Annotated in this window: 39 protein-coding genes; 19 read left to right on the top strand and 20 right to left on the bottom strand. The window is 58.6% G+C overall.

Annotated elements, in window-relative coordinates; translation table 11 throughout:
- Positions 1 to 602: 602 nt before the first annotated feature.
- The 4 genes from H8S59_RS11555 to H8S59_RS11540 form a co-directional block, all read right to left on the bottom strand.
- Positions 603 to 1,157 (bottom strand): lysozyme family protein, encoded by a 555-nt coding sequence (locus tag H8S59_RS11555; protein ID WP_214658296.1) that lies wholly within the window; start codon positions 1,155 to 1,157, stop codon positions 603 to 605.
- 141 nt (positions 1,158 to 1,298) lie between these two features.
- Positions 1,299 to 1,673 (bottom strand): hypothetical protein, encoded by a 375-nt coding sequence (locus H8S59_RS11550; protein WP_187521485.1) that lies wholly within the window; start codon positions 1,671 to 1,673, stop codon positions 1,299 to 1,301.
- Between the two features lie 82 nt (positions 1,674 to 1,755).
- Entirely contained in the window at positions 1,756 to 2,592 is an 837-nt protein-coding gene (locus tag H8S59_RS11545) for a hypothetical protein (protein WP_095094648.1), read from the bottom strand.
- Between the two features lie 135 nt (positions 2,593 to 2,727).
- Complete coding sequence (locus H8S59_RS11540; RefSeq protein WP_095094650.1) at positions 2,728 to 3,273, bottom strand: RNA polymerase sigma factor; 546 nt, start codon at positions 3,271 to 3,273, stop codon at positions 2,728 to 2,730.
- 283 nt (positions 3,274 to 3,556) lie between these two features.
- Here H8S59_RS11540 and H8S59_RS11535 point away from each other — a divergent pair, with 283 nt between their 5' ends.
- From H8S59_RS11535 to H8S59_RS11475, 13 genes are all read left to right on the top strand, one after another.
- Entirely contained in the window at positions 3,557 to 4,660 is a 1,104-nt protein-coding gene (locus tag H8S59_RS11535; protein ID WP_187521484.1) for a TyeA family type III secretion system gatekeeper subunit, read from the top strand.
- Positions 4,657 to 6,750: a type III secretion system export apparatus subunit SctV gene (gene sctV, locus H8S59_RS11530; RefSeq protein ID WP_095094654.1), complete on the top strand. Its 2,094-nt coding sequence runs from the start codon at positions 4,657 to 4,659 to the stop codon at positions 6,748 to 6,750. Before H8S59_RS11535 ends, sctV begins: the two co-directional genes overlap by 4 nt.
- 28 nt (positions 6,751 to 6,778) lie before the next feature.
- A complete protein-coding gene (locus H8S59_RS11525) occupies positions 6,779 to 7,702 on the top strand; it encodes an FHA domain-containing protein (RefSeq protein WP_187521483.1) in 924 nt (307 codons plus the stop codon).
- Entirely contained in the window at positions 7,696 to 9,063 is a 1,368-nt protein-coding gene (locus H8S59_RS11520; protein WP_187521482.1) for a FliI/YscN family ATPase, read from the top strand. The genes H8S59_RS11525 and H8S59_RS11520 overlap by 7 nt, the downstream gene beginning before the upstream one ends.
- A complete protein-coding gene (locus H8S59_RS11515) occupies positions 9,053 to 9,529 on the top strand; it encodes a hypothetical protein (RefSeq protein WP_187521481.1) in 477 nt (158 codons plus the stop codon). The genes H8S59_RS11520 and H8S59_RS11515 overlap by 11 nt, the downstream gene beginning before the upstream one ends.
- A complete protein-coding gene (locus H8S59_RS11510) occupies positions 9,526 to 10,137 on the top strand; it encodes a type III secretion system HrpP C-terminal domain-containing protein (RefSeq protein WP_187521480.1) in 612 nt (203 codons plus the stop codon). Before H8S59_RS11515 ends, H8S59_RS11510 begins: the two co-directional genes overlap by 4 nt.
- Positions 10,134 to 11,303 (top strand): type III secretion system cytoplasmic ring protein SctQ, encoded by a 1,170-nt coding sequence (gene sctQ / locus H8S59_RS11505; protein ID WP_141230146.1) that lies wholly within the window; start codon positions 10,134 to 10,136, stop codon positions 11,301 to 11,303. Before H8S59_RS11510 ends, sctQ begins: the two co-directional genes overlap by 4 nt.
- Complete coding sequence (sctR, locus tag H8S59_RS11500) at positions 11,300 to 11,953, top strand: type III secretion system export apparatus subunit SctR (RefSeq protein WP_095094666.1); 654 nt, start codon at positions 11,300 to 11,302, stop codon at positions 11,951 to 11,953. The genes sctQ and sctR overlap by 4 nt, the downstream gene beginning before the upstream one ends.
- Positions 11,954 to 11,960: 7 nt before the next feature.
- Entirely contained in the window at positions 11,961 to 12,224 is a 264-nt protein-coding gene (gene sctS / locus H8S59_RS11495; RefSeq protein WP_095094667.1) for a type III secretion system export apparatus subunit SctS, read from the top strand.
- Between the two features lie 2 nt (positions 12,225 to 12,226).
- The gene (gene sctT, locus H8S59_RS11490) at positions 12,227 to 13,033 is read left to right on the top strand and encodes a type III secretion system export apparatus subunit SctT (RefSeq protein WP_095094668.1); all 807 of its coding nucleotides are present in this window, start codon (positions 12,227 to 12,229) and stop codon (positions 13,031 to 13,033) included.
- Complete coding sequence (sctU, locus tag H8S59_RS11485) at positions 13,030 to 14,118, top strand: type III secretion system export apparatus subunit SctU (protein WP_187521479.1); 1,089 nt, start codon at positions 13,030 to 13,032, stop codon at positions 14,116 to 14,118. Before sctT ends, sctU begins: the two co-directional genes overlap by 4 nt.
- A 103-nt stretch (positions 14,119 to 14,221) precedes the next feature.
- Positions 14,222 to 19,894, top strand: coding sequence for an AvrE-family type 3 secretion system effector (locus H8S59_RS11480; protein ID WP_187521478.1), 5,673 nt, complete (start codon positions 14,222 to 14,224; stop codon positions 19,892 to 19,894).
- Positions 19,895 to 19,972: 78 nt separating this feature from the next.
- Positions 19,973 to 20,185: a hypothetical protein gene (locus tag H8S59_RS11475; protein ID WP_095094673.1), complete on the top strand. Its 213-nt coding sequence runs from the start codon at positions 19,973 to 19,975 to the stop codon at positions 20,183 to 20,185.
- A gap of 744 nt (positions 20,186 to 20,929) precedes the next feature.
- Here H8S59_RS11475 and H8S59_RS11470 read toward each other — a convergent pair.
- From H8S59_RS11470 to H8S59_RS11395, 16 genes are all read right to left on the bottom strand, one after another.
- Positions 20,930 to 21,316, bottom strand: coding sequence for a CesT family type III secretion system chaperone (locus H8S59_RS11470; RefSeq protein WP_095094675.1), 387 nt, complete (start codon positions 21,314 to 21,316; stop codon positions 20,930 to 20,932).
- A 50-nt stretch (positions 21,317 to 21,366) separates the two neighbouring features.
- Positions 21,367 to 21,732: a type III secretion protein HrpV gene (locus H8S59_RS11465; RefSeq protein WP_095094677.1), complete on the bottom strand. Its 366-nt coding sequence runs from the start codon at positions 21,730 to 21,732 to the stop codon at positions 21,367 to 21,369.
- A gap of 4 nt (positions 21,733 to 21,736) precedes the next feature.
- Positions 21,737 to 21,940 carry an HrpT family type III secretion system protein gene (gene hrpT, locus H8S59_RS11460; RefSeq protein ID WP_087274741.1) on the bottom strand — a complete coding sequence of 68 codons (204 nt, stop codon included), beginning with the start codon at positions 21,938 to 21,940 and terminating at the stop codon, positions 21,737 to 21,739.
- Complete coding sequence (sctC, locus tag H8S59_RS11455) at positions 21,937 to 24,015, bottom strand: type III secretion system outer membrane ring subunit SctC (RefSeq protein WP_425504572.1); 2,079 nt, start codon at positions 24,013 to 24,015, stop codon at positions 21,937 to 21,939. Before sctC ends, hrpT begins: the two co-directional genes overlap by 4 nt.
- A 22-nt stretch (positions 24,016 to 24,037) precedes the next feature.
- The gene (locus H8S59_RS11450; protein WP_095094679.1) at positions 24,038 to 24,481 is read right to left on the bottom strand and encodes a type III secretion system chaperone; all 444 of its coding nucleotides are present in this window, start codon (positions 24,479 to 24,481) and stop codon (positions 24,038 to 24,040) included.
- Positions 24,468 to 24,689, bottom strand: a complete 222-nt coding sequence (locus H8S59_RS11445) for a hypothetical protein (RefSeq protein WP_049827156.1) — start codon at positions 24,687 to 24,689, stop codon at positions 24,468 to 24,470. The genes H8S59_RS11450 and H8S59_RS11445 overlap by 14 nt, the downstream gene beginning before the upstream one ends.
- A gap of 78 nt (positions 24,690 to 24,767) precedes the next feature.
- The gene (gene sctL / locus H8S59_RS11440) at positions 24,768 to 25,340 is read right to left on the bottom strand and encodes a type III secretion system stator protein SctL (protein ID WP_187521477.1); all 573 of its coding nucleotides are present in this window, start codon (positions 25,338 to 25,340) and stop codon (positions 24,768 to 24,770) included.
- Positions 25,312 to 25,878, bottom strand: coding sequence for a hypothetical protein (locus tag H8S59_RS11435; protein ID WP_187521476.1), 567 nt, complete (start codon positions 25,876 to 25,878; stop codon positions 25,312 to 25,314). The genes sctL and H8S59_RS11435 overlap by 29 nt, the downstream gene beginning before the upstream one ends.
- Positions 25,875 to 26,705, bottom strand: a complete 831-nt coding sequence (sctJ, locus tag H8S59_RS11430; RefSeq protein ID WP_187521475.1) for a type III secretion system inner membrane ring lipoprotein SctJ — start codon at positions 26,703 to 26,705, stop codon at positions 25,875 to 25,877. The genes H8S59_RS11435 and sctJ overlap by 4 nt, the downstream gene beginning before the upstream one ends.
- Before the next feature lie 10 nt (positions 26,706 to 26,715).
- The gene (sctI, locus tag H8S59_RS11425) at positions 26,716 to 27,084 is read right to left on the bottom strand and encodes a type III secretion system inner rod subunit SctI (RefSeq protein ID WP_187521474.1); all 369 of its coding nucleotides are present in this window, start codon (positions 27,082 to 27,084) and stop codon (positions 26,716 to 26,718) included.
- 20 nt (positions 27,085 to 27,104) lie between these two features.
- Positions 27,105 to 28,142, bottom strand: coding sequence for a hypothetical protein (locus tag H8S59_RS11420; protein ID WP_187521473.1), 1,038 nt, complete (start codon positions 28,140 to 28,142; stop codon positions 27,105 to 27,107).
- A gap of 91 nt (positions 28,143 to 28,233) precedes the next feature.
- Positions 28,234 to 28,512, bottom strand: coding sequence for a type III secretion system major pilin HrpA (locus H8S59_RS11415; RefSeq protein ID WP_095094688.1), 279 nt, complete (start codon positions 28,510 to 28,512; stop codon positions 28,234 to 28,236).
- Between the two features lie 234 nt (positions 28,513 to 28,746).
- Positions 28,747 to 29,655: a sigma 54-interacting transcriptional regulator gene (locus H8S59_RS11410; protein ID WP_095094690.1), complete on the bottom strand. Its 909-nt coding sequence runs from the start codon at positions 29,653 to 29,655 to the stop codon at positions 28,747 to 28,749.
- 534 nt (positions 29,656 to 30,189) lie between these two features.
- Complete coding sequence (locus tag H8S59_RS11405; RefSeq protein WP_141230147.1) at positions 30,190 to 30,771, bottom strand: Rap1a/Tai family immunity protein; 582 nt, start codon at positions 30,769 to 30,771, stop codon at positions 30,190 to 30,192.
- Positions 30,772 to 30,975: 204 nt separating this feature from the next.
- Entirely contained in the window at positions 30,976 to 31,881 is a 906-nt protein-coding gene (locus H8S59_RS11400; protein WP_187521472.1) for a LysR family transcriptional regulator, read from the bottom strand.
- Positions 31,882 to 32,618: 737 nt separating this feature from the next.
- Entirely contained in the window at positions 32,619 to 33,707 is a 1,089-nt protein-coding gene (locus tag H8S59_RS11395; RefSeq protein ID WP_187521471.1) for a GNAT family N-acetyltransferase/peptidase C39 family protein, read from the bottom strand.
- 92 nt (positions 33,708 to 33,799) lie between these two features.
- Here H8S59_RS11395 and H8S59_RS11390 point away from each other — a divergent pair, with 92 nt between their 5' ends.
- From H8S59_RS11390 to H8S59_RS11365, 6 genes are all read left to right on the top strand, one after another.
- Complete coding sequence (locus tag H8S59_RS11390; RefSeq protein WP_187521470.1) at positions 33,800 to 35,386, top strand: RimK family protein; 1,587 nt, start codon at positions 33,800 to 33,802, stop codon at positions 35,384 to 35,386.
- Between the two features lie 23 nt (positions 35,387 to 35,409).
- Positions 35,410 to 36,357, top strand: a complete 948-nt coding sequence (locus H8S59_RS11385) for a magnesium transporter CorA family protein (RefSeq protein WP_187521469.1) — start codon at positions 35,410 to 35,412, stop codon at positions 36,355 to 36,357.
- Between the two features lie 345 nt (positions 36,358 to 36,702).
- On the top strand, positions 36,703 to 37,326 hold the full coding sequence (locus H8S59_RS11380; protein ID WP_187521468.1) for a cysteine dioxygenase family protein: 624 nt from the start codon (positions 36,703 to 36,705) through the stop codon (positions 37,324 to 37,326).
- The gene (locus tag H8S59_RS11375; RefSeq protein WP_187521467.1) at positions 37,323 to 38,906 is read left to right on the top strand and encodes a rhodanese-related sulfurtransferase; all 1,584 of its coding nucleotides are present in this window, start codon (positions 37,323 to 37,325) and stop codon (positions 38,904 to 38,906) included. Before H8S59_RS11380 ends, H8S59_RS11375 begins: the two co-directional genes overlap by 4 nt.
- An 87-nt stretch (positions 38,907 to 38,993) precedes the next feature.
- Positions 38,994 to 39,974: an ABC transporter substrate-binding protein gene (locus H8S59_RS11370; protein WP_187521466.1), complete on the top strand. Its 981-nt coding sequence runs from the start codon at positions 38,994 to 38,996 to the stop codon at positions 39,972 to 39,974.
- 37 nt (positions 39,975 to 40,011) lie between these two features.
- Positions 40,012 to 41,347, top strand: a 1,336-nt coding sequence (locus H8S59_RS11365; RefSeq protein ID WP_187521465.1) for an LLM class flavin-dependent oxidoreductase, incomplete at its 3' end; no start/stop codon positions are given.

Below are 41,347 nucleotides of genomic sequence, written 5' to 3'. Positions count from 1 at the left end.
CTGAATTTAAATGCTTTTTCTGTAGGAGTGAGCTTGCTCGCGATTCGATTTCATGGTTGACGAATTTATCGCATGAACTGACGCCATCGCGAGCAAGCTCACTCCTACAGAAAAAGCATTTAAATTCAGTGGGTTATTTTATGGTTGATGAGAGGTGCTGAAGGCTGCGAAGCGGTGTGTAAGACGATGTATTCGTTGGCTGTGCGGACGTCTCGCGAACAAGTTGCTCCTACCGGTCCGAGACGATCCCATTGTTTTCGCTCTGCTTTTGCTCTGCTTTTGATTTTGATCTGAGGCGCCCCGTTAAACCACGACGGCCGGAATTCGACATTGCTGCGTGGGGCAAACCGGCAAGGATGCCGGTTTAGCCGCCTCAGGCCATGGATGGCCGGTGGCGGCGGCCCCACGCAGCAATGTCGGATTACGGGCATGCCGAGCGACAGCGAGGCACCTAGTGGTGGGGCAAGAGCCTTTTGCTTACTTTTGGGCTTCAAAAGTGAGGCGCTGTAAAAGCGCAACCGATAGTCGGCGTGACCGCAGTAACGGATATGTACACAAAAAAATCACACATGGAAAGTTGTGCAGATACGCCCATGCGTTGCTCACCGATCAGCAACCATGCGCTTCAGTCGTTCCTGAATCTTGCTTTTATAAAGCCGCGCCGGTTCTCCACCCGCCGGGCGATGGTACATGCCAGCGGCGCTGACCCAGTCTCCGGTTTGCTGGTAGTACTGACGCAGCAACAAGGCGGCGCTTTGCAGGTTATTGATCGGGTGAAGGGCATCGCAGGGCTCGCGAAACCGGGCGCGCCCGATGTAACCCCAGTTCTGCTGAGTCAGGCCGATATCCACCGCATACACACCCTGCTCGGAGATTGCCTTGAGCACCGCCCGGCAGGCCTCCTCGCGAGTTTCGAAACGCAGCGGCTTGCCTTTAACGTTCAGAGTCCAGGGCCATGGGTAATACCCTATGCGCAACTGCGTGTTGCTCTCGGTCTGCGCCACCGCATAAAGCAACTGCGCCGGGACACCCGCAGCCTCGGCCACCTGTCGGTACGCGGTTGGCGGGCCAGCCCAGGCGGGGTCGGTCGCTAATACGCCGAAGAACGCCAGCAGCGCACCTAACTGCCCCGTCCTCAATAGGTGTTCCCGCCTCATGCCGACATCTGCCGGTTGCCCCGCGAATGGGCAGCGTTTGCGACAGCACCTCCACGATCATTTAATGCGAACCCGGAAAGTCGAATATAAATGCTGATATTCATAAAGCTTCCTTGACGGTAGACAGACAAACATCGGGCATCAGTAACGGATGTCCGGCATGTTGCGCTGGTTGAGACGCTGTTGATAAATCTGCTGGCGCAGGCGCTGCTGCTCGACAATGCGACGTTGGGCATTGCGCTGCTGGTTGATTTGGTCTTGCTGTCGGCGTTGCTGAAGGTAGCGCTGCTGGGTCCGGCGGCTATCCTGTGCTTGCTGCGCGGCCTGGCATTGCGCAACGATGGTTGCTAACTGCCCACGCCATTTACTTGCACCGACGTTGTCCTGATCTGCAATCGCCTTAGCCAGGCGTTGGCTTACAGCCCTGTGGGCCTGGTAACAAGCGCTGGGGGAAGGCCATGCCGCCTGCGCCAGACAAGGTATCAACACCATGACCAGGCACAGCATGATTTTCATGATCACATCTCCACTGGTGTCACCACATATCAACCTGTGTGGTCACAGCACGCGAAAACGTTGCATGCAATCGATCAGTCGATCAGTCGATCAGGTCACGCCAGCCCGGATCGATGTCGAGCGCCAGGCCGGCACTGTGCAAGGTGTCCAGTAATTGATAGAGCGCGCTGCGATCGGCGATCGGGCACCGGGTCGGGTAGTCGCCGACCGGGTGTGGCAGGAAGAGCATTGCGGGGAAGTCATCAACCGCCAGGCCGCCTGGGCGCGGCCTGATGTCTTGCTCAAGCGGGGCGATCCCGGCGGCGTCATCATCCAGTGCGGCGAGGATCATTTCAATGCGTCCGGCCAGCTCGGCGCATGCGGGGTCATCGGGCTCCGGGCTGTCACCCAGGCTGCGTCGATAGGCAGCGTTCCAGAGCTGGGTTTCCGCATAGCTGGGCCCGCCGCAATCAAGCAATGGTGCCAGCAATAAAAGCTCGTAATCACCTGCCTTCCCGGTCGGTTCAGCCCGGGTGGTGCCCAGCGTCAAAGGTGTGCTGCCTTGCCAGAGGCTCCACTGGTCAGGGCTTTCGCGCCTGGCCAGAAGCGAAAGAATCTGATTGCCGATACCCAGGGTTTGCAAACTCTGGATACCGTTGCGCTCCCCCCCCATCGCCAGCAACTCACCCTCGTTGAGCATCTGACGCAAGCGACTGTCGCTGAGCAGAGCGGCATTCAATACAGGAGTTGCGCCCTGAGCCAAGGCAGCGGGGGACGGCAGAAGGTCAGGCTGGCTAAAACCCGTCGGGCTGTCGAGCTCCCACAACGGCCGACCATTGACCCACAATTGGGCCAGCCCCGAAGCTCTGGCCCGCACACCGAACACAATGCGACGGCGCTCGGAAAATCGCTGGAATGCATGCGCATGGGCGTCCGGCATACCGGGCCACGCAGCGTTGCCGGCTCTCTGCAAGCACTGGTCAAGGGGATCTTGAGCGGCCCTTAATGGCACCGGCGCCAAACCGGGCTGTATTTGCCGCGGACCTCCAATCTTGAAGTTCGACATGCTCACCTCTCACGCACGAAAACCTTCTGGCAGATTATCACGCAACTGCGTGCGGGCCCTCGACAGTCGGGAACGAATTGTACCGATCGGCACACCCAACACATCGGCAGCATCCTGGTAGCTGCCTTCGGTCTCGACCGTGACTTCCAGCGTATGACGCATGACGGCTGGCAGCACAGCGATGGCTTGAACGGTGCGCTCTAGGTCTCGATAACTCTCGATGTGACCGCAAATATCCAGACCTGGCTCGGCATGCGCGAGTTGCTCCTCGAACTCGATGTGCATTGGCCGACGGTAGAGCTTGCGAAAATGATTACGGATCAGGTTCAGGGCGATACCGCACAGCCAGGTTTCAGGTTTGCACTGCTGCAAAAAGCGGCTTTCGGCATTGAGGGCTTCAACGAACGTTTGCTGAAGAATGTCTTCGGCATCCTCCGGATTGATGACGCGCTTATGTATGAAGTTCTGCAATTTCTGAAGTTGTTGTTGGGTCAACTGAGCGAAGCAGGAGGTGCCGGTCCGCGTGGGCAGTAAGCTCTGGTTCATGGCGTTCATACTGAATTATTCCCTTAGGTCCTCGCCGTGAGCGCTTCACGACGATACTAAGACTCCTATAGCGAAACCTGTGCCAGCCTTTGCAAACAACTCAACCTATTGTTTTTTATGAGATTTATCTGCCACTCTGAATATTTTGTGCGCAAGCTTTTGCAAGCAGTCAGGAAAACCTTCGCAACATCTTGCAAATCTTCTTGATCACACGCGGACCTGTCTATCGCGTGGAACCGTATAGCGCCTGCGACCACACAGAGAGGGTGTTCTCCAGACGCGTAGACGGCTCATGTCCCTCAACCACATCACCCCTCTTCCGCACACCACTGTGCATACGGCGACGCCGCAGCCCGCTGCGTCACCTGTCGCAAAGACAGGGGCGACCAGCGTGCATCAGCAGGGCGAGTCTGCGCGCCTGATGCAGCAGATGAGCGCTGCACTCGCCTCTATGAGCAAGCCTTTGAGCCAGCGCGAAGTGGTTTGTGGACAGCACGCCAACAGTCAGCCGATGAGCATGCAACAGTTGCTCCAGGGAATAGGCAACCATGCGCCGACGCAGTTGAACGCCCGGTTGAACAAAATGCGCCAGCAGCTACGGCAGCAGAAATCGGTCAAGGAGATGGTCAAGGACCAAGGCGACAATCCGCTTCGGACGCACCTGCTGCTCAGCGAAATCGCTCACCAGGCAGAGGAACAAGGCAACGATGCCGAGGCCGAACAGGCCCAGGCGCAACTTGACGCACTGGATGCCGAGCACGGCGAGGAGATAAAGACCGGTCTGAGCATCACTCCAGCGCTGACCAACGCAGTGAAAGACCCGGATCTGCGCGACAACTTGCGCACTATCTATTACCAACATTTGATCAAGAACCCATCCCTGGGCAACTTCATGGAAGCAGTGTTGCATCTATGCGGTGAAAAACACTTCATAAAGGGGCTGCGGGCCCTGCAACAAGCCCTTGCCGACGACATCGCCAACCTTGCGCAGTTGCCCCAGGAGGGCAAATTGCGCTCATTGATGGAAAGCCTTGGGCGCACCACCCAGCTCAACAATCTGGTCCACGGCTGCTCGGACCTGGCCAGCCGCATGGCAGCCAAAAATCCCGCCATGACCTTGAGTGGCCTGTTGTTGATGCGTCAACTGATGCAGTTGGCCAACCAGTCCATGAACGTACGCGACACCCAGCAACTCTCGGAAAAAGTCGGTGGTCCATCGCCGACGCTGCAACTGACCTTCCTCAATGGCCTGCGTCATTTGCTTGCCGACCTGCCCAACGGCCTGTGGCGCGACGACAAGACGCGCCAGACCTCGCTGCGCAACGTCTTGCTGATCATGGACGAGCTCGGGCAAAGCGAGCGCAAGGCCCTGCCAAACCGGAGTAGCCGTTTATGAATGCCGTGCTCAATGGCTTGACCCGGGTGGCGGTAGCCGCCTCCAAGCGTTCAGAAGTCGCAGGCGCAATCATCGTCATCGGCATCGTCTTCATGTTCATCACACCCTTGCCTACGGGGCTGGTGGATGTCCTGATTGCGGTGAACATCTGCGTGTCCTGTCTGCTCATCATGCTGGCCATGCAACTGCCCAAGCCCTTGGCGTTTTCGACGTTCCCGGCGGTGCTTTTGCTGACGACCATGTTCCGCTTGGCCTTGTCGATCGCGACTACCCGGCTGATTCTGCTCGAACAGGATGCGGGGCACATCGTCGAAGCCTTCGGCAACTTCGTCGTCGGCGGCAACCTAGCGGTGGGCATGGTTATCTTCCTGATCCTGACCGTCGTGAACTTTCTGGTCATCACCAAGGGCTCCGAGCGGGTTGCGGAAGTGGGCGCGCGCTTCACTCTTGACGCCATGCCCGGCAAACAGATGTCCATCGACAGCGATCTGCGCGCCGGGCTCATCAGCGTCGATCAGGCCCGCCAGCGTCGAGCGGATCTGGGCAAGGAAAGCCAGCTGTTCGGCGCCATGGACGGCGCGATGAAGTTCGTCAACGGCGACGCCATCGCAGGCCTGATCATCGTCGCGATCAACCTGATTGGTGGCATCTCGATTGGTGTGGTGCAGCACGACATGAGCGCTGGCGACGCCATGCACCTTTATTCAGTACTGACGATTGGCGACGGCCTGATCGCGCAAATTCCGGCGCTGCTGATCTCGGTGACCGCCGGCATGATCATCACCCGTGTACCCAATGAGGAAAGCGACGAAAACTCCAACATCGGCGGCGACATTGCCAAGCAATTGGGCGCGCAACCGAAATCACTGGTCATTGCGGCAGTGGCGATGCTCGGGTTCGCGGCACTGCCAGGCATGCCGACCATGGTGTTCGTCATCATTTCCATCCTTGTCGGCACACTGGGCGTGTGCCTGATGCGCAGCCGCACCCCCAAGGCTCAGGCCGTCGCTGCCTACGTCCCGCCGGAACAGAATGGTGACCGGGACATCCGTGAGTTCTTCCCCTGCCGCACCTTCCTGCTGCAGTTCAATCCAGGCCAGGACCAGACGGAAATCATGGCGTTGATCAGCCAGGTACGTCAGCGCCGCAACCAACTCGTGGCGCAGTTCGGCATCACCCTGCCCTCTTTCGACATCGAGTACGCCGGCCATCTGCCTGCTGACGAGTTCCGCTTTCTGGTTTACGAGGTGCCTGCGATCAAAGCCACCTTCACCCAGGATTTTCTGGCGGTAGAACGACAACTGCTGGCTGCAGAGCCGATCAACGCTCATCCCGGCCTTGTTGCACGCGAAGAGGCCGACTTGCTGTGGATACCGGCCGATGATCCCACACTGCAAGAGCCAGGGTTGCACCCCAGCACCTCAAGCCAACTGATCGTCGAACGCATGTTCCGCGCCATGCAAGCCTGCGGCCCACAATTCATCGGGTTGCAAGAAAGCAAGGCGATCCTCAGTTGGCTGGAGCGCGATCAGCCGGAACTCGCTCAAGAGATGCAGCGGGTCCTTCCTCTCGCACGCTTCTCGGCAGTGTTGCAACGCCTTGCCAGCGAATGCGTGCCGCTGCGCGCTATCCGTCTGATTGCCGAAGCTCTGATTGAGCACGGCCAGCACGAGCGTGAAATCGGTGCCCTGACCGACTACGTGCGCATCGCGCTCAAGTCGCTGATCTTCCACCAGTACTGCGGTCCGGAAGGCTTGCAGGTCTGGCTGCTGTCACCGGAAAGCGAGCACTTGATGCGTGACAGTCAGCGCCAGACCCAGAACGAAACCTTTTTCGCCCTGCCCGCCGAAGCCAGCCAGCAGTTGGTCGATCAATTGCGCCAGGCCTTCCCGCGTCGCTCCAGAGCGATGGCGGTGTTGCTGGTTGCGCAGGATCTGCGCAGCCCGTTGCGCACGTTATTACAGGATGAATTTCATGAAATTCCCGTGCTGTCTTTCGCTGAGCTCAACAGCACTGCGCAGGTCAAGGTGCTCGGCCGCCTGGACCTGGACGACCAACTGCAAACCATCGCCGACGAAAACGCGGCATGAGTCTGCCTACCCGTTCGAGGAGTGAGTGATGATGTACGAACTACGCGTATTGAACGGCTTGCACCGCGGTGCGGCCTTGCCGCTGATTGGCGACCACTGGCTGGTCGGGAGCGACGAGCAGCACGATCTACTGCTGCAGGACCCGGGCATTGCCCGACGCCATTGTCGCTTGACCTGCGACGGTGAAACCTGGCGCCTGGAGGCCGAAGACGGCTCGCTGTTCGACGAACAGGGTCAGCCCTGCGACTGCCTGAATGCGCTGGCCGCCGAACAGACGTTCCAGCTGGGCACTGTGCAATTGAGCATCATGCCCAGCTCGGCGCAGTGGCCAGCGGTGGTCGAACCCAAGCCATCCGGCGCATCCGCCCAGTCAGGCTTCAGCGAATCCACCGCCGAATCTCAGGCCCCACCTGCGCCGTCACAGCCCGCCAAACGTCCGGCGCTGCACAAACGTCTGGCCATTGCCGGGATCGTGGTGACACTGGCGGGCAGTGCCTGGGCATTGACCACACCGGGGCCCGTGAGCCCTTCGCGCCCGGCCACGCAACCCCGGGAGCCAGCCGCCCTGAGCGCCAAAGCCACTGCCGAAAAGCTGCAAATCATGTTGCGCGAGCGCGAACTGCGCGATGCGGTCAGCGTAAATACCAGCGCCGAGGGCATCGTGCTCAAAGGGTCGTTAACGCCTGAACAACTGGCGCTGTACAAACGCATGCTGGAACGCTTCGGCAAACAGCAGAAAAGCGAAGTGGCAGTGCTCGATCAGGTCAAGCCGTTCGGTCGCAAACTGCCTTTCGAGATTGTTCAGATCGCCAGTGGCAAGCGCGCCCACGTGGTGCTGGCTGACAACCGCCGGTTATTTCTGGGCGACGAAGTGGATGGCCTGCGCCTGACCAAAATCGACAAGGACCACGTCGAGTTCGACGGCGACGAGCACTATGAGGTGAAATGGTGAGCGCAGCGCTGGCCGAAACCATCCCATTGGCTGAGTGGGCTGACGCCTATAGGGCGCGCCTGAACACACTCTCGCCGGTGGCGGTCAGTGGACGGGTCAGTGCAGTCAACGGCATCCTGCTCGAATGCCAGGTCCCGTCGGTACGCATAGGCGACCTGTGCCGTGTTTATAAAACCGGTGGCGAGGCGATGCTGGCGGAGATTGTCGGTTTCACCGAGGACTGCACGCTGCTCAGCGCTCTGGGTACACCAGAGGGCATCGAGCAAGGCGCACGGATCGAGCCGCTGGGGGTTGTCCACTCGGTGAGCGTCGATGACAGCCTGCTCGGCAGCGTGCTGGACGGTTTTGGACGACGTCTGGACGGCCAGGGCGATGGTGCGTTTGCCCTGCCCGGCGACCATCGCCCGACCCAGCCGGTGATTTGCGACGCCATTCCACCCACCCAGCGGCCCCGTATCGTCGACGCAATGCCCACCGGCCTGCGGGCCATCGACGCGGCCATTACGCTGGGTGAAGGTCAGCGAGTCGGGCTGTTCGCCGGTGCTGGCTGCGGCAAGACCACACTGCTCGCAGAGCTGGCCCGCAACATGCCGTGCGACGTGATCGTATTTGGCCTGATCGGCGAGCGGGGTCGTGAGCTGCGCGAGTTTCTCGATCACGAACTGGACGACGAACTGCGTGCGCGTTCGGTACTGGTCTGCGCCACCTCGGACCGTTCGAGCATGGAGCGCGCCCGCGCCGCCTTCACCACCACGGCCATTGCCGAGGCCTACCGGCAACAAGGCAAGCGCGTGCTGCTGCTCATCGATTCGCTGACCCGCTTTGCCCGGGCCCAGCGCGAGATCGGCATTGCTGCGGGCGAACCCTTGGGACGCGGCGGCCTGCCGCCTTCGGTCTATACCCTGCTGCCGCGTCTGGTGGAGCGCGCCGGGCGCAGCGAACAAGGCTCAATCACCGCGATCTATACCGTTCTGATCGAACAGGACTCGATGAATGACCCGGTGGCGGACGAAGTCCGTTCGCTGATCGACGGCCACATCGTGATGTCGCGCAAGCTCGCCGAGCGCGGCCATTATCCGGCCATTGACGTGCAGGCCAGCCTCAGCCGTATCACCAGCAGCGTGACCGACAAGCAACATCAGCGCGGCAATATCACCCTGCGCCGCCTATTGGCGGCCTATCAGCAAGTGGAAATGCTCCTGCGTCTGGGCGAGTACACCCCCGGCAACGATGCAATGACTGACTGCGCCGTGCAGTTGCACGACCAGATCAATGAGTTTTTGCAACAGGACCTGCGCGAACCGCTGGATCTGCAAGACACCCTTGAACAACTTTATGCGTTGACAGCCCATGCGCCGTAGGCCGGCTGTTGAAGAAGCCGCACCGGATGCCGACCCGCAGCGCGATGCGCTGGTCGAGGTGGTGACCCTGCTCTCGCCGCTGCGCGAATTGCGCAAGCACAGCCTGGAGCGCCGTTGCCGCGAAGCCCGGCAGGAAGCCGAGCAGATGCAGGCGGCGATAGAACAGGCTGATGAAGACTGCGCTGAAGACCTGCGCCAGCAAAAGCAGGCACGCAAAGCGTTGGCGTTGCAGTGTGAGGGCCAGGTCATGAGCCTCAACGCTATCCAGCAGTGGCATCAGCGAGAGCAACAACTCATGGACCGGCAAACCGAGCTGCGCGTCCACGTCCAGCGCCTGAATCTTGAACTTGACGCCCAGCACGTGCGTGTCAGCGAAGCCCAGGCTCAATTGCGCGCCAGCCAGCGCGCCCTGGAAAAACTGGCCTGCCTGCGCGAAACCCTGGCTCTGCCAAAGGAGACGACATGAATCTCAGCAGCCCTGCACACGCTATTCTCGATCATCGCGCGCCTGCCAAGCCGGAACGGCAAGAGCCGCAGCGCGATGCACCTCGCGACAGACAGCAGCCACAAAGTGCTGCTGCGCGCCCGCAAGGCCGTGGCCCCAACGAGCTTGATCGGCCTCGAGAGACGTCGGGGCGAGACAGCGGCAAAGCCCGACATGGCGATTCCGAACGTATGGCCGACGGGCTGTTTTTTCAGCAACTCCTGGCGCCATTGGGCGGCATGGGTGGCCAGGGACAAGGCGGTTCACGTGGCCAGTCGTTCGCAGGCCAGGCTGATGGCATGGGTAGCGCAGGTTTCGCCGCCTGGAACCAGTTGGTCGATGACCTGGCCGGACGGCTGCCCGCTGGCACCGGCCAGTCACTGCAAGCCACGCTGTTCATGCCGAACCTGGGCCGCATCGGCCTGAATGCGCGTAATCGTTCGCCACGCGGCTGGGACATTGATCTGGATTGCGCAGAAGCGCATGCCGCCGAGCATTTACGCCAGAACCACCCGCGCTGCCAGGACGATCTGAGCCGAGCGCTGTGTCAACCCGTCAACCTCAGCGTGCGTCACCGGGGGTGCGCATGAATGCCCAGGTGCTGCCACTGCGGCAGGTCAGCCATGTTCAGGCCCGCCTGTCTCGACAATTGGCTGGCGAGCCATGGATGACATTCAACGTAGAGGGCCAGGCGGGCCGACTGACGCTCAAGGCCAGCCGCCGTGCGCCTGTCGCCGCTGAGCTGAACTGCTTCGACAGCGCATTAGGGACGCTTGGGCTCAGCGATGCTCAGCCGGTACTTAATGCCTGGTCGAGCTGCCCGGGATTTGCCGGGGTTGCAAGTACGGACGCAGACGACGGCTGGCTGTGGCCGCTCTACAACGCCGGGCTGGCGGCAGAACTGGCCGCCGTCCTGGGCACACTGAAACCACTGCCAGCCTCTGAACCAGCGCAAGCCGATTGGGTGTACTGCGAGATGACCCTGCAATTGAGTCAGGGCCGCGTCGACAGTGTGCTCGCAGTCTCTGCCCCGGCGCTCGCCGATTGGCTCGACCAGCCCACATGGAACGCAAATCCACCACGGGACCACTCAGGGTTAACGCTTGCTTTTGCGCTGCGTCTGGGCAGCCTGAGTCTACCCCGGCACACGCTCGAAACCTTGCGACCTGGTGACGTGCTGTGCCCTACCGAGGCTGACTTCGACACCGCAGGCTTTGGGGTATTGACCCTGGGACAGCGCCGTCTTCAGGTACGTGTTTGCGAACAGCCCGAACGGTTGCAACTGGAAGTTCTGGAAATCGAGGAGACGACGGTGGCAGACCGTGATGAGCTTGACGAACCGATTGCCGAGTACACCGACCCTTGGGCGGATGAAGACGCTCATGCTGATGAGCTAGATGCCGAAAGTGCCTACGCAGAAGAGGCTGACGCAGATCAGTACTACACCGAGCCTGCCGGGCAGCTTGAAGACGAAGACGACTACAACGATCAGGCCGATCAGGCCCCTCAGTCGCCAGCACGCCCTACCGAAGCGTTCGCCGACCTGGCGATGCCGCTGACGTTGCGTTGCGGCCAGATACGCCTGACCCTCGGCGAACTCGCCGCCCTGGCACCCGGCGCGATCCTTGAGGTACCCGGCGTGACGCCAGGGCTGGCCGGTCTCTACTACGGTGAACGACGGCTGGCGCAGGGTGAACTGGTGGATGTGGAAGGCCGCCTCGGCTTGCAGATTACTCAGCTGGATGAGCGCGGATGACGCTCAATGACACGAATCCAATCATGCTGGCGCTGTTTCTTGGCGCATTGTCCCTGCTGCCATTCCTCCTGGTGGTGTGCACGTCCTTCCTGAAAATCGCTTCCGTACTGCTCATTACCCGCAATGCCATTGGCGTGCAGCAAGTGCCGCCGAACATGGCGCTCTATGGTATTGCTCTTGCCGCCACGCTGTTCGTCATGGCACCGGTGTTTTCAGAAATCGCCACCATTGCCCAAGAGCATCCGCTGCAACTGAATGACACCAAAGGCCTGGGTAAAAGCGCACAGGCGCTGCTCGCCCCTCTTCAAGCGTTCATGAGCCACAACGTAGAGCCCGACGTGCTGACTCACTTGCACGAAAACGCCCTGCGCATGTGGCCCAAGGCAATGGCGGACGCCGCCAGCCGCGAAGACCTGTTGCTGTTGATCCCGGCCTTCGTGCTGTCGGAACTGCAAGCGGCGTTTGAAATCGGCTTTCTGATCTATATCCCTTTCATCGTCATTGACCTGATCGTCTCCAACCTGCTGCTCGCGTTGGGTATGCAAATGGTTTCGCCGATGACCATTTCCTTACCCTTGAAAATCCTGCTCTTCGTGCTGGTCAGCGGTTGGACGCGCTTGCTCGACAGCCTCTTCTACTCCTATATGTGAGGTCGCGATGGAAGCCTTGAACCTGTTCAAACAGGGCATGATCCTGGTGGTGCTGTTGACTGCACCGCCGCTGATTGTGGCGGTCGCGGTCGGCGTGCTGACGTCACTGGTCCAGGCACTGATGCAGGTCCAGGATCAGACCTTACCGTTCGGCCTCAAATTGCTCGCAGTAGGTGTAACCCTGGCGATGACCGGCCGCTGGATTGGCGTAGAGCTGATTCAACTGACCAACATGGCGTTCAACATGATTGCCCAGACCGGTAAGGGCTGAGCATGTTCGACGCCCAGTTCGCCTACGAGCTGCTCAACGGCATCGCCTTGTCCATGGCCCGCCTCTACCCCTGCATGTTTCTGGTGCCTGCGTTTCTGTTCAAGCACCTCAAAGGCCTGCCGCGCTATGCCGTACTGACGGCACTGGCGCTGATCCCTGCTCCGGGCATCGGCCAGGAGCTTAGTCGGTTGGGCAAATCATGGTCGGACATCTTCTTTCTGATTTTCAAGGAAATGATACTGGGCACCCTGATGGGCCTGGTGCTTTATCTTCCGTTCTTTTTATTCAGCGCGGTGGGTGTGTTACTCGACAACCAGCGTGGCGCACTGACCGGCGGCCAGCTCAACCCGGCGCTGGGCGCTGATGTCACGCCGTTATCGCATCTGTTCGAAGAAACCATGATCATGCTGTTGATGATCATTGGCGGGTTGCCGCTGCTGATGCAGGTGATCTGGGACAGCTATCAGATCTGGCCCGCAACGAGTTGGTGGCCAGCGTTGCAAGCTCAAGGCTTCGATGTATACCTGGGAATCCTGCAGGATACCTTCACCCATTTACTGCTGTATTCGGCACCGTTTATTGCCTTGTTGCTGATGGTCGAAGCAGCGATGGCGTTGATCGGTATCTACAGCCCCCAACTGAACGTGTTTATCCTCGCGATGCCGGCCAAGTGCGTGATCGGCCTTGCATTCCTGGTGATTTACTTGCCGACCCTGATGGACCTGGGTATCGAACGCCTTGATCTCCTAAAGGACGTACGACACACCCTGCTGCTGATGGTCCCCGGCCCTCGCGAACCGACGCCATGAGCGAGAAGAATCAGGACGCCACGCCCAAGCAGATTCGCGATGCACGCAAGCGCGGGCAAGTGGCGCAGAGCCAGGATCTGCCCAAGCTGCTGATCCTGGTGGTAGTCAGTGAAATCACCTTGGGCATGGCCGACGTCAGCATGGAAAAGTTACAGGCGCTGATCAACCTGTCGATGACGCGCATGGACCAACCCTTCCTGCGCACCGTGGGTGAAGTGGTCACTCAGGGCGTGTGGCTGGTGGCCGCTTTTGCTGCATTGAGCGTCGGCGTCGCCATGCTTATGCGGCTGGTCGGAAGCTGGATGCAATTCGGCTTCCTGTTCGCCCCCGAAGCGCTCAAGCCGACCATGGAAAAGCTAAACCCCTTCAGCCACCTCAAGCAAATGTTCACCATGCGCAGCCTGGTCACGTCGCTGTCCGGCGTGGTCAAGGCTGCGATCATTGCAACCGTCATGTGGTTTATCGTCGAGCCCGCTCTGGGCACGCTGGTCAGCCTGGTGCACACCGACCTGGTGACGTTCTGGCACGCGCTGTCGACGCTGTTCCATCGGATTTTGCGGGTGACCTGCGGGCTATTGCTGGCACTCGCTGTGGCGGACTTTGCCATTCAGAAGTATTTCCACGCCAAGCAACTGCGTATGAGCATGGAAGACATCAAGCAGGAATACAAAAACTCCGAGGGCAACCCGGAGGTCAAGGGCCACCGCCGCCAACTCGCCCACGAATTGCTCAATCAGGCACCCAAGGCCCCGCCCAAACCGGTCAAGGATGCCGACGTTTTAATCGTCAACCCGACCCACTATGCGGTTGCCCTGTATTACAAGCCTGGCAAAACAGCCCTGCCGCGTATCCATTGCAAACATCTGGATGCCGGCGCCCTGGCGCTGATCGAGGAAGCAAAGCGCGAACGCATTCCGGTGGTCCAGTGCGTGTGGCTCGCCCGTGTTCTGTATCGCGTGCCCGAAGGGCGCTTTATCCCGCGGGACACACTGCAGGCAGTGGCGCAGATCTACGGCGTGATCAAACAACTGGACGACGAAGCCAAGCGTGAAGTCATCCTGGCGAACGATATCGACATGCTCTGACCACCAATGCCGTCGGCGTTGAAAAGCCTTTTCAGAGCCTTTGGAACCGTTTCAGGACGATAGACCACACACCAGTAACAGCCCTGAGACGAGCATTCACGGAATGATTAACTCACTACTATCGCGCCTGCATGGCCAATCCCAGAACGTCCAGCAGCCCCCTGCCGCACCACCGCTGCACAGTCAGAACAAGGCCCCGAAACTCAATCAGCTTCGTGATCGCCCATCCCATGTTGGTGTGGCGAATTCGCTGATCAAAGCGGGCAGCAAAGTCACCGGCATGTTTCGCGCCCGTCAGCGTGACGTCGGCAAGCACGAACAACGCGAGTGGCACGACGACCTGATGCGCGTGCCACGGGACGGTAAAACCACCGACCTGCAAATGGTCAACTCCACTTCCGCGCACGCAATCACGCAAAAGCTCAATGCCGAAGGCAGCTACAAGAATATTCGCGCGATTAATCAGCATCACTTGGGCCCCGGGGTGAAGGGCTACCAGATGCAGGACCAGGACGGCCACTATCACCAGGTGCAGCAAAGCGATGCGGTGATCAGTACATTGAAGTCGTCGATGCCCCAGGGTGTCAGCACGCTGATCGCGGCAGGCAAAGGTCACCAGGCAGAAAGCAGCGGTATTTTTACCGACAAGCAAAACGTTCAGCACACGCTGCACAATCGCACCCTGTACACCTTCGACAAAACAGCGCAACGCTGGAGCCCTGCAAAACCTGCGCAAGACAACATCTCGCGTTTGTCGCTGGATCAGCGCGGCGAGATGATTCTGTATAAACACAAGGACGACATACGCGACCACAGCGCGATCGATAGCCATGAAGTCCAGTTAAAGCGTAGCGGCAAGATTCACCTGACCGAAGGCACTGATCGCGAAAAAGGCGTCGAACTCAGCCTGCTCAAGCACGATGGAACCCCTATCGATGTCCAGCGTGTCGGGTTGCTCAAGCCCAGCCACACCCACGGCAGCCCGACGCTGTTTGTACTGGACAATGACGGTGGGCTTCATCACAAGCTGCTTAACGATGACTGGCAGTCGAAAGACACGATGTCGTTGCAGGCTGTGAAACCAAGCCTGAATCAGGCGATCGGCGCCGAGGCCGCCGACAAGGCGGCAATCGAGGGCTTCATCGCAGACGCCGGTACGCTCAAGGCGGTGATACGTGACGGCGTAGGCTTGCGCCACAGTGCGCCGCTCATTCAGCCGATGACTACCTCGAATAAAGATGAACCCACCCAATGCAGAATGGGTCCCGGCTGGCGGCTGAGCGAGCAGATGCATCTGGTCAACCAGAACGGCCTGCCAGAACGTATCGGCGTCGATGACACGCAAGTCCGCCTCCACGGCGGCGCTGCGCTGGGTCTGAATAAAAACCGAGACCTGTGCGGCTGGAACGAAACCACCCAGAGCTGGGACAAGCTCCATGTCAAGGGCGTTACTCAACTGGTGCGCGGCCTCGACGACAAGCCGTATGTGATTCAAGACGGTAAACCCAAGGTTGTGGACGCCAGCTTCGCGCAACCCAAACTGAAGCTGGGCAACGGCGAACCGGTGGCATTGGGTCGCTCGACCGCAGCGGAGGTGGGGCGAACGTTGAGCGAAGAGAAGGTCAGCCATTGCGCAGTGCTCGACGACAAGAATTTTGCCCTGCTCACCGAATCGGCCCCGGCGAAGCTCAAAGCCAGCATCGACGGGCTGAATGTCGACATCCCGCTCCCGCGTGATGCGCAAGGCAAAGAACTGGCCGTCACCAGCGTGGCGCTTGATCAGTCTCGTCATCTGTACGTGACGGCAGGCGGCAATCTGTACCGGCTGCCCCACGATCAGTGGACCCAGAGCCATCACGGCGAGACCGCTGCGTGGAAGCCAGCCGGGCTGCAAACCAAGGCACCTTCGGCGCCTGCCGCGGCTGCGGTTGCTGCTCCTGCACCGGCCCCTGTTTCGGCGACGGCGACGGCCATTGCCATGGCGACTACCGCGGCGACAGCTTCTGCTACGCCGGGTGCTCCTGGTACGCCGCCAACATCACGGATCGGAAATCCAATTTCGCCAGGCATCACCGACCCATCCAGAAAAGACGGCGCAGACGTGCTTTTGGACCAGGTCAAAACGGCTCTTGCGCCCGGTATTTCCCTGAGCGCTGCAGACTTGTCCAGCGCGACTGTAAGTATCGGCAAAGTCGAGATGGGGCCAAACAAACGCCCGGTGATCGAAGCCACGCTGTCGCCTCCACGCACGACAGATGCCAACGGCCAGACGGTTCAGCCCGAGCCGTCCAACCATTCGCTGGAATTGTCCTACGGTCGCCTCGGCGAAATAGTGCTGCGCCCGGCCAAGGCTCAGGCCAATCCAACGGCCAACAGCCAGATGGAAAGCATGCAGGCGCGCAATCACAAGACAGCCAAAATCGGCAACGCCAACGGCTCGGCGACCACCACCATGTTTGGTTCGACCACCGATAATGTGCGTACCGGTGGCGCGAAAAACATCTTCAAGACCGCTGCCGAAGGGTTTCGCAAGATGGGCGAGTCCTATCAACACCACTTCCATCCGCTGGAAACCCCCAAGGCAAATGCCAAAGAACTCAAACAAGCATTCAACTCAGGCGAGAACATCAAGCAGAAGCTGCAGGCTGCGGGCCACCATGCCTTGACCCCTGGCCCGCGCAGCCGTTCGGGCATGAGTCCGATCTATCAGGAGTCGCTGCGACTGTATAAGCGTTTCGATAGCACTAATACCAAGGCCAATACCAACAACACCAACACCACTACCACTACCACTACCAACATCAATAGCGCCGCCAGGCCGATGCTGGAGGCAGGGATAGCGCTGCTGGAAAGCAAGGCTGTACCAAAAACCCGCGCAGACCAGGAAAAAGCGCAACTGCATACCGGCCTCGAAACACTGCACAAAGACATCGAGGACAGCAGCTACCAGGCAATCGTCCGCTTGGGCCAGATTCACAAACTGCTCGATGAGCGCGGTAAAGCCCTGAAACCTGGGGTATCCAACGCCACGGCCCCGGGCACAGGCACAGTCAAGGCCACCGGCGCAGTCAAAGTCATGCAGGATGCCTTGCTCGACAGCGGACTCAGCCTCACCAGCAAGGCGCAGACCAAACTCGAAGAGTTGATCCAGCTAGGCCTGAAGCTGCCAGTCCGCCAACTGGAACCGGGCTACGACAACACAGGCCGCAACGAAAGCAAGAGCAGCCTGCTGGAGGATCGTGTGCTGCTCGATGCCCAGACGCTTCTTCAGGTGCGCGATCTTTTGGGGCGAGTGCACAGTCAACAAGGCCAGACCCAGATCGTAAACAGCGAAAATGTCGGGCCTGGCAAGAGCACCACGCTGGATCAGTTACAAGGCCTGCGCATGGCCTATGAAAACAGCGACATCAAACTGTTCAGCGACAACGGCATCGTCAGCCACCGCCAACTTGAGAAGCTGCACCAGGCTCGCGACACTGTAGCCCGGGAGCTTACCGGTCGGCATGGCCTGAATTACAACACCACGCGCTCGTTCTCCGAAGATCTGCGCGCCATCGGCGACCATTTCGGCAACCTGCAGGTGGGCGACGCGACCTCACTGCTGCGCAGCAAGGGTGCGACCTTTACATCACCTGCGATGTTCGTCCCGCTAACCCCGGATGGCGGCGGAATTTACGTCAACTTCGGCATTGGGCGCGAACATGGGATCAGCCTGGAAACCGAAGGCGGTGAAGATGCGACGACACTGGGCCTGAAAAACAGCCGTAGCAGAAACGAGTTCCTGAACGTCGGCTACTACCACGCCCCGTCGGCGGTTTTCTCACGCTTGTTCAGCTCCGAGCCGAAGGGCAATCCGAGCAGTGCCGGCGAATTGTACAGTGCCGACGCCAGTTTCAAACTGACTCAAAGCCGCGCAATAGCAGGCTGGTTGACTGCCAGCAATGCAAGCATGGCCAACGTCATGGAGAACCTGCTGGATCCCAGTGCTTCATTGGCCGACCTGTATCGCCTGGGCAAGGACAAAGGCGGCTCGGTGGAAAAAAGCAAAGTTAACCAAGGGTCAATAGGCGTCGGTAGCGGCGTCGATCTGGGACGCCTGAACCTGGGCGGTACGATGCTGCGCAACGAAAGCGGTGGAGTATGGAACGCCTTCCTGCGCGCTACTGCCGGGATCAACGCAGAAGCCACGTTGGTGAGCTATTCCAACACCAAGGTCACCACCCACAAAGGCGAAGGGCAAGATGCTAAAGCTGTAAAACGCGCCTTCGAGGCACTGCCCTCCGCCAGCGCAGGCGCCTATGCCCGAGTCGGGCTGGCTACCAACGGTAACGTTCACCCTGACCAGACGGCCAACAACATGGGCGTGAATAATCATATTCTGGTCGGCCAGACCGTGCTGCCTGATGCTCTCAGCGTCAGCTTTGCGCTGGACCGGGCCAAAAACGACAAATTCACCCTCAACTTCAAGCCCGGCAAGGCAGTGACCACGCCTCAGTTGCACGACGTGGAAAAGTCGTTGGGCAAGGTGCTCAAAGACAAAGAGATTGCCAAGGCACTGGCAGAGCGAAAAGCCCTGCTGACCGAACTGGAACGCTGCGCACCCGCGCCAACGCCGGCCTCGGCGACCCTGCCCTCAAGCCCTCTGGGAGGCCGCGCGTTACCGCCAGCCGTGCCACCGCGGCCAGCGCGAGAGCGCGTGGCTAACTTGAGCACGCTGTTACCGCGTCTGAATAACAGCATGCCCAAAAATAATGAGGTCGACGCGTTGCAGAAGGCCATCGCCAGCCTGCCTGCAGCGCCGACCCAGGAGCAGCGCAACAAAGTACTCAACGACGCTCGAACCCTGGCTGTCGCAATGAAAGCCGATATCAAGGCGACGGAGAACTCCAAACTGCTGGAAAAAGCCAGTAAAGCCATTGATGCAGGCGAGAAAGTCGAAAATCCGGAAGGCCATCTGGCGGCACTAAAGGCCGTGGTCGACCATCTCGACAATCTGCCTCACGACAACGAGACGCTGCAAGAGCTGCGTTACAGCGTCCAGCAACTGGTCAAGAACAACGACCTGTCCAAGAGCGGCGGACGCCTGCTGGCCTCTGGCGAACACAAGTTCACCAACACAGGATTGCAACTGCGCAAAGGTGGTCTGGTCGGTGACTCAGCCCCTTGGCGCGACAGGACCTCAACCCAGAACGCTAACGCCATCGCCACCTTCATCAACAAGAGCCCCGTGCTTCAGGAAATGGCCCGCCGTGCTGAACACTCCGGCCCTACGTCCATGGAGGTGACTCTGGAACTCAAACCCAAGGTCCTGGAAAGCATCGAGAACAGCCTGAACACACAGGACCCGAAAATTCAGAAAAAACTCGAAGACGCCTTGAGAAATGACGACAACGTGCGGATCAAGCGCTTCACCTTGCTGCGCGGTGCGACTCAGACCGACTCCAAGGCGACGCCCAGCCTGCTGCTCAGCGCCAAAAGCAGCGCATCGGTCACTGACTCGGTGGTGCTGGCATCGCTGGACCTCAAGTACAGCCAGGAAGAGGAGCACCGGCCAATCAGCATGACGCCTGGCGGTCTTCTGGTGCGGCCACTGGTGGACAAGCCAGTGCGTGATGACATGAACGCCAAGGGCTATGCCATTAAAGGTTCACGCAACAAGAAGGACCTGCACAGCGAAGAAGACGTTGGCCGGGCCAAGCCTGGAGAAACCATCGTCGAGCATTCCAGCAACAGTGCCAATACCGGCAGCGGGCCACGCAGTACGGGCGCTCTGTGATGATTAAAGGCGCCGCGCAGGCAGTTATCCCTCGTTTCACCTCAACCCTGTTTTACCAACCCTGAAAGGAAAAACATCATGATCCCAGCAGTCCTCGCCACCGCAGCACGCGCAGCCGCTCCAATGGCTAAAGATCTCGGTAAAGACCTGGGGGCAAATCTTGCCCAGGGCGCTGGTCAGCAACTGGCCAGCAGTGGTCTCGAAGCCGCAAAAAACCTGATCACCGGCGGGCCCAGCGGCGAACCGGTTTCCTACGCCAGCGCTAACGAGAACAAACCGGCGACTTACTAAGCCTCTCCCCTCCAGGCCGAACGTTGCTGCGGTATGCGGCGCGTTCGGCGCGGCTGTTATAAACCCCTATCTGTGCGCTAATCCGTTGCTGCGGTAACGGCTGCTTTGGGGTTGCGCTTTTACAGCGCGTCACTTTTTTGTAACCCATGTGGTTGATCCGTACATGCCTACCACTGGGTGCCTCAGATCAAAATCAAAAGCAGATCTAAGCAGATCTAGATCAGGGCCTGGATACACGCGGTTTTATGTGGGAGCGGTGCTTGCCCGCGATGAACGATTACGCGGTATATCTGACGTACCGTGGCGCCTGAATCGCGGGCAAGCACCGCTCCCACAAGGTCCGTGTTAGCAGGAGCGAAGGTAGCAGGTTCAAACAACCAGGTCGGCTGTCAGGCCGCCGCGCTTTTGATTTTGATCTTAGGCGCCCCGTTAAACCACGCTGGCCGAACGCAGATTCTGAAGCGTGGGGCGCTCTTGAGTTGAAGAGTGGCAGGACGCCGGGTTAGCCGCATTGGGCCATGGATGGCCCGTTGCGGCGGCCCACGGTTCAGGATCTGCGGGCGGGTACACCGAGCACCAGCGAGGTGCCGAGTGATGGGGCAAGAGCGTTTTGGTTACTTTTGTCTGGGCCGGCTTCCGGATCTATCAAAAGTGACGCGCTGTAAAAGCGCAACCAATATCCCCCTTAACGCAACAACGGATATGTACACAAACATCCCCATGAATAGAAGGAATGCAGCCACGTTACCGCACCAGCGTACGACGCAAAGTAGCCAGCCGATCAGCGAAGCCCATGATCCACTGACTGAAGCTCAATTCATTGAGCACGCTGAGATCTTGCTGCGCGCACAAACGGACGGTGTTCTGCGCATCCAGAGCCAACCAGCAACCGCCCAACTGGTCAGGCTTGAAATTGAGCTGCAGCAAACGCTCGTGAATGCCACGTTGCGTCTGATCAAGATCAATGCGGGCGTGCACAAATGCGACGTCACCCGGTGCAGGTACTTCAATATTGGCCAGCTCCTGGCCCTGCTCGTCGGCCAGCGCACAAAGGCCATCCTTGAATACCAGTTCACTGCCAGCCTGGGCGGCCAGCGCCGCAAGCAAACGGTCTGCGTGAGGTGTGGTCATGAATTCTACTCCCTATAAATGAAGATCGGCGTTACGGGACATGGCGCGTATTAATGGCGCGCCAAACCTTCGCCCAAGTGCTCCAGCCCCATGAGCTGCAATTGATGAGCGCTGATTTCATCCAGCGCGGCAGTGTCCAGTTCGCCCGGCAAACAGTGCCAGACCACGAAATCGCGGCGTGAATCCAGGAACAGAAAGTAATCGTTGTAGCGTTCCGGATCATCGAAACGACGCTCCAGCGCATCACCTAATTGCGAAGGTCCCAGGCTATGCCAGTCAACCTGCAAGGCCAGGCCCCAGTCCAGGCATTCGCGTCGTGTGCAAAAGGCTACGCCAGCGGCGATTTCCCAGATAGCAGGGCGTCCTGCCACCACTTCGGCATAAAATTGCGCCTTGTCTGTATTACGAGCAGGCATAGCGTTAATCCTCCAAGGGCACTCGAGTGAAATCGGCCTGTTCATCCCCCAGGCCGAGGCCGTCGCGCATATCCGACGGCCACCAGATAACAACCTCACGGTCGTTGGAAACAGGCCGGTCACACGCTTCTTTAGCGCACCCGCGGTGGCCAAAAGACGAGCAACCGGCCAACAACATCACGGTGACAGCGAGCAAGACAGCTTTCATGGCTGGCTGACCTCCACAGTAGTGAGCAATGAACGACGTTGCGGCGCGCCGCTGTTGACCTTGGGCGGACGCAAGGCAATGAACACCTCGGCCTCGCCACCTGGCGGCACCCAGGCACTGGGCCAGACGCTCACGCCGACCGCATAACGACCGCCACAGCTGGCTTCATCAACGCGTTGCGGCTTATCGGTCGAGTTGCGTACCAGCGCGACGGCGACACCAAACCCTGCATCGCCGGCATACCATTGCGCACGCCGTGGATCGAGTTGCAGGTCAGGATTGCCATCGCACAATGTTTCGGGACGCAGAGGTATGGCCGCAGCGGTAAAGCCCGCAGGCAACGTGCCCTGAATCATCTCGCTCAGCGCTTTGGTGACCACCGTGCGGTTGGGTCGCTCGGTGCCTTCGCGGCGCTTTTTAATCTTGTCCAGACGATCCTGCACGTGATTGGGATTGGCGTAGTCGACGTAGCGCATCGGGTTCACCTGGTCACCAATCAGGCGCGGCGTCAGGATGAACAAGCGTTCGCGGTTAGACTCACTGCGCTCGCTGGCCGTGAACAGCAATTTGCCAATAATCGGGATCGCGCTCAAATAAGGCACTTTCTTGCGCCGCTCGTTGTTTTCATAGACATGAAAACCGCCCACCACCAGCGAGGCTTTCTCGGCAATCACCGCCTGAGTGCTGACGTTGCCACGGCGCACCGAAGGCTGCTCGGCGCGGATATTGGATTCCTGAATCTGCCCGTCCTCGATATCGACGACCATCTGAATCATCTGGTCTTTGGCACCGGAAGCCGTGATTGAACGCGGAATGACCTGCAGGCTGGTGCCCGCCGTCAGCGGCTGGAAATTGGCAACCCGCTCACCGATAGCCTCAAGAATTTCGGTCTGGCTGAAGTCGATTACCGCTGGCTGGTTTTCCAGGGTCAGCACCGAAGGATTGCCGATGATCGTGGCCGATCCTTTACCTTCCAGTGCGCGCAAGCCCAGAAAGAACTTGTCCCGATCCTGAACATACATCGTCGAGCTGCGGCCGTTCTCGGCGATGCTCGCGCCGCCGCTGAAGTTACCGGCGCTCAACCCCCAGTTGCTGGACAGTTCATCCATGGAGTTGCGGTCAACGTCGACAATAATCGCGTCGATCTCGATCACGTTACGTGGCTTGTCCAGCTCCTCGACCAGATCCTTGTAGATCGAACGCCGCTCGGGATCGTCGTAGATCAGCACGGCGTTGTTACGCACGTCCGCCTCAACCCGAATGTGATTACGCGAGCGCGTAGAGCGCCGCTCGTCTTCGGTAGGTGCCACATAATTCTTGCCGCTGAAATTGCTGGCAACGGAGTCGTCGAACAACTGCGGAAAATTACTCGCGTCAGCGCCGAAACCCGTGCTCATGCCGCCCATGCCCGCCAAGGGAAGCGTGCCGGTGCGCAGGGCATCAGAAGTCAACCCGCCGCCCATTGAGGAGCGACGCTCCAGCAGGTTTCGCAGCAACGTGGCAACGCCATCGACTTTCAGGCTTTCGCCGCGGTATTTGATCGGTCGATCGGCGGCGTTCGCGTAGCGGAGCGGCAAATAGATGACTTCCTGCTTTTCATCGCGGCTTTGCTGCTTCTTGCTGAAGTCTTCGATCAACTCGACGTAACGACGCGGGCCCCGCACCAGCACCACGCCCTGCTCGGGCAGAGCGCCCCAGCCGAAGCGCGGATCGAGCAGGCCGACATCGGTCAATGCCTGGCTGAGGTCATCGACGGACTTCTCATCCACTTCAATACGTTTGGATTGCTGTTGATCAAGCGGACTGATGTACAGGCTGTTGTTGTAAACGAACCACTGAAATTGATGCTCCAGCGCAAGGCGATCAAGAAACGCCTCCGGGCTTTCACTGCGCATCCGCCCGTTGACGGTGCCGCTGATGTCTTCCATCTCCAGACTGACGCCGAAACTCTCGGCGAAGTCCTTGAGGACCTGCGTCAACGGCGCATTCTTGGCGTCATAGGCATACGGGGTGTCGCGCCATTGCTCCGGTACGACGGCAAAGGTGGGCGTGGCCCAGAGCATCGCGGCCATCAAAGGCAGGCAGGTCCAGGCAGTTTTACCCATTCATCAATCCTCTGTGCAAAAGTCCCAGACCCAGCGACGCGGGCATGGCGGGTCGGCCTGCCGTTTTGCGCGGGGCCTGTTCGGCGAGTACCAGCGCCCAGGCGGCTTGCTGGTTGGCCAGGTTTTCAACGGTGGCGACCAGCGCCGCAGTGTCGACATCGGGGGGCAGCCAGCGCACGAGGCAGGCACGCTGTTTTTGGCGGTCATAAGCCAGGGCAATCGGGTCTTCACCCATCAGGCTGGCTTCGACCAGGCGCAACAGGGGGGCAAGCTGATCATTGTGTGTGCCCATGCGCCCAGGCAGCGCGACACGACAGAAAAACCCGCCGTCGTGGTTTTGCACCTGGATGCTGACGCCGTCCACCCAGCATTCGAAAAGCCCGCCAGCCTCGCGGCGGCAGGCTTCTAGCTGGGTGTACAGCTCACTGGAAGCCATCGAGCACCGACTTGGTCATGCCGTGCTTCGCGCTCAGGGCTTGAGTCAGCGCGAAGTTGGCCGAAGTGGTGTTCATGGTTTCCTCGAAAATGGCCTGCATGTTCTCGACGCTAGGGTCGTCGGCGGCGGCTTCGCTCGCGTACTCGTAGTTGCGGCTGGCTCGGTCGTAGTTGTTGTCCAGTCGTCTTTCCAGGGCATTGGTTGACATGGCGTGCTCTCTCGAAATGGGATGACTATCGATGAGTGGTCACGCCGGACAGAACGGTTCCGTCGGTGATGATATTGATCACGCCAGGTCTATAACGCGCTCGCGCAGCCGTTCCCAGTCGAGGCTGAAGTCGCCGCTTTCAGTACTCAGCCAGAGCGTACCGGGAGCGAGGCCGGTGTCGCGTTCGAGCTGCCAGTGAGTGTGCGGTTGTTGTTGCAGCCAGACTTCAACCGACTCATGAAGGTCCACTGCGCAACGCAATGTGGCGCGCACTGGACGGGTCTGACTCTGGGCAATCTGGCGCACCAGTGCCAAGGCACGCTCTTCGTCAGACAGCGTGCCCAGCAGACTGGCCAGCGTCTCGCTCAACAGGCTCCGCGCCTGCTCGACCAACGCCTCACGCTGAGCCTGTCGTTCAGCCTCCCAATCTTCCAGCATTGCATTGGCACGGGCCCAGAAGTCCGCTTGAGCGTCGGCCAGCAGCTGTTCCCCCTGAGCCTGGGCATCCGCGAGCAACGCTTGAGCCTGCACACGGGCACGCGCGAGATGCTCGCTGGCCAGCACCACATCACTGAAATATTCCCGGCGCAGCAATGGCTCGGCAACGCCAGGCTGTCGGGCATCAAAGCTGAGCGTGCGACGAATGAACATCAGGCTCCTCCAGAATACGTTGCAAGGCGGCGCGCCAGAGCATATCCAGCCGCTTGGGCTCGGCGCAGGGCGATACGGTGATGTTGATTGCGACAGCCCGCGGCCAAAGCAGCCTTAGCCGTTGCCATTGCGCGTCGCCACGCCATTGAGCCAGCAGTTGCAAAGGGTCGACAGGCTCGTCAGGCAACCAGCTGCCCGGTCGTAAAGCCTTGGCCACGCTGCGGCACCAGGGCCGCAGGTTTTCATCCGGCAGCCGTCGCGTTGCTCGCGCTGTGCAGAGATGCTCGACCACAGCGAGCAAAGACTCCCGATGCTCGTCGGCCTGTAGCAAGCTGACGATAATGGGGTCTGGAAGTGTCGGACTACAGGCCTGAACACCGAACGCAACGCCCAGTCGATCAGGGTATACCGCTGACAACCAGGCAAACTGGGCATCGCTCAAACGGTGCTCGGTCATCACTTCAGACCAACTGGGGTCAGCCCATTGCCAGGGCCGCGCCCACCATTGCAGCCACTGCTGCGCCAGCGCCGGATTCACGCCCCGCGCTCGTCAAACCGGCCGACAGCGGTGCCAGACGCTCTGGGTGCCGAGCGCATGCCTACCAGCTCAAGCAATTTGTGGCGTAAAGCCGGGCGCAGCCACAGAATCAAGCCCGCGAACAGGACGAAAACTCCCAACCCTCCAGCCAGCATCATGCCTTTGACCGCGCCGACTTCCTGCTCGGGCACCATAAACGGCCCGTAACGAACCAGAACCTGCTCCTCCTGATAAGCACGTGCGTTGACAAAGACCACCGACAGTTTCTCGGTGTTGTCCACCGCCGCTGCCATGCCGGGGATACTGCTGGCGACCATGCGCCGGATTCGCGGCAGCACGGTATCCGGATCAAGGCTCGCAGCGTGTTTGATGAATACCGCCGCCGACGCAGGTTGCACCGGTTCGCCGGGCGCTACCCGCTCAGGCAGCACCACATGTACCCTGGCAACAATCACGCCATCAATCTGCGAAAGCGTCGACTCCAGCTCCTGTGACAATGCATAGATATAACGCGCGCGCTCTTCAAGAGGCGTGGAGATCACCCCTTCCTTCTTGAAGATTTCCCCCAGATTAGTGCGCGTGCGCCGTGGCAGACCCGCCGCTTCCAGCACCCGCACCGCTCGATTGATGTCCGAGGCGGACAGCAGAACGCTGACCCCTTCTTTGTTGCTGCGCTTGCTGGCGTCGATGTTCTTGCTCGACAACTCGGCGATCACATCATTGGCATCGTTTTCAGAAAGCTTGCCGTGCAGTTCGATCTGATCACCGCAAGCCCCCAGCATCAGCGCCAGCCCAATCAGGCTCAGGTATTGCAGAAAATGCCTCATCAGCCACCCATCACTGCATGTTGGTGAGTTTGTCCAAGGCTTGCGAACCCTTGCTGATCATTTTCACCGACAGCGAAGTTTGCAGAGAGTAATCGCTCAGCGCCCGGGTCGCTTCCATGAACTTCTTGGGGTCCGAATGCAGCGACGCCTCGCGCAGCGCCTTGCCAGCGTCCTTGGACATATCCTCCAGGGACAGTGCCTTGCGCGTCAGCGGGTCCATCACCTGTTCCGAAAAAGCCCCCGCGCCCTGAGTCGGTTCTGGCCTTTGCATGGCAGCCCTGAACCAGTCGGCATCGCCTTGCGTCGGGTTATCCAGCTCCGCTTCCGGCTTGAGCGCCGTGGCGGAGGCCGAGCTGCTTTCCAGTTTCCCAATCGTCATATCGACCTCCTTCACGGTTATCAGCTGAACAGCTTGTTCATGATCGAACCGGCTGTATTTTGAGCATCCTGCTGCAGCGCCTGACTCTGAGCAGTCGGACCGGCACCCTGGGTGGAATTGCCGTCCTGACCCTGCCCTTGCAACAGCTTGAGCAGATCATCGAGGCCCATGGTCACCGTCCCGTTGCCGCCGCCGAAACCGCCGCTGCCGCCTACGCCACCACCGAATCCTCCACCGCTTTCGCTGCCCTGGCCCGGAGAAATGGGAATCCCGCTGTTGGCCAGCATGCCTGAAGCCGGTGCTGTGCCGCTGCCGGCAGCCTGGCCGAGCATGGCGATAGCATCCTTGAATTTGGACGCTTCAGCGCCGTCAAGGAAAGTGTCCGCCTTGCCACTGCTGTCGGTTTCATTCAGCTCATCCGACCAGGATTTGGTCTTGCCGTCAGCATCGCCTGGCGATCCGAACTTCTCAGGATGCTGGTCCATAAAGTTAGCGACATCCTGCAACAGGGCTTTGTCGTCCTGATTAAACGTTGCGCCACCCGAACCATCCTTCGCAGGCTCCAACAGGCTCCCGAGCTTCTGCTCTGCCAGTCCGCCGAGCAGTGATGAAAGCGCATCGCCGCCACCGCCAGCTCCACCGCCGCCGCCCACACCACCGTTGCCGCCACCAAAACCATTGCCAGCCCCGGCACTGCCCGAACTGCCGGGGCTACCGCCCAGCAACTGACTCAGTAGCTTCATGAGATCGTCAGGACTCATGTCCTTCACGGAACCGGCAGCAGGTTTTTGATCAGACATACCGCTGGAGCCCTGGCCGCCAGCCGCCTGGCCTTGCGAGCCTAGCTTCTCCAGCAGTTGAGTAAGCAGTTTTACCAGTGGATTTTCGCTGTTGACCTGCCCTTTGCTATCGGTCATCGACTTGACCAGAGTGTTCAGAGCGTCATCCATGCTCTGTGGGCGTTGACTGCCGCCCGCTGCATTGGGGGAATTACGCGTCTGCTGCTCATTACTGAAACTGGTCGGGCGACTGTTCTCAAGATTTATCGAAATGGTCATGCCTATACGTCCTCTTTGTAATCAGACATCCAGAGTGCGGGCGGGGCCATGTCGCACCTCCACTGAGGGGACACAGCCACCGCCAGAATGATCAGTAATTGATCCCCTTGGCGGTTGAAGCGACGTTACTGAGGTGCTTGAGGTCGCTGTCCTGGCTCATCGCCTCAACCGTGTTCTTGGCGTCGGTCTCGATTTTCTTGATACCCGCGTTGGTGACTTTGGAGTCCGCAGCCCCCGTGGCATCAGTCATGCGCCCGGCGTTTTCTGCAGAGTCGCTTTCGTAGCCACCGTCGGTACCGGCAGTAGCGGCTTTGAAGTTGCTGCTAAAGCTGTTGCCCATGTTGTTCATGCTGTTGAAAAAGCTTTCCATAATCTTGCACCTCAGCGGAATGATTGATGTAGGAACTCAGGTCCGTCACGGTCAAGCGCCGGTCCTGTTCAATGAGTGGGCATGAGGTTGAAAGCAGTTCCACGTTTAATCTGAGGACTTTGCATCCCGCTGAAAGCAGCGGATCTGCGGGCCATGGACACCCACTGTTTATCGCCAGTCAGAGAACCGGGAGACGTGAGGGCAGAGTAGAAGGAAGCCGGATCGAGCGTGGTGTCAGACTGAAAGGCTTTTGATGCGGTGATACAAGGTGCGGCTCGGGATGCCCAATTCGAAGCTGGCCGCTTCTACGCTTTGCTGATGGCGCTTCATGGCTTCATCAATCAGGATACGTTCAATGACCCGCAGCTGCGCCTTGAGCTGCAACGGCTCTGGCGAACACGCCTCAGCCAGTGGTGAGAAGCCCAGCACGGAGCGTTTGGCGCTGGATTTGAGTTCGCGAATATTGCCCGGCCAAGTGTGTGAAAGCAGTTGTTGGGTCATAGCGGGAGTCATTACCGGTGTCGGTCGCCCAACCAGCGAAGCCTGCTTGGCCAGAAAACGGTTGAACAACGGAATGATTTGCTCGCGACGCTCACGCAGCGGCGGCATCTTGATGCTGACCACGCTGAGACGAAAATAAAGATCGCGACGGAAGGTGCCCTCTTCAACCAACTCTTCCAGAGGGCGCTGCGAGGAGGTAATGACGCACATGTCCACCGGGATGAACTCAGTCGATCCCAGACGTTCGACGCCTCGGGTTTCCAGCACACGCAACAACTTGGCCTGCAGCGACAGCGACATGCTGTCAATCTCATCCAGGTACAACGTGCCGCCCTGCGCAGCCTCGACATAGCCACTGCGGGACTTACTGGCGCCGGTGTAAGCACCGCTGACCACACCGAACAATTCGCTCTCGGCCAGACTCTCCGGGATGGCCGCACAGTTCATCGCGACGAAGGCACCACGTCTTCGCGATAACCGGTAAATCTGTCTCGCCAGGGTATCCTTGCCGGTCCCTGTTTCGCCAACCAGCAGCACATCAATATTCAGGGGGGCCATATTGGTGGCCAGGTACTGCAAGTCAACGAAATCACCAAAATAGGCAATTTCCTTCAGATCTGCTTCAAACTCGCGTCTATCCATGTTGGAGTACCCTCTTCGCACTTACATCCAGTATCGCGACCCCCTGACAGGCAGTTTGCAATGAGCAGACTGCTCAGGCCGCACAACTCAAGTGGTACCATTTTCAAAGGACACTTCTACTCTCAACATAAAGCCGCAAGAGAATTTGGAGGGGACAGGTCGTTTGAAAAAGCTTGCGTAACGTAGACCGGATTAGACAAGAATAGTTCAGTTAAAAGTTATATTTCAACATTGCGCGATATATTGCTCAGTCAATATCAATATTCGCTGAAAGCACAGTGCTAGAGCCTTCGCCAGCACCAAAAGCGACCTCTTGCAACGCTCTTTGCGACACGGCGGGCGATAGTAACCATCGCAAGTGACAGTTTTATGAATCGCTATTATCTATAACTTATCTGCCACAAGTTTCCAAGCACAATCACACTATCACGACGAACAATACTTACGCCTCTTCCACGGACCATCATCCACTTGTTGTTAACGCTACAGTATAAAATCGTATCACTGCCAGTGAATAAGAGTATTTGAACAGTTTTATCCCCTGTGTCTACAAGGCCATTGAGAAATCATCGCTGCAGTGAGCCCTACACTTGCCGGCTGCTCCAACAATTCCGGATGGTTGAACAGATAGGCATTGACGGCCTTGACCACCTGCCCTGCGTCGACATCCTCCCGACTGCAGAACAACAGACCTGCATTGGCATCGTAGACACCCTGGACATAACCCAATGCCTGCATCTGAGCCAGGGTCAACGGTTGCCCCTTGCGAATTTCCCGCAGCGGCACCTGCAGGTCACGCCCGCTGAAAAAAGCCCCTTGGACCGTCTCGCACAACCCTGCGAGCATCAACACCCCGCCCACACAGACTGAGCGCATCAAACGGTTTTTCCGGAGACGACGCCTGAAGACAACGCCCTCACGCGCGCGCGAGCGTTTGTGCACAGCTTGCGCAGAGAAAAATCTGTCATCCGCCATCAGTCCGATCCCGTGGTGATCTGAATGCTGAGTGGTCAGAGCCAAAAAAACGGTTCCACGATTGCGCACATTTTTTTGAAAGCCATCGAGCAAAAGCTGGCCGAGCGCATCGGCGAGATACCAGATGTGGTCGAAAAACAAGGAAAGCGCGACGAAGAAATAGCAGCGGTGATATAGCCTACTGAGGTCGACGATACCTGTAGGAGCTGCCGAAGGCTGCGATGGCGGTGTGTCAGGGTAAATGCTTCGCAGCCTTCGGCAGCTCCCACAGAATATGTATTTCAGACTGAGAGGAGTGCATTTTGAAGGACCACCCCCCTGCTACTCAGGAGCGGTTGCGTGTAATCAAGCAGCGTCCTTAACCTGCTTCAGCGAGCGTGCAACCAGGTCGCCAAACGAACTGACCGGCCCTTGCAGATTGCCCAGGAAGCGCGGATAGATCAGCCACAGGTCCATTACCGGTTTGAAATCCTTGACCGGCAACACCGCCAGTTGCTCGCGATGGACACTGCGCTCCAGTAACGGACGTGGCACCAGACCCAACCCCATACCATCCGCCACCAGGCCCAGTTGCAGTTCGGTGCCGAAGGTTTCCAGATTGACCTTCAAGCTCAGGCCCTGATCCGACAAGGTCCGTTGCAGCCCCGCCCGAAAACCGCAGCCGTCAGGATTCAGCACCCAGCCCTGTTGATAACAGTCGGCCAGTTTTACCGAGCCTTTGGGCAAGGCAGAGCGAGCGCAAACCACCACCAGCTCCATTTTGCCGATGGACTCACCCATGATGTTTTCCGGGAAAATCTTGCCCGCCGGAAACAATGCTGCGGCGGCATCCAGTTCGCCGTTCTCTATTTTGCTGACCAGGTTACTGCCCCAACCGGTGGACACTTGCGCACGCAAATCGGGGAACTCACTGCGCAATTGCTTGAGGGCATCCAGCAGCACCACGTCACCAATGGTTTGCGGCACCCCCAGACGCAGAAGACCACTGGGCGGTGTATCGCTGGCAACCAGCTCACGCAAGGAATCCATCTCACGCAGGATCGACAGACAGCGCTGATACACCTGATTGCCCATCTGCGTCGGCTTGAGCGGTTTGGTGTTGCGGTCGAACAATTCGACGCCCAACGCCTGCTCGAAATTCTGTACCCGCCGGGTAATCGCCGGCTGGGTGAGGTCCAGGGATTGCGCCGCATGGCTGATCGACTGGCAACGAATCACCGCCACAAAGGCATCGATATCATCAATTTTCATTCGGACCGCACATAAAAAGACAGATGAGAGATAGGCGAAAAGCATAGTGGGATTTGCGGTGTGTGGATAGCTCTGGGGGTACATCGCTGCCAAAGGGGGAGAGAAAACGGCATGCCTACGAGAATGCAGCTGGTATGGAGAATGGCAGGCACTTAAAAACAACACCCAACCGCTTGATTGGAATCGGGATCACGGTGGGAATCCAGGTATCGGCGCAATGTCGTGGGACCGGCTTCAGCCGGGAAGAAGCCGGAACAGCCATTGATAATGGGTCGTCAGGAATACCGCTTTCCCGGCTAAAGCCGGTCCCACGTCGCACGTCACAAAATAGATCTTCCACAGGTTCAATGCTTGCTGTGCGAGAGTGTCATGTCAGTGACTTCAACAGCACTGAAACCCCTGTACCAACGTGCAGCGTACTTATCCATGCGTATGGTTTTCGTATGGTTTGCTTTCCTCCCGTAAAGACGCCGTAAACATGATTGTTTTTTATCAATGGGAAGTTAGTCTCCCTACTCTTTTCCCCACGTGAGATTCAACATGGAAAATTCGGAATTAGGCACCCTGATTATCATCATGATCGGTGTTTTCGGATTTGCTTCATTTCTCTTTGAATACCTGAGCGCCAGACACTCAAAGAAAAACAAGCCGCACTGACATTGAACTTGCGCTAAAAAATCAAATAACGAATCAAGCCGGTATGTCACGGGGGCGCCCTGAATTCCGCCCCACTTTACTCAGAATAGAACCAGTGCCGCTCTGACTTTTTCTTTGCCGAACACACTCATGCGTTCGAACTCCTGGTGCGTCAATGGAACATGCTGGCAATCCAGACGCTGACGATACCGGCTATGGTCCAGATCAGGATCATGCAGATAAACAAAGTCTTCATCACACCCCGTCACCACCACCCAGTGTGGCGCTTTGGAACGTGTCAGCCGATAGCTGCTGATCAGCACGACAGGAATGCCGCCGCCGTTGAAAACCTGTGGCAAGTCGAGGCGACGTGACTTGGACTGCTGAACACCACTGGCTTGCAGCTCTCTGCAAAACCCGTCATGCACCAGCCGCATGACTGATTTTTTGTCTTCACGGCGTACACCGTCCAGAAACAGCGGGCCCGAGCGGCTGACCTGTAAACGCACATCGAACCCACGCCGCCATGCGGCCAGTGCCAGCCCGTGCGGGCTACAGCCCCCGTGTCCCGAGGTCATGAAAATAGTCGTAGCCTCCCGCCACAGTTGAATTTCCTCGTCCCGCGAAAAGACCCGGTCAGGATTGAGTGCCTTCATCGCCATGAGCAATGACGCCGCCCCGCAGGTAAATTCGGTTGTCTGCGCATAATAAGGAACGGCCGAGACGCTGCCCGGCACCGGCAGGACAATGCGCTTTTCATAGCGCAGGGCTCGGGCATGGTCCTGGTAGTAATCGTCGACTTCGGCAAAAAGCCGGTACCCGGCCCGTTCGTACAGGCGGATCGCCGAGGGATTGTCGGGGCGCACTTCCAGACGCAGGTGTGCGCACTCATGCTCAATCGCCAACTGCTCTGATTGCTCGAGCAGCGACAGGCCAAGGCCCAGCCCTCTGGCCCGGCAGTCAATGGCCAGCGAATACAGCCTCGCCAGTGAAGTGCCTCGATGAAACAGGACCAGTGAATACCCCAACAAGCCTCGATCATCCTCGGCAACTAACAACTTGGCGTGCGCGCGCTGAATCATCCATAAGAAATTACGTCGGGACAGTCGGTCCTGCTCGAAGCACTGGTTCTCCAGAAGTTCCAGGGCAGGAATATCTTCGGCGGTAGCAAAGCGATAGTTAAGATCCATGGGATTACCGTAAATAAAACGTAACGAAAGAGGACAGTTAAAATCAAATATGTTTTATAGAAAACACCTGCACGGCTAAGGCACTTCTTATCATGGTTTCGGTGTATTCAAACGTAATGGAATTACTACCAAAGGTCGAGTCCAATCTGCCTGTTATTAAAGACGAAGGCACGGCACTGCTGTTTGCGCCCAGCAAGTTATTGGTGATCGTGGAGCGCCGCGATGACTGGCAGGGTTATTTGCCCAGTGAAAGTATCGTCACCGCTCAGGAATACCTGGAAGACAAGCGATATAAAAATCCTGGCGGACAGATTCAAGTCATTAACCTGTGCCGAAGTTATAAGTATCTGGGCCACGGTTACTACTGTTCGCTCCTGGCCGAAGCGCGGGGCCATAAAGTCATTCCGTCCGTTAAAACCATCAGTGAGCTGACCAAACGCTCGCTCTACGGCCTGGCGCTCGAAGACCTGGACCGGATGCTGGATGACGCCATCGCCGACCATCCGTATGGCGAAACAGAAGGGTTTACCCTCACCTTCCACTTTGGCAAGACCGACCTGGTCCCCTTGCAGGGCCTGGCGCAGCAGCTGTTTGACACCTTCCCGACGCCCATCCTGCAAGTCGAGTTCACCAAGAACCAGCGCTGGCAGATCGCAGGAATCAAGATCGGGGCGCTGCACAAGCTTCGTGATGAACAACAGCATGACTTCGCCGCCGCGCTCGACACCTTCAATCGACGGATCTGGCGCCAGCCGGTTTCGTTACGCCAGTCCCGTTACGACCTGGCCATCCTGCATGACCCAGGCGAAGCATTGGCGCCCTCCAATCCGCTGGCGCTTCAACGGTTCATCAGTGCTGGCCAGAGGTTGGGCATCAATGTGGAACTGATCGAAAAGAAAGACTATGCGCGACTGGCGGAATACGACGCCCTGTTCATTCGCGAAACCACCAGCGTGGACAATCATACCTACCGCTTCGCGAAGAAAGCCGAGAGCGAAGGCCTCGTGGTGATGGACGATTCGAACTCGATTCTTCGCTGCACCAACAAAGTGTTCCTCACTGATCTGCTCAACAAACACAACCTGGGGATGCCCGCGACAGAAATCCTTTATCGCGATCGCCTTCAGGACCTGGAACAGATTGGCGAACGCCTGGGTTTTCCCGTCGTTTTGAAAATCCCGGACGGCTGCTTTTCTCGCGGTGTAATCAAAGTAGAAAACCAGGCAGAGCTGGCCAAGGCGGCTGCCGAGCTGTTCGAGCACTCCGTGCTGCTGCTGGCTCAGGAGTACCTCTACACCGAGTTTGACTGGCGTATCGGCGTGCTTAACCGACAGCCTCTTTATGCTTGCCTCTACTTCATGTCCAAGGGGCATTGGCAAATCTACAACCACAAAGCGCAAGGCAGTGAGGTCAACGGCCTTTGTGAAACTATCCCCATCGAAGACGTACCGCCAGCGGTGGTCAAGCTGGCCGTAGACGCCGCCAGCCTGATCGGCGACGGGCTCTATGGCGTCGACCTCAAGCAGACCAATGAGCGCCTGGTGGTGATTGAAGTCAACGACAACCCCAATCTGGATGCGGGTATTGAAGATGCCTGCATTGAAGAGCAGTTGTACGACAGGGTCCTGCAGGAATTCATCCGGCGCCTGGAGCTCAAGCATCAAGGTTATGGCCAGTAATCCCTTGCAGTAGAGACGCCAGAATGATTGAACGCTACAGCCTGATCGACGCGACGCTACAGGTAACAACAGACGAGCAAGCGCCTCTGCTGTTATGCACGGACCCTACTGCGCAAGAACGGGAGTTTCTGCATCAACGTTTCCAGGTGGATGCCCATATGCTGGAGTCCGCACTGGACCCTGATGAGGTGTCCAGGATCGAATTTCATGACGGTCAGCTTTTTCTCATCTGGAAGCGCCCGGAAAGCTATTCGGGCGCTGCGGCGATGTCCTTTGAAGTGTCCTCGTTTGGCCTCATGTTGTCCTCCGAGAGCCTAGTGGTGATTTCCGCAAGCAACTCATTGCTCAGCCCCGCGAGCACTCACCGGCCGTTGAAAAACCCGCTGGATATCCTCATCGACCTGCTGTTCAACAGCGTGCACCACTACCTCGGTCACTTACGGGTGATCAAGCTGATCGCCCGGGAGCTGCATCAGAAATTCGACACATCACTGGACAACCAGCACCTGCTGCAGATGTTCAATCTCAGTGAAAGCCTGATCTATTACATCAACGCGATTCAGAGCAACGGTGCGGTCCTCGAACGCTTGCATCACCACGCCGAGAACAATGCATTTCCTGCCCGCGTCATCGCGCTACTGGACGACCTCAAGATCGAAAACGATCAGTGCTACAAGCAAGCCAGGATCTACTCCACCGTGTTTGCTTCGCTGATGGACGCCAGGGGCAACATGGCCAACAACAATATGAACGCGACCTTGCGCAACCTGACCGTGGTCAACGTGGTGTTCCTGCCCCTCAACCTGATCGCCAGCATTGGCGGCATGTCTGAATTCAGCATGATGACGGCGAGTGTTCCGTGGTGGATCTCGTTCCCGGCACTGGTCATGGGGATGGTGGTATTGAGCGTGTTGATGGCCGTGCTGCTCAGGAAATCGGTGTTCCGTCGTAGTGCCACGCCTGCGGCTTGAGGCCCACTCGACTTGACCAGCGTTTTGTATTCCAGCTGACCATTGATTTTGCACATTCCTGTAAAGACCTTGGAGTTCAACAAAACGCTTGTGGCAGATGCGCATAGGCGACGTGGAACCGGCTTCAGCCGGGAAAGCGGCATTTCTGGCGACACATTTCCAGTGGCTGTACCGGCCTATTCCCGGCTAAAGCCGGTCCCACGACGACTGCACTATTTGAGATAGCGCAGTACCGCTAAACTTTTTCAGCACCTTTGGTTATAACCTAATCATAAAATAATCGCATATTAGCTAAACCCATTATGTTTATATTAAGCCACGCATTAACCTGGCGCTGGCATAGACATGACGCAGACACGACACCCCGAACGACTCCGAGAATTCATCGGCGCACTGGCCGAGCTGATCGACAGCAACCCGCACGAAAGTGATCTGCTGCACCGCGGCAGCAAGTTACTGGGCCAATTGGTCAGTTACGACGACTGGCTGCCGGACGAATACGCCATTCCCAGCCCTGAGCGTTATCAACAGTTCCTGCTACACGCCGACTCCCGGCAGCGCTTTTCAATCGTCAGCTTCGTCTGGGGCCCTGGCCAAAGCACGCCGATCCACGACCACCGCGTGTGGGGCTTGATCGGCATGTTGCGCGGCGCTGAATACTCCCAGGGCTTTGCCCGCAGTCCGGACGGTCGACTGGAAAAAGAAAGTCAGGCGATTCGTCTCGAACCCGGTCATGTGGAAGCCCTGTCGCCACGCAGCAATGACGTGCATCAGGTCAGCAACGCCTTCAGCGATCAGGTCTCGATCAGCATTCACGTTTATGGCGCCAACATCGGCGCAGTGCGGCGGGCGGTTTACCAGCCCGACGGCACTGAAAAACTGTTTATCTCCGGCTATTCCAACGCCTTTCTACCCAACATCTGGGATCTGTCCAAAGAGAGCCCTGCCAAAGAGAGCCAAGCACAATGACTCAGTCCATAACCCGCTCCTTCGCCGATATTCGCCAGGCGCTGCTGGCCCATCAAGAACTCGCCCTTGTGGACGTTCGCGAAGAAGCCCCATTTGCCGAAGCGCACCCTTTGTTTGCGGCCAATATCCCGCTGTCCAAGCTTGAGCTGGAAGTGTTTTCGCGCATCCCGCGCCTCGACACCGCCGTAACGGTATACGACAACGGCGAGGGTCTGGCTCAGCGTGCTGTGGAGCGCTTGCAGAAATTGGGCTACACCGATGTGAAACTGCTTGAGGGTGGCCTGCAAGGGTGGCGCGAAGCTGGCGGCGAGCTGTTCATCGACGTCAACGTGCCCAGCAAAGCCTTCGGCGAACTGGTTGAACACCATCGCCACACGCCTTCGCTGGCCGCTGAAGAAGTGCTGCAATTGCTGGATTCCAAAGCCGACGTCGTGGTGCTCGACGCTCGTCGTTACGACGAATACCAGACCATGAGCATCCCGAGTGGCATCAGCGTGCCCGGTGCTGAACTGGTGCTGCGCGCCCGCGAACTGGCCCCGGACCCGAACACCCGAATCATCGTCAACTGTGCAGGCCGCACCCGCAGCATCATTGGCACCCAGTCGCTGGTCAACGCAGGCATCCCCAATCAAGTGAGCGCCCTGCGTAACGGCACCATCGGCTGGCTGCTGGCAGGCCAGACACTCGACCACGGCCAGGCGCGACGCTTTGCTGCCGTCAGTGACGAAACCCGCGAAGTGGCCAGTGCCGACGCTCGCCGCGTGGCCGACAAGGCTGGCGTGCGCCGTGCAACCCGCGCCGAACTGAGCAATTGGCAGGCCGATCAATCGCGCACCACGTACCTGCTGGATGTGCGTACGCCGGAAGAGTTTGCGAAAGGCCATTTGCCCAACGCACGTTCTACACCGGGCGGCCAACTGGTTCAGGAAACCGATCACTACGCCAGTGTGCGCGGTGCGCGTCTGGTCCTGGTGGACGACGACGGCGTACGCGCCAACATGTCGGCGTCCTGGCTGGCCCAACTGGGCTGGGAAGTGTTTGTGGTTGATGATCTGCAAGCCAGCGACTTCAGCGAACAAGGCGACTGGAGCGCGCCGATTCCCACCCCCGTACAAGCGGAAGAGATCAGCCCGCAGACCCTTGCCGAATGGCAGCAGCACGGCGACGTGGCAGTGCTGGATTTCACCGCCAGCGCCAATTACGTCAAGCAACATATTCCGGGGGCCTGGTGGGCATTGCGCGCGCAGTTGCAGGACGCGCTGCAGAAAATCCCTGCAGCCGAACGCTATGTACTGACCTGCGGCAGCAGCAAACTCGCGCGCTTTGCCGTGCCCGAAGTTGAAGCCCTGACCGGCAAGCAGGTGTTCCTGCTCGAGGGTGGCACCGCCAACTGGATCAAGGCCGGCCTACCGCTGGAAACCGGCGAAAGCCAGCTGGCCTCGCCGCGCATTGATCGCTACCGCCGCCCTTATGAAGGCACCGATGCTCCACGCGAAGCCATGCAGGCCTATCTGGACTGGGAGTTCGGTCTGGTGGAGCAGCTCGCCCGTGACGGTACCCACGGCTTTCAGGTGATCTAGATAACAATCTGACCCTTTTTCAAGAGCAGGGCCGACCCCTCCAGGCGGAGGTCCTTGCCAGCACGCCATTAGCCTGGAGATACACCCATGTTGTTGAACACCTTTAATTTCAAGAAACTGCTGCTGGGCGCGCTGCTGAGCGTTGCCCTCGGCCAACAGGCCATGGCCGCCGATCTCGAACCGCTGCTGGTCGCCAATCAGAAATCCACGATCAAAGCGCTGCTGCAAGTCTCCGGCGAACTGAAGAACGTTCCTTACGAAATCAAATTTTCAGAATTCCCTTCCGCAGCACCTTTGGGTGAAGCGTTGAACGCCGGTGCCGTCGATGTCGGAGCGCTGGGGGATGCGCCTTACGTATTTGCCCTGGGTGCTGGCGCGCCTTTGAAAGTGGTCAGCATCACTCACGCCGAAGGCCGTTTTACCACCGCCCTGCTGGTCCCCAAAGACTCACCGATCAAGACCGTTGCGGACCTCAAGGGCAAGCGCATCGTCACAGGACGCGGCTCCATCGGCCACTACCTGGCGATCAGGGCCTTGCGTCAGGCAGGCCTGAAAACCAGCGATGTCACCTTCATCAACCTGCTGCCGGGAGAGTCGCGCATTCTGTTGTCTAGCGGCGGAGCCGATGCCTGGGCCACCTGGGACCCTTACACCACGGTCGCCACCACCCAGAGCCATGACCGCGTTCTGGTCAGTGGCAGCGAGCTGTTGAGCAATCACCTGTATCTGGCCGCGACCAGCAAAGCCATCGCTGAGAAGCGCGCGCAGTTGGACGACTTCGTTGCGCGGGTTGAACGCGCCTATCTGTGGAGCAACACCCACCCCGGCGAGTACGCCAAGGCTCAGGCTGCGATCACCGGCCTGCCGATCGAGGTTCATCTGGAAATTGCCAACGCCACCAAAATGAACCGCGTAGAGATCGACGACAACGTGATCAAGGGACTGCAAGCCACCGCTGACATTTACCAACAGGAAGGCATCCTGACCAAATCGATCGATGTCTCAAAAGGCTTCGACAAGAGCTTCAATGCTTCCCGTGCTCAGGTTGTGCAAACAGCCGCTCATTAATCCTCAGACAAACCCTTTCAGATTCCGGAGCACGCTCATGAGTAAGCCTCGTCAAAAAGAGCCACGTCAATTGAAGCTAGGCGCAATGGTCCACGGTGTCGGTCACGGCTGGGGCGAATGGCGCCATCCGAACGCATTGGCAGATGCCAGCGTCAATTTCGGCTTCTACAAACAGCAGGCAAAACTGGCAGAAGCAGCAAAATTTGATTTCGTGTTCATCGCCGACAGCCTGCATATCCACGAGAAGTCCAGCCCGCATTACCTCAATCGCTTCGAACCGCTGACCATTCTCTCGGCGCTGGCAGCGGTCACGGAAAATATCGGCCTCGTCGCCACCGTCACCGTGAGCTACACCGAACCCTTTCAGGTGGCGCGACAGATTTCTTCGCTGGATCACATCAGCGGTGGTCGCGCTGGCTGGAACGTCGTGACGTCCTGGCTCAGCGGTACTGCTGATAACTTCAGCAAAGGCGAGCACCCGCCGCATCCGGTCCGCTACCGTATTGCCAAAGAGCACGTCTCAGTGGTCAAAGGCCTGTGGGATTCCTGGGAGGACGACGCCTTCGCCCGCAACAAAAAAACCGGCGAGTTCTTCACGCCCGGCAAGTTGCACGCGCTGAATCACAAAGGCGAGTTTTTCTCGGTCAAAGGACCGCTGAATATCGCCCGCTCGAAACAAGGCCATCCGCTGATTTTCCAGGCCGGGACCTCCGAGGACGGACGCAACTTTGCAGCCGAATATTCAGATGCGATCTTCGTTCATGCCGAGTCGCTGGAAGAAGCGCAGGCTTACTACCGGGACCTGAAAAAACGTGCGGTGGGCTTCGGTCGTAACGCACAGGATTTATCGATCCTGCCGGGCATCCGCCCTATCGTCGGCCGCGATGAAGCAGAAGTTGAAAGCCGTTATCAGCAGGCCGTGGAGCTGGTGAGCATCGAAGACGCCATCGTCGCGCTGGGCCGTCCGTTCAATGATCACGACTTCAGCCAATACCCGCTGGACGCGCCCTTCCCCGAGCTGGGGGACCTGGGTTCCAACAGCCAGAAAGGCAGCTCGGACCGGATCAAACAACTGGCCAAAGATGAAGGCCTGACGTTGCGCGAAGTGGCGCTGTTCTTCTCCCGGCCACGCCGTGAGTTCGTCGGCACTGCAGAGCAGGTTGCCGACACTATTCAGACCTGGTTCGAGCACGAAGCCGCCGATGGTTTCATCATCAACTCGGTACTGCCGGACGGCTTGCAGTACTTCGCCGAACTGGTAGTTCCGGTGCTGCAGGCACGCGGTTTGTTCCGCAGTGAATACAGCGGCTCGACCTTGCGCGAGCACTTCAATCTGCAAGTGCCGGAAAACCGCTATGCGCAGCAGGAAGAGA

This window comes from Pseudomonas folii, assembly GCF_014357575.1.
Classification (GTDB): Bacteria; Pseudomonadota; Gammaproteobacteria; order Pseudomonadales; family Pseudomonadaceae; genus Aquipseudomonas; species Aquipseudomonas folii.
Note: the sequence above shows the minus strand (reverse complement) of the source record. Positions and strands in the feature narration are given on the sequence as shown.

Coding starts and splice junctions, on each gene's coding strand:
- H8S59_RS11470 (WP_095094675.1), bottom strand. CDS start 21,316: ATGACCACACCTCACGCAGACCGTTTGCTTGCGGCGCTGGCCGCCCAG.
- H8S59_RS11410 (WP_095094690.1), bottom strand. CDS start 29,655: ATGGATAGACGCGAGTTTGAAGCAGATCTGAAGGAAATTGCCTATTTT.
- H8S59_RS11555 (WP_214658296.1), bottom strand. CDS start 1,157: ATGAGGCGGGAACACCTATTGAGGACGGGGCAGTTAGGTGCGCTGCTG.
- H8S59_RS11550 (WP_187521485.1), bottom strand. CDS start 1,673: ATGAAAATCATGCTGTGCCTGGTCATGGTGTTGATACCTTGTCTGGCG.
- sctI (WP_187521474.1), bottom strand. CDS start 27,084: ATGACGATTGGGAAACTGGAAAGCAGCTCGGCCTCCGCCACGGCGCTC.
- H8S59_RS11515 (WP_187521481.1), top strand. CDS start 9,053: ATGCGCCGTAGGCCGGCTGTTGAAGAAGCCGCACCGGATGCCGACCCG.
- H8S59_RS11535 (WP_187521484.1), top strand. CDS start 3,557: ATGTCCCTCAACCACATCACCCCTCTTCCGCACACCACTGTGCATACG.
- H8S59_RS11390 (WP_187521470.1), top strand. CDS start 33,800: ATGGTTTCGGTGTATTCAAACGTAATGGAATTACTACCAAAGGTCGAG.
- sctS (WP_095094667.1), top strand. CDS start 11,961: ATGGAAGCCTTGAACCTGTTCAAACAGGGCATGATCCTGGTGGTGCTG.
- H8S59_RS11520 (WP_187521482.1), top strand. CDS start 7,696: ATGGTGAGCGCAGCGCTGGCCGAAACCATCCCATTGGCTGAGTGGGCT.
- H8S59_RS11445 (WP_049827156.1), bottom strand. CDS start 24,689: ATGTCAACCAATGCCCTGGAAAGACGACTGGACAACAACTACGACCGA.
- sctQ (WP_141230146.1), top strand. CDS start 10,134: ATGAATGCCCAGGTGCTGCCACTGCGGCAGGTCAGCCATGTTCAGGCC.
- H8S59_RS11545 (WP_095094648.1), bottom strand. CDS start 2,592: ATGCCGGACGCCCATGCGCATGCATTCCAGCGATTTTCCGAGCGCCGT.
- sctV (WP_095094654.1), top strand. CDS start 4,657: ATGAATGCCGTGCTCAATGGCTTGACCCGGGTGGCGGTAGCCGCCTCC.
- H8S59_RS11395 (WP_187521471.1), bottom strand. CDS start 33,707: ATGGATCTTAACTATCGCTTTGCTACCGCCGAAGATATTCCTGCCCTG.
- sctR (WP_095094666.1), top strand. CDS start 11,300: ATGACGCTCAATGACACGAATCCAATCATGCTGGCGCTGTTTCTTGGC.
- H8S59_RS11370 (WP_187521466.1), top strand. CDS start 38,994: ATGTTGTTGAACACCTTTAATTTCAAGAAACTGCTGCTGGGCGCGCTG.
- H8S59_RS11375 (WP_187521467.1), top strand. CDS start 37,323: ATGACTCAGTCCATAACCCGCTCCTTCGCCGATATTCGCCAGGCGCTG.
- sctT (WP_095094668.1), top strand. CDS start 12,227: ATGTTCGACGCCCAGTTCGCCTACGAGCTGCTCAACGGCATCGCCTTG.
- sctJ (WP_187521475.1), bottom strand. CDS start 26,705: ATGAGGCATTTTCTGCAATACCTGAGCCTGATTGGGCTGGCGCTGATG.
- H8S59_RS11420 (WP_187521473.1), bottom strand. CDS start 28,142: ATGACCATTTCGATAAATCTTGAGAACAGTCGCCCGACCAGTTTCAGT.
- hrpT (WP_087274741.1), bottom strand. CDS start 21,940: ATGAAAGCTGTCTTGCTCGCTGTCACCGTGATGTTGTTGGCCGGTTGC.
- H8S59_RS11475 (WP_095094673.1), top strand. CDS start 19,973: ATGATCCCAGCAGTCCTCGCCACCGCAGCACGCGCAGCCGCTCCAATG.
- H8S59_RS11525 (WP_187521483.1), top strand. CDS start 6,779: ATGATGTACGAACTACGCGTATTGAACGGCTTGCACCGCGGTGCGGCC.
- H8S59_RS11540 (WP_095094650.1), bottom strand. CDS start 3,273: ATGAACGCCATGAACCAGAGCTTACTGCCCACGCGGACCGGCACCTCC.
- H8S59_RS11510 (WP_187521480.1), top strand. CDS start 9,526: ATGAATCTCAGCAGCCCTGCACACGCTATTCTCGATCATCGCGCGCCT.
- H8S59_RS11450 (WP_095094679.1), bottom strand. CDS start 24,481: ATGGCTTCCAGTGAGCTGTACACCCAGCTAGAAGCCTGCCGCCGCGAG.
- H8S59_RS11465 (WP_095094677.1), bottom strand. CDS start 21,732: ATGCCTGCTCGTAATACAGACAAGGCGCAATTTTATGCCGAAGTGGTG.
- sctU (WP_187521479.1), top strand. CDS start 13,030: ATGAGCGAGAAGAATCAGGACGCCACGCCCAAGCAGATTCGCGATGCA.
- H8S59_RS11385 (WP_187521469.1), top strand. CDS start 35,410: ATGATTGAACGCTACAGCCTGATCGACGCGACGCTACAGGTAACAACA.
- H8S59_RS11480 (WP_187521478.1), top strand. CDS start 14,222: ATGATTAACTCACTACTATCGCGCCTGCATGGCCAATCCCAGAACGTC.
- H8S59_RS11380 (WP_187521468.1), top strand. CDS start 36,703: ATGACGCAGACACGACACCCCGAACGACTCCGAGAATTCATCGGCGCA.
- H8S59_RS11400 (WP_187521472.1), bottom strand. CDS start 31,881: ATGAAAATTGATGATATCGATGCCTTTGTGGCGGTGATTCGTTGCCAG.
- H8S59_RS11415 (WP_095094688.1), bottom strand. CDS start 28,512: ATGGAAAGCTTTTTCAACAGCATGAACAACATGGGCAACAGCTTTAGC.
- sctL (WP_187521477.1), bottom strand. CDS start 25,340: ATGTTCATTCGTCGCACGCTCAGCTTTGATGCCCGACAGCCTGGCGTT.